48 protein-coding genes and 1 pseudogene (2 of these 49 running past the window's edge) are annotated in these 57,671 nt (G+C 43.3%); 9 read left to right on the plus strand and 40 right to left on the minus strand.

The window, feature by feature from the left end:
- The 3 genes from AC0VYE_RS25555 to AC0VYE_RS25565 form a co-directional block, all read right to left on the minus strand.
- On the minus strand, positions 1 to 765 hold the 5' portion of the coding sequence (locus AC0VYE_RS25555; RefSeq protein WP_475443315.1) for an ATP-binding cassette domain-containing protein. It extends 15 nt beyond the left edge of the window; the window shows 765 of its 780 coding nt (coding positions 1-765); the start codon lies at positions 763 to 765; the stop codon falls past the left edge of the window.
- Between the two features lie 53 nt (positions 766 to 818).
- Positions 819 to 1,967 carry an FMNH2-dependent alkanesulfonate monooxygenase gene (gene ssuD, locus AC0VYE_RS25560; protein WP_076267653.1) on the minus strand — a complete coding sequence of 383 codons (1,149 nt, stop codon included), beginning with the start codon at positions 1,965 to 1,967 and terminating at the stop codon, positions 819 to 821.
- 104 nt (positions 1,968 to 2,071) lie between these two features.
- Positions 2,072 to 3,517, minus strand: a complete 1,446-nt coding sequence (locus tag AC0VYE_RS25565; RefSeq protein ID WP_475443317.1) for a 4-hydroxyphenylacetate 3-hydroxylase family protein — start codon at positions 3,515 to 3,517, stop codon at positions 2,072 to 2,074.
- 304 nt (positions 3,518 to 3,821) lie between these two features.
- Here AC0VYE_RS25565 and AC0VYE_RS25570 point away from each other — a divergent pair, with 304 nt between their 5' ends.
- Positions 3,822 to 4,424 (plus strand): TetR/AcrR family transcriptional regulator, encoded by a 603-nt coding sequence (locus AC0VYE_RS25570; RefSeq protein ID WP_076267651.1) that lies wholly within the window; start codon positions 3,822 to 3,824, stop codon positions 4,422 to 4,424.
- 186 nt (positions 4,425 to 4,610) lie between these two features.
- Here AC0VYE_RS25570 and AC0VYE_RS25575 read toward each other — a convergent pair whose 3' ends face one another.
- Positions 4,611 to 5,690 (minus strand): ABC transporter substrate-binding protein, encoded by a 1,080-nt coding sequence (locus AC0VYE_RS25575; protein WP_475443320.1) that lies wholly within the window; start codon positions 5,688 to 5,690, stop codon positions 4,611 to 4,613.
- Positions 5,691 to 6,086: 396 nt separating this feature from the next.
- Between AC0VYE_RS25575 and AC0VYE_RS25580 the strand changes: the two genes are divergently transcribed.
- A complete protein-coding gene (locus AC0VYE_RS25580; protein ID WP_475449728.1) occupies positions 6,087 to 6,545 on the plus strand; it encodes a CcdC family protein in 459 nt (152 codons plus the stop codon).
- An 85-nt stretch (positions 6,546 to 6,630) separates the two neighbouring features.
- On the opposite strand, the gene AC0VYE_RS25585 is transcribed toward AC0VYE_RS25580, so the two are convergent.
- Positions 6,631 to 7,503 (minus strand): DMT family transporter, encoded by an 873-nt coding sequence (locus AC0VYE_RS25585; protein ID WP_475443321.1) that lies wholly within the window; start codon positions 7,501 to 7,503, stop codon positions 6,631 to 6,633.
- Positions 7,504 to 7,809: 306 nt separating this feature from the next.
- On the opposite strand from AC0VYE_RS25585, the gene AC0VYE_RS25590 reads away from it, so the two are divergent.
- On the plus strand, positions 7,810 to 9,519 hold the full coding sequence (locus AC0VYE_RS25590; protein ID WP_475449730.1) for an alpha-keto acid decarboxylase family protein: 1,710 nt from the start codon (positions 7,810 to 7,812) through the stop codon (positions 9,517 to 9,519).
- Between the two features lie 123 nt (positions 9,520 to 9,642).
- On the opposite strand, the gene AC0VYE_RS25595 is transcribed toward AC0VYE_RS25590, so the two are convergent.
- The 17 genes and pseudogenes from AC0VYE_RS25595 to AC0VYE_RS25675 form a co-directional block, all read right to left on the minus strand.
- A complete protein-coding gene (locus AC0VYE_RS25595; protein WP_475443323.1) occupies positions 9,643 to 10,557 on the minus strand; it encodes a ChbG/HpnK family deacetylase in 915 nt (304 codons plus the stop codon).
- 131 nt (positions 10,558 to 10,688) lie between these two features.
- Positions 10,689 to 12,440 (minus strand): glycoside hydrolase family 35 protein, encoded by a 1,752-nt coding sequence (locus tag AC0VYE_RS25600; protein ID WP_475443325.1) that lies wholly within the window; start codon positions 12,438 to 12,440, stop codon positions 10,689 to 10,691.
- 31 nt (positions 12,441 to 12,471) lie between these two features.
- Complete coding sequence (locus AC0VYE_RS25605; protein ID WP_475443326.1) at positions 12,472 to 14,133, minus strand: DUF4091 domain-containing protein; 1,662 nt, start codon at positions 14,131 to 14,133, stop codon at positions 12,472 to 12,474.
- 15 nt (positions 14,134 to 14,148) lie between these two features.
- The gene (locus AC0VYE_RS25610) at positions 14,149 to 15,411 is read right to left on the minus strand and encodes a Gfo/Idh/MocA family protein (RefSeq protein ID WP_076267644.1); all 1,263 of its coding nucleotides are present in this window, start codon (positions 15,409 to 15,411) and stop codon (positions 14,149 to 14,151) included.
- A 31-nt stretch (positions 15,412 to 15,442) separates the two neighbouring features.
- Positions 15,443 to 16,330 (minus strand): carbohydrate ABC transporter permease, encoded by an 888-nt coding sequence (locus AC0VYE_RS25615; RefSeq protein ID WP_076267759.1) that lies wholly within the window; start codon positions 16,328 to 16,330, stop codon positions 15,443 to 15,445.
- A gap of 18 nt (positions 16,331 to 16,348) precedes the next feature.
- Positions 16,349 to 17,239, minus strand: coding sequence for an ABC transporter permease (locus tag AC0VYE_RS25620; protein WP_076267643.1), 891 nt, complete (start codon positions 17,237 to 17,239; stop codon positions 16,349 to 16,351).
- Between the two features lie 90 nt (positions 17,240 to 17,329).
- A complete protein-coding gene (locus AC0VYE_RS25625; protein WP_441960948.1) occupies positions 17,330 to 19,057 on the minus strand; it encodes an extracellular solute-binding protein in 1,728 nt (575 codons plus the stop codon).
- A gap of 116 nt (positions 19,058 to 19,173) precedes the next feature.
- Positions 19,174 to 20,508 (minus strand): response regulator transcription factor, encoded by a 1,335-nt coding sequence (locus tag AC0VYE_RS25630; RefSeq protein ID WP_475443329.1) that lies wholly within the window; start codon positions 20,506 to 20,508, stop codon positions 19,174 to 19,176.
- The gene (locus AC0VYE_RS25635) at positions 20,508 to 22,250 is read right to left on the minus strand and encodes a sensor histidine kinase (protein WP_475443331.1); all 1,743 of its coding nucleotides are present in this window, start codon (positions 22,248 to 22,250) and stop codon (positions 20,508 to 20,510) included. Before AC0VYE_RS25635 ends, AC0VYE_RS25630 begins: the two co-directional genes overlap by 1 nt.
- A 410-nt stretch (positions 22,251 to 22,660) precedes the next feature.
- Positions 22,661 to 23,893: an aminopeptidase gene (locus AC0VYE_RS25640; RefSeq protein ID WP_475443333.1), complete on the minus strand. Its 1,233-nt coding sequence runs from the start codon at positions 23,891 to 23,893 to the stop codon at positions 22,661 to 22,663.
- A 17-nt stretch (positions 23,894 to 23,910) separates the two neighbouring features.
- Positions 23,911 to 24,426: a GNAT family N-acetyltransferase gene (locus AC0VYE_RS25645; protein WP_475443335.1), complete on the minus strand. Its 516-nt coding sequence runs from the start codon at positions 24,424 to 24,426 to the stop codon at positions 23,911 to 23,913.
- Positions 24,427 to 24,562: 136 nt separating this feature from the next.
- Complete coding sequence (locus tag AC0VYE_RS25650) at positions 24,563 to 24,952, minus strand: MerR family transcriptional regulator (RefSeq protein WP_475443337.1); 390 nt, start codon at positions 24,950 to 24,952, stop codon at positions 24,563 to 24,565.
- Positions 24,953 to 25,035: 83 nt separating this feature from the next.
- A complete protein-coding gene (locus tag AC0VYE_RS25655) occupies positions 25,036 to 26,022 on the minus strand; it encodes an aldo/keto reductase (RefSeq protein WP_475443339.1) in 987 nt (328 codons plus the stop codon).
- A 122-nt stretch (positions 26,023 to 26,144) separates the two neighbouring features.
- Complete coding sequence (locus tag AC0VYE_RS25660) at positions 26,145 to 27,266, minus strand: cysteine desulfurase family protein (RefSeq protein WP_475443341.1); 1,122 nt, start codon at positions 27,264 to 27,266, stop codon at positions 26,145 to 26,147.
- Between the two features lie 53 nt (positions 27,267 to 27,319).
- Positions 27,320 to 28,375 (minus strand): tRNA 2-selenouridine(34) synthase MnmH, encoded by a 1,056-nt coding sequence (mnmH, locus tag AC0VYE_RS25665; RefSeq protein WP_475443343.1) that lies wholly within the window; start codon positions 28,373 to 28,375, stop codon positions 27,320 to 27,322.
- Between the two features lie 27 nt (positions 28,376 to 28,402).
- A pseudogene (gene selD, locus AC0VYE_RS25670) lies at positions 28,403 to 29,459 on the minus strand (selenide, water dikinase SelD).
- 139 nt (positions 29,460 to 29,598) lie between these two features.
- A complete protein-coding gene (locus tag AC0VYE_RS25675; RefSeq protein WP_256710858.1) occupies positions 29,599 to 30,042 on the minus strand; it encodes an Lrp/AsnC family transcriptional regulator in 444 nt (147 codons plus the stop codon).
- A 155-nt stretch (positions 30,043 to 30,197) separates the two neighbouring features.
- On the opposite strand from AC0VYE_RS25675, the gene AC0VYE_RS25680 reads away from it, so the two are divergent.
- Positions 30,198 to 31,250, plus strand: coding sequence for an oxidoreductase (locus AC0VYE_RS25680; protein ID WP_475443346.1), 1,053 nt, complete (start codon positions 30,198 to 30,200; stop codon positions 31,248 to 31,250).
- Between the two features lie 428 nt (positions 31,251 to 31,678).
- On the opposite strand, the gene AC0VYE_RS25685 is transcribed toward AC0VYE_RS25680, so the two are convergent.
- From AC0VYE_RS25685 to AC0VYE_RS25705, 5 genes are all read right to left on the minus strand, one after another.
- Entirely contained in the window at positions 31,679 to 33,253 is a 1,575-nt protein-coding gene (locus tag AC0VYE_RS25685) for an alpha/beta hydrolase (protein ID WP_475443348.1), read from the minus strand.
- A 27-nt stretch (positions 33,254 to 33,280) separates the two neighbouring features.
- Positions 33,281 to 34,303 (minus strand): FecCD family ABC transporter permease, encoded by a 1,023-nt coding sequence (locus AC0VYE_RS25690; protein WP_475443350.1) that lies wholly within the window; start codon positions 34,301 to 34,303, stop codon positions 33,281 to 33,283.
- The gene (locus tag AC0VYE_RS25695; RefSeq protein ID WP_475443352.1) at positions 34,296 to 35,303 is read right to left on the minus strand and encodes a FecCD family ABC transporter permease; all 1,008 of its coding nucleotides are present in this window, start codon (positions 35,301 to 35,303) and stop codon (positions 34,296 to 34,298) included. The genes AC0VYE_RS25690 and AC0VYE_RS25695 overlap by 8 nt, the downstream gene beginning before the upstream one ends.
- Positions 35,304 to 35,337: 34 nt before the next feature.
- Positions 35,338 to 36,369 (minus strand): ABC transporter substrate-binding protein, encoded by a 1,032-nt coding sequence (locus AC0VYE_RS25700; protein WP_475443354.1) that lies wholly within the window; start codon positions 36,367 to 36,369, stop codon positions 35,338 to 35,340.
- A 100-nt stretch (positions 36,370 to 36,469) separates the two neighbouring features.
- Positions 36,470 to 38,122 (minus strand): helix-turn-helix domain-containing protein, encoded by a 1,653-nt coding sequence (locus tag AC0VYE_RS25705; protein ID WP_475443356.1) that lies wholly within the window; start codon positions 38,120 to 38,122, stop codon positions 36,470 to 36,472.
- A gap of 236 nt (positions 38,123 to 38,358) precedes the next feature.
- Between AC0VYE_RS25705 and AC0VYE_RS25710 the strand changes: the two genes are divergently transcribed.
- Both AC0VYE_RS25710 and AC0VYE_RS25715 read left to right on the plus strand, forming a co-directional pair.
- The gene (locus tag AC0VYE_RS25710; RefSeq protein ID WP_475449732.1) at positions 38,359 to 41,508 is read left to right on the plus strand and encodes a hybrid sensor histidine kinase/response regulator; all 3,150 of its coding nucleotides are present in this window, start codon (positions 38,359 to 38,361) and stop codon (positions 41,506 to 41,508) included.
- 180 nt (positions 41,509 to 41,688) lie between these two features.
- Complete coding sequence (locus AC0VYE_RS25715) at positions 41,689 to 42,132, plus strand: anti-sigma factor (RefSeq protein WP_475443358.1); 444 nt, start codon at positions 41,689 to 41,691, stop codon at positions 42,130 to 42,132.
- Positions 42,133 to 42,261: 129 nt separating this feature from the next.
- Here the strand turns inward: AC0VYE_RS25715 and AC0VYE_RS25720 are convergent, their stop codons facing one another.
- The 9 genes from AC0VYE_RS25720 to AC0VYE_RS25760 form a co-directional block, all read right to left on the minus strand.
- On the minus strand, positions 42,262 to 43,875 hold the full coding sequence (locus tag AC0VYE_RS25720) for a helix-turn-helix domain-containing protein (protein WP_475443360.1): 1,614 nt from the start codon (positions 43,873 to 43,875) through the stop codon (positions 42,262 to 42,264).
- Positions 43,876 to 43,999: 124 nt separating this feature from the next.
- Positions 44,000 to 45,034 carry an ABC transporter substrate-binding protein gene (locus AC0VYE_RS25725; protein ID WP_475443362.1) on the minus strand — a complete coding sequence of 345 codons (1,035 nt, stop codon included), beginning with the start codon at positions 45,032 to 45,034 and terminating at the stop codon, positions 44,000 to 44,002.
- A 250-nt stretch (positions 45,035 to 45,284) separates the two neighbouring features.
- Positions 45,285 to 46,130 carry a carbohydrate ABC transporter permease gene (locus AC0VYE_RS25730; protein WP_475443364.1) on the minus strand — a complete coding sequence of 282 codons (846 nt, stop codon included), beginning with the start codon at positions 46,128 to 46,130 and terminating at the stop codon, positions 45,285 to 45,287.
- 13 nt (positions 46,131 to 46,143) lie between these two features.
- The gene (locus AC0VYE_RS25735) at positions 46,144 to 47,037 is read right to left on the minus strand and encodes a carbohydrate ABC transporter permease (RefSeq protein WP_475443366.1); all 894 of its coding nucleotides are present in this window, start codon (positions 47,035 to 47,037) and stop codon (positions 46,144 to 46,146) included.
- A 42-nt stretch (positions 47,038 to 47,079) separates the two neighbouring features.
- Complete coding sequence (locus tag AC0VYE_RS25740) at positions 47,080 to 48,411, minus strand: ABC transporter substrate-binding protein (protein WP_475443368.1); 1,332 nt, start codon at positions 48,409 to 48,411, stop codon at positions 47,080 to 47,082.
- A gap of 82 nt (positions 48,412 to 48,493) precedes the next feature.
- Positions 48,494 to 49,711 (minus strand): beta-glucanase, encoded by a 1,218-nt coding sequence (gene bglS / locus AC0VYE_RS25745; RefSeq protein WP_475443369.1) that lies wholly within the window; start codon positions 49,709 to 49,711, stop codon positions 48,494 to 48,496.
- 57 nt (positions 49,712 to 49,768) lie between these two features.
- Positions 49,769 to 50,944 (minus strand): family 16 glycosylhydrolase, encoded by a 1,176-nt coding sequence (locus AC0VYE_RS25750; protein ID WP_475443371.1) that lies wholly within the window; start codon positions 50,942 to 50,944, stop codon positions 49,769 to 49,771.
- 363 nt (positions 50,945 to 51,307) lie between these two features.
- Positions 51,308 to 51,592 (minus strand): hypothetical protein, encoded by a 285-nt coding sequence (locus AC0VYE_RS25755; RefSeq protein ID WP_475443373.1) that lies wholly within the window; start codon positions 51,590 to 51,592, stop codon positions 51,308 to 51,310.
- Positions 51,593 to 51,759: 167 nt separating this feature from the next.
- Complete coding sequence (locus tag AC0VYE_RS25760; RefSeq protein WP_475443375.1) at positions 51,760 to 52,299, minus strand: NADPH-dependent FMN reductase; 540 nt, start codon at positions 52,297 to 52,299, stop codon at positions 51,760 to 51,762.
- A 204-nt stretch (positions 52,300 to 52,503) separates the two neighbouring features.
- Here AC0VYE_RS25760 and AC0VYE_RS25765 point away from each other — a divergent pair, with 204 nt between their 5' ends.
- Entirely contained in the window at positions 52,504 to 53,502 is a 999-nt protein-coding gene (locus AC0VYE_RS25765; RefSeq protein WP_475443377.1) for an NAD(P)/FAD-dependent oxidoreductase, read from the plus strand.
- 39 nt (positions 53,503 to 53,541) lie between these two features.
- Here the strand turns inward: AC0VYE_RS25765 and AC0VYE_RS25770 are convergent, their stop codons facing one another.
- Positions 53,542 to 54,195 carry a helix-turn-helix transcriptional regulator gene (locus AC0VYE_RS25770; protein WP_144376732.1) on the minus strand — a complete coding sequence of 218 codons (654 nt, stop codon included), beginning with the start codon at positions 54,193 to 54,195 and terminating at the stop codon, positions 53,542 to 53,544.
- 235 nt (positions 54,196 to 54,430) lie between these two features.
- Between AC0VYE_RS25770 and AC0VYE_RS25775 the strand changes: the two genes are divergently transcribed.
- Both AC0VYE_RS25775 and AC0VYE_RS25780 read left to right on the plus strand, forming a co-directional pair.
- The gene (locus AC0VYE_RS25775; protein ID WP_305953881.1) at positions 54,431 to 54,793 is read left to right on the plus strand and encodes a HesB/IscA family protein; all 363 of its coding nucleotides are present in this window, start codon (positions 54,431 to 54,433) and stop codon (positions 54,791 to 54,793) included.
- 127 nt (positions 54,794 to 54,920) lie between these two features.
- A complete protein-coding gene (locus AC0VYE_RS25780; protein WP_475443380.1) occupies positions 54,921 to 55,535 on the plus strand; it encodes a superoxide dismutase in 615 nt (204 codons plus the stop codon).
- A gap of 58 nt (positions 55,536 to 55,593) precedes the next feature.
- Here AC0VYE_RS25780 and AC0VYE_RS25785 read toward each other — a convergent pair whose 3' ends face one another.
- From AC0VYE_RS25785 to AC0VYE_RS25795, 3 genes are all read right to left on the minus strand, one after another.
- The gene (locus tag AC0VYE_RS25785) at positions 55,594 to 56,367 is read right to left on the minus strand and encodes a polysaccharide deacetylase family protein (RefSeq protein WP_256710856.1); all 774 of its coding nucleotides are present in this window, start codon (positions 56,365 to 56,367) and stop codon (positions 55,594 to 55,596) included.
- A gap of 83 nt (positions 56,368 to 56,450) precedes the next feature.
- Positions 56,451 to 57,152 carry a YhcN/YlaJ family sporulation lipoprotein gene (locus tag AC0VYE_RS25790; protein WP_475443383.1) on the minus strand — a complete coding sequence of 234 codons (702 nt, stop codon included), beginning with the start codon at positions 57,150 to 57,152 and terminating at the stop codon, positions 56,451 to 56,453.
- An 87-nt stretch (positions 57,153 to 57,239) separates the two neighbouring features.
- Positions 57,240 to 57,671, minus strand: the 3' portion of a protein-coding gene (locus tag AC0VYE_RS25795; protein WP_475443385.1) for a polysaccharide deacetylase family protein. The gene runs 405 nt beyond the window's last position; 432 of the gene's 837 nt are visible here — the last part of the coding sequence; its start codon lies off the right edge, out of view; the stop codon is at positions 57,240 to 57,242.

Raw genomic sequence — 57,671 nt, forward strand, 5'->3', positions numbered from 1 at the left:
ATCGTTTTTACCTGTATTTCCACTTGGCGATTCGGGTTTCTCTTTAGTCAGAATGCGGTCAAGAATCAATTTCTCGTAATAGGCGAAGCCGCTGTCATGCTCTCTCGGTCGCGACAACGTAATCCTAACGTCGAATGCGATCTTTCCGTGCTCAATGAGAATAACCCTATCCGCCAATTGCACCGCTTCCGCAACGTCATGAGTGACCAGCAGTGCCGTAAATTTCTGCTCCGTCCATAATCGCTCTATTAATTGCTGCATTTCGATTCTAGTTAAGGCATCCAGTGCGCCCAGCGGCTCGTCAAGCAGCAGCAACTTGGGATTCCCTGCTAAGGCGCGGGCCAGCGCCACCCTTTGGCGCTGCCCACCGGACAACACGCCCGGCCACTCGGATGCGCGACTACTTAGCCCCACTTGTTCGAGCGCTTTCTCCGCTTTCTGAATGACTCCGTCCTTGACGCCGACTCTGACGTTTTCCAGTACACTTTTCCATGGGAGCAGTCTAGCATCCTGGAACAGAACCCGAGTATCCGGGTGTATAAACCGGATTTCCTCGCTGTCGATATATACGCCGCCTTCTGATGCCTTCTCAAGACCCGCCACCAGTCGAAGCAAAGTGCTTTTCCCGCAGCCGCTCCTTCCTACGATGGCAATGAATTCCCCAGGTTTCCCTTCAAGCTCCACCTCTTGTAGAACCTGCTTATTTCCGTACCGTTTAGCCGTATTCCTGATTTGCAGATGGCTGCCTAAAGTAGTTTGTTCCACGCTCTACCCTCCTTGATATTTTCTTTTCTCCAGATTCGAAAGAGCGGTCATGCTTAGCGCGAGGAGGTCGTTGTACTCTTCGGAATAATCTGATTGGCAATCATTTCGCCGAATGGACTTATGAAGAGCGGTTGATCCATCTGCTCCTTCTTTTGCAATGGAAGCTTCGGAAACAACAATTCCGCGACCCGGTAAGCCTCCTCCAAGTGGGGGTATCCAGACAGAATGAAGGTTTCAATTCCGAGCTCTTGATACTCCAGCATGCGAGCGGCTACCTGATCGGGATCTCCTACAAGCGCAGTGCCTGCTCCACCGCGAACCAAGCCGACCCCAGCCCATAGGTTAGGACTTACCACAAGCTTGCTTCGGTCCCCTCCATGCAGCTCAGCCATCCGGCGTTGTCCCTCCGAATCCATCTTGGCAAAAGAGCTCTGAGCCCTCGCAATGGTTTCATCATCGACATGTGAAATAAGTTCATCCGCCGCTTGCCATGCTTCTGCTTCTGTTCTACGTACAATAACATGCAGTCTTATTCCAAACTTAATCGTTCTTCCGGCAGCCTCCGCTAGTCGTTTCATTTTGGTGATTTTCTCAGCAACCTGCTCCAGAGGCTCACCCCATGTCAGATAAACATCGATGTGGTCAGCCGCTATCTCCATTGCCGCATCCGAAGATCCCCCAAAATAAAGTGGCGGATAAGGGGCTTGAAGCGGAGGATAAAGCACTTTCCCGCCCTTCACGCTCAGATGGTCTCCCTCTAAATCCACTTCTTCTCCTTGCAGCACTCGTTTCCATATTTCGAGGAACTCACCGGTTAAGCCGTAGCGATCCGAATGATCTAGGAAAACGCCATCTCCTTCAAGCTCTGCCTTATCGCCGCCGGTCACAACGTTGATAAGCAGCCGTCCATTGGAGAAGCGATCCAGCGTTGCCGCCATTCTTGCCGCCAAAGTAGGAGACATCAAGCCCGGTCTTACTGCAACTAAAAACTTCAGCTTCTCCGTAGCAGGAACTAACGTTGAAGCGACAACCCATGCATCTTCGCATGAGCGGCCCGTTGGAAGAAGTACGCCGCCAAACCCCAGCTCGTCAGCTGCTTGAGCGATTTGTTTGGTGTATGCATAGTTAACCGCTCTAGCACCTTCGCTAGTGCCTAGAAAATGTCCGTCGCCGTGTGTGGGAATAAACCAGAAAACTTCCAAAATATTCAATCTCCTCTCAAATAGAAAAGACACCTGTCCCATGTAGCTGGAGAAAGGTGCCTTTAGTGGTCTAATCGGCTTGTATTTTGATATAGGTTGATCATCTATCCCTTGCTCGTTTCCTGTAATAGCTTCCATATCGGATCGATATAACTGCTTTTATTTGTGTTCAAATACTGATTCGCGTACGAGCGAACGGGATCACCCGCGTAGAAACGTTCATACAATTCATGGCGCGAGCCGAGCGGACTGCCGATTAAATCCCATGCCAGCTTGAACAACTTTACCTTTTTTTCCGAGCTGACAGAGGCGCCTTCGAAATACAGATGCATGAATTTGGAGATCGGACCATAGAAGTCTTCCATACTGGACGGGGTTTGAACGAACCCTCCTCCTCCGACTTGCTGCAGAATCTCAATCGCTCTCGGATAAATTTTCGTTCCAATATTCCTTGCCGTATCGATGAAGGAAATCTCAGGCAACCAAACTCCCGAAGCATTTTGCGCAGCCTTCGTCTCAGAAGCGATCACCAGCGCGCGCATCGTATCGACTTGCGTCAGCAGCTCGCCAAGCTTCTCCTGAATGTGTAGAAAACCAGTTACCCCAATGGATTCCGATATTGCGAAAGCAAGCCCTGTTACGAATTCAAGCTTTGCGACGGACCTCACAACCGTTTGATGGAAAGCGAGCGAATTCGCCGTTTTGTTGTTCCGCAGATTCAATACAGATTCTGAGTCGCCATAAAGCAATACGCGTTCCCACGGAATCAGAACATCGTCGAAAAACAGCACGGCGTCCATTTCCTCATATCGGGAGCTCAAAATATGTTCCTTTTCTCTCGAATCTGCGAACGATTCCCGGCATACAATATGCAGCCCTTTTGAATTTGCCGGAACAATGAGTACATGCGAATGCTCCTTGTTCTCCTTCTTCAGCTGCAAAAAGGAGAAAATAATGAAATCGTGAGTATACGGCGCTCCTGTCGCAATCATTTTCGCTCCGCGCACAATAATGCCTTCGCTCGTTTCCTTCACGACATGAAGGAATCTTTCTGAAATACGCTCATCGCTCAGTTCACGGGAACGATCAATCTGCGGGTCCAGTATAGCCGTCGTAAGGAACAAGTCGTTATCTCTAGCCGATTCGTAATACTTCTCAATCTTCGCTTGGAATCCCGAATCCCTTTTGCTGATTTCCGCTCTATCCGCGTACCATCCCGTAATCATGGACCTTCCGTAGTCGGATAAACGGCTCATAATGCCATTTGTTTCTTTCGCCCAACAGGTAAAAGCTTTGCTTCTTGTTAAAATATCTTCCTTCGTATAAGGCACTAGAAACGAACTGTGAACATATCGGCCTAATGATGGCTGCAAGTATCCAACTTCATCTCTGCGATGCGGATCATCCAGCAAATCAAATAATCCTGTGATGGTTTTGAGCGTGCCTTGAAACGCGGGGTGTGTGGGCAAATCATCCACCGCTTGGCCTTCAAGCCAAACCTTTCGACCATCCTTAAGGCTTTTTAGAAACTTTTCACCTCTCGTTGTCATTGAACGGATTCTCCTTGACTTCTTTTTCCGATAAGAATACTATGTTTTTATTCATGTTGTGATATTATCCAATTTCTTCAATGTTTTCAACCATCAGTTTTAGTTCTTATGTCCTTTAAACAACAAAACAACGATCTATGTTTGATTACTCAAAAACAAACAACAATAGAATATATCTATTCCACCTTTTTATTACTGGCAAGATTTAAAACCATGGAAATTGCTCGCTTAAACATGGATTTCTATTTGTTGGTTAAACAACATATATGACCATTTTGTTTGTTATCTGAAGGAGGATAAAAACATGCTGCAGCCATCGAAAGAAGACCGGAGAATTATCCGATCACGGAAGGTCATAACGGAAGCTTTCGTTTCCCTTCTAAGAGTAAAAGGATTTCCTGATATTTCTGTAGCCGATTTAACGGAACATGCCGAAATTAATCGATCAACCTTTTATGCCCATTACAAAGATAAATTCGATCTCCTTCATGCCGTTATTGAAGAGAAGCTAACCTTGTTATCCGAAGAGCTTGAAGCCTCTAGAGTAAGCCATTCCGTACTTTCTAATACGATAGACAGTCCTCATCCTTATTTCGTCACGTTGTTCGATCATCTTCAAACCCATGCAGGATTTTACACGATCATGTTCAAGCGAATCGAAGATAATGCAGTTCGAAGCCGTATGCTGGAGGTCATTAGAGAAAGCCAGTTCATTATCATCTCCCATTTCAAACTCGAACAAAAGATGCTTATTCCCATGGACGTTCTATTGGATTATCTCTGCTCTTCTATTATTGGGGTAGTAGAGAAGTGGTATGACAACGGAATGAAATACAGCGCTAATTACATGGCTCTTCAGCTGACAAGAATTAGCATGCTCGGCACGGATAAAGCTATGGGGTTGTAGAACCGGGGGTCAAACTGGAAACTAGAATAGCAGGCAGCTCCAAACAAGGAATAAGATTCATGGATATGAGGAAAAGTGTAGAGTAACTCTAATACATGATGTTTCAGCTGATAATAACGTCATGTAATTGAACAAAATCAAAGGCCGCTTCAGTTAAGCGACCTTTGATTCGAGGGACTCATTTTATTATTTATTCGTCACCGCAGCCACTACATCGTCAATGGCTCTGCCCTCAGCAATTGGTCCCGAAGACATCCAATGTCTAGCCGATACTTTGAACACATGATTTTCCTTGACAGCAGGCATCGACTTCCAAACACTAAGCTTCTCAACTTCCGCTGAAGCAGCTTCCTCTTTCGCGAAATCCTCCGCTGTGTCGATCGATCCACCATAAATGGCAAATATGTAATCTGCCGTAATCGTAGGCAGCTTCTCCAGCGACGTATTCATTCCCCAATCATCGGATGATTCCTTCTGAAACGCTGCAATACTCGTGTCAGGAACTAAACCCAATTGCTCATAGATCAGTTTGTTAAAGCTAGGGAAAAACACCTGCAGATCCTTGACTGATGGACGAATAAAGACTACCTTGTTGTCCGCTCCAACAGCAGAAGATATCGTTGCTTTAGCTTCATTTATTTTATCGTCATACGCCTGAATTACCGCCTGTGATTTTTCCTCCAGCCCCAATATTTTTCCGATTTCAGTTATATTGGTTTTCCAATCATCCGGAGTAAAAGGAAGCGTTGGAGCAATTTTACTAAGTTCATCGTATCCCGCCTGATCGGTAAAATACTGTTGAAGCAGGATTAGATCCGGCTTTGATTCCAGAATCTGCTCCAGATTCTGATTCGTATCTGAACTGCCAGACATTGGGATTTTCAATTCTTTTAACGGATCTTCTAAATAATAGCCGTTGAAGCCATACGCATATACCATCGGAACTCCCAATGACAATGTAATATCTTCAAGTCCGATTACAGCGATCCGTTTTGGGTTTGACGGAACTTTCGTCTCTCCGTACGCGTGCTTGATCGTTTGCTGCTCTTTCTCCTCCGTTTGTGCGGTAGACTGAGGACTGTCCGTTTGTACAGGCTCCGTGGCTTTGCCAGAGTTAGCCTTCTCACCTACATTCGTGTTATTGCCGCAAGCGCTGATCATTACTGCCAACAGTAATATAATCATTAACCCTGCGAATTTCTGATTCCTTCCTTGATTCCAATTGCCACCCTGACTTACATAATCCGTTCTCTTTCTTTGATGCATCGTATTCCCTCCGCCATTTATATTGATATTGATTCTCATTATCGACAAATCATTATAGCATACTAATTACGGCTATGAATACAACAAAATTCCACTACTTTGAGCTCTATAAAACTGTTTCTCAACCGAGATTTCTATCGGAATTTCGCTTTATCCAGTAGTTTAGCTCTCTCGCAGTGCTTTTACTTCTGATGATGAAAAATAGCCAGAAACAGCCATAAAACACCATCACACGTTGAGATAAGAAATATACTACAAATGGCTGCCCCAAAAAATGACTATCGTCATATTAAGAAAATTACCTTTATCACTAAATAAGGTATGCCAAAACAATTAAGATAAAAGTATCAAATCGATGAGGTGAGCGAGAAAATGAACGGTAACACTTTTTATATGATGATCGCTTTTATAGCCGTTTTAGTTTTGTGGAGAAGGACGAGAAGCATGTACCGCCCAATACGGGGGAACGGGATTCGATTACTGATTCCTTTATTATTCATAATCCCTGGCCTGTCTTTAATTATTAACCCGAACGTGAATGAACCGGCTTGGGCATTTGGAATAGCCTTCGGACTTGGCGTTATATTTTCCATCCCATTGATTTGGACGACTAATTACGAAGTGAGAGAAGACAATTTGATTTATTCCAAGAAAAACTGGGGATTTATCGCAGCTTTCATAGGTATTGTGTTCATACGGTTTGCTCTGCGTCAAGAATTGTCCGACTTGGATCCTCAAGGTAAAACAGCTTTATTCATGCTAGTAGCTTTCGGTTATATCATTCCGTGGAGAGTTTTTTCGTTTATCAAATTTCGGCGTGTGGCCAACCAATTGCAATTGTCTAAAATAAACTAAAGTTTGGTTGCCTGCGAATACAAAAAAGAAATTCTCACAATAAAAAAAAGCTGATCAGCAATGGCGCTGATCAGCTTTTTTCGATTCATTGTTCGCGAATGACTAATAACACACCAATAAAAATGAGTATAGTACCTATCCAAAATGATAAACCAATTTGTTCACCTAGCAATAGCCAGCCTAAAAAAGCACCGACTATAGGTTGGAAAAAGAAAAATAATCCGCCACTTGAAGCATTAAGCATTTGCAGCCCACGATTCCACAGTAAAAAGGCACAGGCTGTCGAAATAATTCCCAAGTACAATAGTCCGCCCCATATAGATGGATGCATCAATGCTTGAAAATCAAGCTCTGGCAATCGAGTAACGGTGAAAGGTGTAAGTAAAACAATGGCTACAAGGGTTGTATAAAAAGTTACAACAATTTGTGAATAGTTCCTGGGTACCCGCTTAATAAGAACAGACATAAGCGCCCAAGTAAGGGCGGCAATAAGCAATGATACACCACCAAGTTGAAGGGATGAATCGATATTGGCGTTTCCGACAATAACGCTTACCCCTATTGTTGCTAAAATAATTGAAATTGCTTTTTTTAGCGTAATCTTTTCTTTTAAAATGATACGCGCAAATAGCACCATGAATGCTGGTGTCGTTGAAGTAATAATAGCACCCATTTGTGCTGTAGAAAGCATCGTACCTATTTCTTGGGTAATGATAGAAATTGTATTTCCAATAAGACCAATGAAGAAAACTAATAATAAATCACGCTTTTCAATCCGCCATGATTGTTTCGTTACAACGCCAATAAATAGCAATGCTAAAATCGCAATTACATAACGAATCCACACTAATTCAAGTGGTGGAACAAAGTCTACCACATGTTTTACAACCACATACATCCCGCCCCAAATGCTAGCAGCGAGTGATAAATATAAAGAACCTAATAAGGTGTTTTTCATTTTGTACCCTCCGTTTTCCTAGACAGTTCCTGTCCTTAACGGAGTTGTAGTTTTCTACCGTTAAGGAAGAATAACTACAGGTACATCGTTTTCAAAGAGTGGTGACCACATCATCTGTCTTCAGCTCACTTTCAAAAGAGTAATTTTATTTTATATGAATTTTTTTGATAAGGCTATTAACTATTTTAATTATAACGATGTACCAGCGTATTAGAACAACCCTTAGTGAATAACCAGTCCAATGAAATGGGAATCTTATGCAGGATCAGACTGAAAAGAAATGGGAGTGAGCGGAAATTGAAAACGATGACAGCGGCTGGCAGTGCTAACCTGCAAACTGGCACGACTCAAAAAACAGTAGGCCAGTACTTGTTCGATTGTCTACAGCTGGAGGGCATTACCGAAATTTTTGGCGTTGCTGGAGACTATAACTTTACACTATTGGATACGCTGGAGCGCTATAAAGGCATACGGTTTATGAGTGGACGGAACGAATTAAACTCAGGTTATGCGGCGGATGGTTATGCAAGAGTTAAAGGCATATCCGCTCTTATTACGACTTTCGGAGTCGGAGAGCTTAGTGCTTGCAATGCGATAGCGGGAGCTAACAGCGAGCATGTGCCGATAATTCATATCGTAGGTGCGCCTCCCGATAAGGATCAAAAGAAACATAAGCTGATGCATCACACTCTAATGGATGGGGATTTTGACGTCTTCCATAAAGTGTACAAGCAGATTACGGCTTATACTGCAGTACTGACACCGGAAAACGCTGAGATTGAAATTCCAGCCGCCATTCGTATTGCGAAGGAAAAGAAAAAGCCAGTGTACCTCGTTGTGGCTGATGATTTAGTGACCATGCCGATCATTACACGAAGTGAGCCGATCCCCCCGCGTCCAATGTCCAATGTGAAAACTCTTCAGGCAGCAACGGAGCATGCCCGCCAACTGCTGGGGCGTGCCCATCGGCCGGTCATTTTGGTTGATGTCAAAACCATGCGTTTCGACCTTGTAACAGCAGTTCGGCAGCTAGCCGACGCGATGAACGTACCTGTTGCAACAATGATGTTCGGCAAGGGGGCATTTGACGAAACCCATCCGAATTATATTGGGATGTACGAAGGTTTATTTGGAAGTTCTGAAGTCCAAACCGCAGTAGAAAATGCAGACTGTGTCATTGCGGTAGGCATGGTATGGGCGGACAATAATACCGCGAACTTCACTGCGAAGCTAAACCCGCTCGTGACAATCAATATTCAACCGGACATGGTCAAGGTCGCAGAAGCGGAATATCCGAATGTGTTCGCAGCCGACATGCTACTTGCGGTGCAGAATATTGGATACATAGGCCAAGGTTTAGCGGGAAAAACGACATCCCCATACGACCAAATAACTGGCAGTGCCGGTGACCCACTAACTGCGGCCAATTATTACCCGCGTTTTCAGAAGTTGCTGAGGGAAGGGGACATTGTGGTCGCCGAGACCGGCACATTTTACAACGGGATGGCGCAGGTGAGACTACCCCGCAATGCAACATACATTGCGCAAGGTGGCTGGGAGGCGATCGGTTATGCTACACCTTCCGCATACGGTGCCAATGTCGCTGCACCTGATCGGCGGGTCTTGTTATTTACAGGTGACGGCTCCTTGCAGTTGACAGCCCAAGAGATCAGCACCATGCTCTATTATGAATGCAAGCCTATTATCTTCATCTTGAATAACGATGGCTACACCATCGAGAAATATTTAAATGTCAAAACAGAGAATCAGCAATATAACAAAATTCCGCGCTGGTCATACACTAAGCTTCCCGAAGTGTTTGGAGGCGATGCGTTTGCCGTGACAGTACGTACCTATGGAGAGCTTGATCAGGCTATAATCCAAGCGGAGAGGGAATGTAAAGGAAGACTCTGTATCATTGAAATGATAGCCGCTGACCCTATGGACGCACCAGAAAATATGCGCCGGATGCGCAATTATTTGGAAATGCAGGAGAAACAACGCAGCCAAAACTAAAATAAGCAGCATCTAGTTTGCTTCTTCTTCCTTCGTAAACACTGTAAATATTCTCATTATGAGGCCCGATAGAGTCTATAACCAAGCTATCGGGCTTCAACTTTATTTATGGAATGATCAGAGTTAAACAATACGCTGTTGCCCATTAATTGAACTTTGTATGTCACGAATGTCCTTCCACGAAATGAGCTTGATGTTTTCCTTTTGGAAGAGCTGCTTTAAATCCCAATCACAAAGTAAGCGGAATTCAATTTCCCTTTCCATACAACAGTTTGTTAATTGCTTTAGTTCATCAGTAATGATAGACGGATGAACAGTTAACTGGGTGATACCAGACTTTAGGTTTTTGATCATGGATACAAGCTGCGCCTTCACCGTCTCGTACTCTGCATTCGTGCTACGGCAATAGGGAAGGGAAATAATATCATCAATGAGGAAAATACCGCGCCTGTCCGCTGAAGAAATTCGTTCGGAAAACCTCTCCTTTTGCTCTTCGTTTATAAACGGCTGCATTAGAATTCTTCTAGGCAAATTAAAGGGCAGTTGATACTCTTGGCATAAATCTAGTGCTATATCTAGAAAATCACGTCCTGTGTTTAGACCAAAGATGCTCCCTGCATGACTGTCAAGATAAGTGGGATCAATCCCTTGAGAAATCGCATATGTAATTTGAGCTTGCATTTCAAGCCTAACCTCATCCAGATCAGCATTGGACTCTAAAAATGCGATATCTGTAAAAAATTCATTAGCTGAATTAACAAGGCTGTGGAGCGAATTCTCATGATACACAAGCTTATATCCCTGATGCTCTGAACTTGATAATGTCAAATGAATTCCGGCGTGCTCGATAGTCTGAATATCACCCCTGCTTAAAACTTCTTTGGCTGCTCGGCAGGGAATCATTATTGAAGTTGAGATAATGGCAGCCTGTTGAAATAATGTATGAATAGCCTCATTGATTTCCCATGTTATTCCATAATCATCCGCATTAATAATTAATAATCGATCTGATTGTTTATATCCTAATTTAGAATTCATTTACTCTCCCCCTAATTCAAGTTGAAACATGAATAAGGGCGCAAGCACATTTGTGCCTACACCCTTGCCCAAGTCATTTATTTCCGTTCAATATACACTGGTTATCCAATTCAAGTTAAAGTTGTCTTATTTTAAGAGCCTAGATCAGGTTGATCCAAGAAGCTAACGGTGCTATCCGTCGTTCCATGCAATTCAAAGATAATAATCTCATTATTGCCTTGCTTCAATAATGGACCTGGCACATACAATCTCTTCTGCGGTCCAATATCCCAATAACGACCCAGATTGAAACCATTGATGAACACGACCCCTTTGGTCCACCCTTCCAAACTAAGGAAAGTATCACATGGCTCATCCACAATTAACGTTCCTCGGAAGAAGCTCGGACCTGTTTGTTCCGTGATGCTCCCGAATTGCAGACCCGATAATTCCGTTAGAGGTAACGTGTACGTCGTCCAATCCGACAAGAACTGGCGCCCAAAACGTACCCCTTCGGTAATCCCTTTCCGGTCTTTCATATAAGGTCCGTAATTAACCCGGCCTAAATTCTCAACAAGGATAGAGACCTCTACTCCTTCAGCAGGCACTTCAAATTCTATCTTCACATCGGTATGAACGCGGTCCAGAACACCAGCCGGCTGTCCGTTAATGAAAATTTGTGCGCGGTCATGCACGTCTTGCAAGAAAAACTGATCTTTAGGACGAGGTCCGCTAATAAACGTACGATAATGGATAAATCCGTAATCCTGCCCCAGCTTTTCCATTGTCTCAGGGTATGCCGTATAAATAGGTGCAGAGATGTTGTCCAAATTAGCCGCTAATGAAGCTTGCTCAGTCATTTTCACTTGTCCATACGCTTTCTTAGCGATCGGAGCTGGCAATTCACATGCAGGTACATCCACATATTTGGAGATAACATCGCGCACCGCATAATATTTAGCGGTCGGTTCACCGGATTCATTTAGCAAGGCATCATAATCATAGCTAGTCACTGTAGGTTCATAGCTATCCGCTGTATGGCCGTTCGCTCCGTTGTAGAAACCAAAGTTTGTTCCGCCATGGAACATATAGAAATTAACGGATCCGTTCAGACTAAGCATTTCATCAAGCACACTCGCGACATCCTCAGCGGGACGGGTATGATGCTCCTCCCCCCAATGATCAAACCAACCGTTCCAATATTCCATACACATAAATGGCGCATCCGGTTGATATTGTTTAAGCTTCTCAAATGCTTCTGCTGGCCGAGACCCAAAATTCACCGTTGCCAGAACACCATCGATCATACCGCCTTGCAGCATCGCATCTTCTGGTCCATCGGAAGTGAATAGCAGAACATCTATTCCACGAGCAATCATGCTTTCTTTTTGATGAATCAAGTAGCGTTTGTCATTGCTGAAGCTTCCATATTCATTCTCGACCTGCATCGCGATGATCGGCCCGCCACTCGTGCATAGGAGCGGTTTTAGTTTCGGAAGCAGCACATCATAATAAGCATCTACATGATCTAGAAACGGCTTATGGTAGCAGCGCAGACGCATATCAGGGTCCGCCAGCAGCCAAGCTGGCAATCCGCCAAATTCCCATTCCGCACAAATATAAGGCGCTGGGCGAACAATCACATGCAGCCCGATTTCTCCAGCCAGCTCAATAAAACGAACGATATCCGCCATGCCTTCAAAATAAAATTGGCCTTTCTTCGGCTCGTGAAGATTCCATGGGACATATGTTTCCACGGTATTGAGACCGCAGGCTTTTAATTTTGCAAGTCGATCTTGCCAATGCTCAGGTACAGTTCGAAAATAATGAAAAGCTCCTGAGAGAAGACGTATCGGTTGATCATTATAATAAAATGAAGATCCAGAATAATTAAATGTAGTCATCTATTTCCCGCCTTATAAAATAGTTAAATCATTAAGCATAATGACTCGCTATAGCCTGATTGATTCTCTCTCTTGCCGCTAACAGCCATTCCCCACTGCCCTTTGGATAAACAGAGAACGTCAATGGTTCTTGCAAACCCTCTTCCAACAGCTTTATCGTCTGTTCTTTGCCAATCTTCTGCTCTAGCAGCTCGAGTGCGCGCAAGTCTTGCATCGCCTCATAGAGAACTTCCAAGCGAATTGACTCGATTGGACCCTCTTCGCCAGGATAAACCAAGAAGGAATCTCCCGAAGGAAACGCAAGCTTTGCATCCGTTGACCGATAGGGATCCAGCTTCTGATCGATGGAGTACTGCGAATACCAGAAATTAAAGCCCCAATGCAGGAAGCCCTTCAATCCAAACTTATACAACTGAAGCCCAATAATCCGGTTTCTAGAGGAAGGCATGTTAAAAAAACGATTGGATACTTCTTGATGCTGCGCACAGCAATAATAAGTCCATAAATCCGGAACGCCATACTCCAGAAACGGTTCGATATGATTGTTTCCCGGAATCGGTCTTTGCACTAGACCCCGCTCATACATATCCAAATCAGACAGCGCGTCCATAATAGGATAATCAGACAAATGCTTACGCACGATTTGGCTGGCAGCTTGATAGGATTCCAATTGACTGAGGTCCGGCTCATCCGAAATATGGAACCAGCTTTGCTCATCCAGTCCATTTTCTTTCAAGTAGCGATCAAGGCTCGGCAGGAATTGATCCAAGAAGCTGCGATATTCTTCTGAAGATGCATCCGTCTCCCAGCCGAATAGCTTTTTCTCTTCTCCTTGTACCGTTCCCATAATTTTCGGAGCGCACTTTGCTCCCCATTGCGTAAACAAATGTGAAAACTCAAAGTATTTCACATCCAACTTCTTGCACATCGTTACCCACCGCGTAAGCTGATCAAAGCCAAATGTATAAGTATCTCCCTCCACATCAACTCTCACCAGTTGGACAGTTGGACGTTCTCCTCCAACAAGGGTATCGAGCGGCGGCGTGAATAGTGGCGTCAATACCATGTTCATGCCGTGCTTGACCATTGCGTCCACATAACGTTCCAGAAGCGTCCAATGCGCTTCACTAAAGACTTCGACACCATACTGTGTTGCAATACAATCCACATGAAACCATTCCGTGTGAATTAACTGCTGCGCGGGCAATTCGGCAGGGATGACTGTCAACTGAAATACATCGGATACCGCTAAGGACTCCCCTTGCTCTGATTGGAAGGAGAATTGAATGGAATGAACACCCGCAGCGACAGATTCATCAAGCTCCACACTCACCCAAATGGAACGCCACTGCTCGGGAACCGCATTAACGGATTGTTGATTCAGCTCATACAATGGATCTGGATATAGTCCCGGTGTCGTGCGCAGGACGTTATCATCAGGATTTGTGAAACATGGCATCTCCGAAGGAGCCAGACCAACAGATCTAATCAAAATACGGTCTGCAAGGTCGGAGTCGATGTTTACATTTATATTTTTTAAGAGCGTATCTGAGGTGTATGCGACTTGGAAGGAATAGGTTTCGCCGAAAAGCGCAGAAGCGCTTTGAAAGGCTTGTTCGGTTGGCGTCTCATCTGCGAATACTTTTGTCAATGAGCTTAGTAACTTCGTCTCAAATTGAACTGGATTATTCATACATCTTGCACCTCTTTAAATTAGAATGCTTTCTGCAAAATCTTTGAGATTGATACTGTTTCCATCCACTCTAGATTGCTCCGCCGCGAAGGCCATTAAATGGCTTTGAACGGATTGACTTGCCGAGGTAAGCCCCTCACTCTTGCCATCTTCTCTTACCAGCTTTAAAAAATCCTTGAGTAAACCCATATCACCGCCGCCGTGGCCAACATGACCTCCCATGTCTTCAAATGAGATTCGTTCAATCTTGCCGCTGCCAAAATGAATCACTTCAATTTCATTTTTCTCCATGGCGCCGCGGATTTCACCTTTGGTTCCCATAAGCTTGATTGTGCGGCTGACATCTCTAGTAAATGCGCTCATCGTAAATGCTGCTGTGACGGAATTCGCAAACTCCAAATTCACAACCTGGTGGTCAACAACATCGTTGTCACAATGATAGACGCATCTGCCGTAAGGTCCTTCCTCAAGCGCCTTATAACGCGCACTATAGCTCAGATCATTACTAATTGCCGAAGTTGGCCAATTCGTATCCTCTGTTAAATAGTAATTAGGCGCGTAGTAGAGACATTCGTCTGCCACTGGACACCCGTCTAAGCAGCGTAACGGCGCTCCTGCCGGCGCTTGATCGGCTGTAAAATGGGAGAGTGATCCGAAGGAGGATACACGAACACATTCCGAACCAGCCAACCAGAGCAAGATGTCCAGATCATGACAGGACTTCGCTAGAATCATTGGACTGGAATCCTCTTTCCGGCTCCAGTTTCCTCTTACGAAGCTATGCGCTTGATGCCAGAACCCTACATTTTCATTATGCGTGATAGACATTAATTTACCAATTGTTTCTTTTTCTAATAATTCTTTAATGGTAGAGAAAAAATTCGTATAACGAAGCACATGACAAATCGAAAACACTCGGTTTAACTGAGATGCCTTTTCTCCCATAAGTAAACATTCTTTGGCATCGGGAGACATCGGCTTCTCAAGCAGCACATGATAACCTGCTTCAAGTGCTTTCATTGTCGGATCGAAATGCTGTTTATCTTGCGTGCAGATGAGTACGGCATCCGCTAGTTTTGGCATAGCGAAAAAATCATCCCAGTTCTCAAAACACATATTATCTGCAATGTTATGTCTAGCTTGGAAGCTCTCCCTGCGCTCTGCAACCGGCTCTGCAACAGCTACAACTTGCAGCTCATTGGGATGAGCAAGAGCATATTCCAAATAGTTGACACCCCGCAAGCCCGCTCCAATTATGGCAACCGTAACTTTTTTCATAATTAATCTCTCCTCGATGTTGTAAGTCTATCTATTCCTTGACGCTTCCTACGGTCATGCCTTTAACAAAATACTTTTGCAAGAACGGATATACGAGCATAATGGGCAAAGCACCCATAAAGATTTGCGCATTTCGAAGTGTCTTCTCGCTTAAGTTGTCCATCACTTTAAGCTGCTCAATAGACATGGAAGACATTTGGGCATTAATCGACATAATTAATGTAGACAGATACGTTTGCAATGGGTACTTTTCTGGTGAATTCAAGTAAAGAATGCCATCGAACCAAGAGTTCCAATGCCCAACAATCGTGAACAAGCCAATCGTTGCGATCGATGGAAGCGATACAGGCAAATAAATTTGCCAAAGTACACGCCAGTGTCCTGCGCCGTCAATTGTCGCTGCCTCATCCAGTTCTCTTGGAATGGATCTGAAGAAATTCAGCATGAGCACCATATTCCATACATTCAAAGCACCCGGCAAAACGAGCGCCCAAATCGAATCAATGATGCCTGTATCTTTGACAATGATATACGTAGGAATCAACCCGCCGCCGAAAAACATCGTTATCGCAAAGAACCATACATAAGGGGTTCTAAATTTAAACTGATGATTAGATTTCGCAAGCGGAAAAGCAGTTATAAATACAAGCAGCATATTAACAACCGTCCCAAGCACGACCCGCTGTACGGATACCCATAATGATCGGAAGAACTCAACCTTCTCCCCCAAGTATTGATAGGCATCCAAGGAGAAGCCGACAGGCCAAAGCTTAACTTCTCCTGCCATCGCAGCCGTATTCGAGCTAAGTGAGATGGAGAGTAAATGAATAAACGGGATAATACCAAGCAGCGTGATCGCTGTTAACAACAACGTATTGAACACGACAAAAAGCTTTCTACTGATTGATGGTTTGTGTATCACTGTATTACCTCCGTTCTAGAATATTCTGTAGTTGTTAAGTTTATAAGCCGCATAGTAGGTAATGGATACTAACCCTAATGAAATGACCGATTTAAAGAGGCCGATTGCTGCTGCCGGTCCGAATTGCTGGCTGAACATCCCTAGTCGATAAACGAATGTATCAATGATATCTGCGCCTTCATAAACGGTCGGGTTATACATAATTAGAATTTGTTCGAAGCCAGCATTTAGAATTCCGCCTAAGCTTAATACGCCAAGCAAAATGAGTATGGGGGAAATGCCTGGAAGCGTAATGTGCATCACTTGCTTCCACTTGCCTGCTCCATCAACCTCTGCTGCTTCATAAAGCGTTGCATTGATGCCTACAATGGCGGCGAGCATAACAATCATATTGTAGCCCATGCCTTTCCACACATCTGATCCAATGACGATGCCTCTGAACCAGTCATTGTCGAGCATAAACATAATCGGCTGAAATCCAATTTCGGTTAACAAGCCATTAACAGGTCCGCTCAGAGAGAACAATTCAATGACGACTCCGCCAAGCACAGTCCATGACAGAAAGAACGGAAGGAAGATGGCAGATTGAATGAAACCTGAGAACCATTTTCTTGTCACTTCATTTAGCAATAACGCAAGAATAAGAGGAACTAGCAAAAACAGGATCATTTTGAAAATCGCAATAATGATCGTATTCCAAAGCACTTGACCGAAATCCGGCAACGCAAATACGTAACGGAAATTGTCAAAGCCTACGAATTCAGATTTAAAAAAACCGGATAATGGTTCAAATTGTTGAAAAGCCATCACTAGGCCAGCCATAGGACCGTATGCGTAGATCAAAGTAGCGATAACACCGGGCAGTAACATCAAATGTAGTACATATTCTTTTTTCAGCGTTCTCATAGATGACCCTCCTAACCAGCTGCTAATTTTAAAGCGGGAGGAGTTGTCGACTCCTCGACTCGTCTCTCCCGCTTTTGATTAATTTAAGATTTAATTTTTCGCTTGCTCGCCGTACCATGCATTAACTTCTGCTGTAATATCATCGCCGCCTAGCGATTTCCAGCTTGAAACGAACTTATCAAATTCATCAATGGAAGCGCCCATAATGATTTTTGTAAAGGATTCCTGCATAAGCTTATCAAGCTGAGCACCTTTTTCTACTTGTGTTTTTGTAGGAAGGCCATAGAACTCATTGTTTACAAACGCTCCGCTTTCTTTAATTTTACGCGTTGTTCCCCAGCCGCCATCTTTTGCTGCACGGCTGTAATATTGACCCCAATTGACGCCTTTGGAAGCATCTTTTGTATTGCCTGCGAGGAAATCGGTTCCTGCTTTGAATACATCCGCTACATTCTTGTAGTTCTCGTCATCCAGCGTAATTTCAGTTTGTTTAGCGTCGAGCGCTTTGTTCACTTCTGTATAGATGGTTTCAATTTGAGCCGGGTTGTAGATACGTGGATTAAACCAGTTGTATACATAACCATTCTCGGCTTTGTTTTTCTCTAAATATTGTTTGTTGCCCATTTCGATATAGAAGTTGATCATTTTAATTGCAGCTTCTGGATTTTTCGCTTTTTTGTTTACAGCGAAAACCTTGCCAGCACGAATTTTCGGAACGAGTGATTTTGCTGGACCGTCCAGCCCTGGAATTTGAACAGCAATCCATTCAGCCTTTGGATCTTTGTCAATATTTAAATTAAGCGGCCAGTTCGGGTACCACCATTCTCCGTAGGAAATACCTACCTTGCCCGAAGTAAGATCTTCTACTGCTTTGTTCTCATCCTTCAGCGCAAACTCCTTATTGAGAATGCCATTTTGGTACCAAGACTGCAGCTTGCTAAGCGCCGTTTTCACCTCAGGTTGAATAAGGCCCGGTATTAGTTTATCTTCACCATTTTTGATCCAAGCCGTCTGAGCATCACCAATGGATGGGTAAGCTCCGAATCCGTTAAACAATCCTCTTACATCAAAGCCCCAGAAAAACAATGTTTTTTGCAATGAAATACCATAAGTATCATTTTGCTTATTTTGATCTGGATCGTTTTTCACAAATGCTTCTGCAACCTTCTCCAGCTCATCGATTGTCGTAGGCGCTTGCAAATTCAAATTATCCAGCCAATCCTTCCGAATCCAAAGCAGCTGCGTGGATAGGAATGGATCTTCAAAAGCTGGAATGGCCAGCTGTTTGCCGTCTGCGTTATAAGTCTTCATTGCAAAGCCGCCATCCGATTCCATATATTTCTTAAGTGTTGGCGATGCATATTGCTCATATGCTTCTGTCAGATCAGCGAGCATATCTTGCTTTTTCAGCTTCTCGAAGTTTTTCGGGTCCAGCTCCAAAATATCAGGCAGATCGCCCGATGCCATCGCAAGTGAGAACTTTTGTTCAAATTGGCTGGAAGGCACGGTCCATTTATATTTCACTTCAATGTTCATCATCTCTTTTAAATCTTTAAAGTAAGCATTTTGATCTGGTGTAATTCCTTTTGGCGTTCTTGAATCCTCAGGCGGATTAAATCCAAGCACTTCTGTAACCGTAACCGGTTCAGCGTATTTACCGAATGGATCTGGCGGAGTGGCTTCAGTCTGGTTGTTCTCTGTTGACGGTTTAGATGTGGATGTGTTTCCTTTGTCATTTCCTTGGCTGGAGCATGCTGTAATGGCTGAAGCAGACAGCGATAACAACAAAATCATCTTCATTGTTTTATAATTTTTCATATGGAACACTTCCCCCTTTTGATAATGTTAGTAGCCCTGATCCCTGTGTTTATTATATTTCGAGAGGGAAAGCGGTTTCAATTTCACTTTTTTTACATCGCTTTTGAATTTTTTACTTATTGCGAATTTCGATACTCTTGAGGTGAAAGACCTGTCATTTTTTTGAAAAAAGTCGTAAAATACGAAGCCGAGTCAAAACCCGCCTTACTCGCAATTTCATTTAATTTCAAGGAAGTATTCATCATCAGATCGATGGCAACGGTCATTTTTGTAGATTGAATGTACTCTAATAGATTATGTCCTGTGATCTGCTTGTAATAGCGAGACAAATAGGATGGATTAAAATGCACCTCGTCCGCAATAGCTGTCAGAGACACATCCTTGGACAGATTGTTATGAACATATTGATGAATTTGTTCGATAAGCAATTGTTTAAATTCTTCTTGCTTCATCTCTCCGCTCATATCGGATTCACAAGCATTCGATTTTTCGTAATCAACAATAACCATTTTTTGACCAAATGCCGCTCTTTTCTGAATCATTGCACGAACAGCTTCCACTTGGAGATGGAGTGTATCCCACTTTCCTAACAAATTTCCAGAAATGCCAAATGAAACTGAAGCCGAGAGAACCTCAACGCATTCATTTTGTACAAGCTCAAGAATGCCTTTCATATAGGATGCGATGCCTTGCTCCTTCGTATTCTCATCTGGCCCATTCCCTCGAAAACGTTCCAATAATTCCTCATCCGCTTGAAGAATCCATAAAAGTGAGCTGCCATTGTAGATAGCTTTCTCTCTAGCTATGGAAGCCGGCAAATGATTGTCAAAAATCCGTTGCACCGATTCCAGCACCTTTAAATTTTCAACCTCAAGCCGATCCACTTGCCCTACCAGGAAGAATGCGGGGCGCTCAGCAGCAATGCCAAACTCCACTTCTGCATAAATGGACTCGGTCAATAGAGAAGGAAGCGGCTCTCCGTCAAGCATGGCTTCCATCATTTCTTTTTTGAGATAAGGCTCGGCGATTTGAATATGTCTTTGCGCCTTCTCCTGCTGCAGCTTAACGCTTTTCTCTTCTTCCAGCTTACCTATTACCTCTTTTACCGCTTGGAAAATAGGCTCAATGCCTTCTGTTTTCAAAATATAGTTTTCTACGTTTTTCTTTAACGCTTCGTATACATAATCAAATTCGCTATACCCTGTAAGAAAAATGACTCGGCATGCGGGCCAATAGTATACCATCTCATCCACCAATTGCAGGCCATTCTTCTGAGGCATACGAATATCGCTGATCAAAATATCCAGTTTCGTTTTTTTTGCTATTTCAAGCGCCTCACCAGAGGAATAGGCTTTGCATATATCCAGCTCAAAGTCTTTGTTTCCCTGAAAAAGCTGCACTAGGCCATTCACAATGACAGGCTCGTCATCTACTATTAACAATCGGTACATTATTGTGCCCCCTTATTCTCAAGATGTATGATAAGCTCCACTTTTAATCCGCCGTATTGGCTTCGGGAGACAAATAAGCCGCTGTCCGCTCCATAAATTAATTTTAGCCGATTGCTGACGTTAATTAATCCCGTTTTCTCAATCTGTTTCGTTTTGACTGCAAGCTGCTCCTGCAACTGCTCAATTTTATCATCTGTTAATAAACTGCCGTTGTCCTCTACGGTGATGCGTACGATATCATCCTGATAGCTGGCTCCAATATAGACAACTCCGTTCATCGTACCATCTTCAAAGGCATGATCAAATACATTCTCTACGATCGGCTGAATGATAAGTCTTGGAACGTAAACGGTATGCAATTGATCCGAAATCTCCGTGTATTCAAACGAAATGCGGTTGGAAAAGCGAATACATTGAATTTCACAATAATCGAGCGCATGCTGAAATTCTTTGTTAAGCAGCACTTCATCAGAACCGCTCCTTGTAATGTATTGATAATAGCTTCCCAGCTTTTGGGAGAGCTCCGCCGCACTATCCGAATCGCCTACCTTACACATCATATAAATGTTAAAAAAGCTGTTGTATAAAAAATGAGGGTTAATTTGAGATTGCAGCTGCTTTAATTCCGAGTGCTGCAGCGCTATCTTTTGTTCATAGTTTTCCTTTATGGAAACTTTCAAGCGATGTGCCATCCGATTAAAACTTTGAAATAAATAATGAAATTCATCCTTTGTCTTGGATTCGATAACTAAGTTCAGATTATCTGTTTCTATCATACGAAACGCCTTGCCTAGATTGGACAATGGGCGATGGATCATGACGTTAACGGAGAATGAATAAAGCAAAAGAATGATAATGGTAATGCTGAACAGCAGATAATACAGCGTATAAAACTGGCTTAATGATCTAGTGATCTCGTTCTGATTCACATACATAATTAATGACAGATTTAAAGAGCTTACAAAATTATGGATAACAAAATAACGGATGCCGTTTACCTTCTCCATTTTGGACATATTGTCATCTTGCTCATTAGGTAATTTAACCAGCTGTTGCTGTACAGAAATAGCTTGCTCATCTTGCGTCGTCGCAAACACACTCCCCAAACCCTCGCTCCCAAGCAAAACCTCTGACTCCTGATAAAGGGTAGTAATGGTATGCAGCTCTTCCAGCAGCTTCACTTTAGAGATTTCGATATATGACCAAATGCCATCATTATTTGCCGTCTCAATAAAGAAGATCCGATCACCATCCAGGTAAAAAGAGGGCTTAATCGAAACGCCTATAAGCTTTGAAATAAGCTCGTATTCATCATTTGGCGTGTTGGTAACGCCATTCGAAATCGAGATGGTTTTCCCCTCTGAAGCAATATAAACGCCTGCATTAAGTACGTACTCGCTCGAATTCATAAGAAAGCTCAATCGATCCTTCACTTGCTCAATGAGTCTAACCTCATCATATTTCCCAAGACTTCCTCCCCTGAAGCTTAGCTTTTGCAAATCTTCACCGTTAATAAAGCCTAATTGCTGATTGCGAATAAAATACATTTCCTTGTCCAGCTGCTTCGCGTAAAAGGAAGCTCCCGCTTCGGCGGAATCCAGCATTGTATTTTTCGAAAACGACATGCCCTTGTAATTGACCCAAATATTCATCGAAATGAGGGGAACAAGAAACACGATAAATACGATGACAATTTTCTGATAGACGAACCACTTCGCTTTGCCGGCAGCCTGCAATTTCATAGGATATCCCCTTCTTCACCATCTAGGAAAACTTCTCGATGCTAATTAATATAACCAGAATAACAGAGACTCTGATCAGATTGTTCAACTTATTAACAGAGGGCTTTTGTCGTTAACATTCATAAAGGAATCATACCAAGATTTTATTTAGACGCAATAGATAGTTCAACCATGCGAGTCACCTTTTGAATTTAAATGCTATAGTTCACGCCAATTTTTGGCGTACAACAAATAAAAACCCGAGCTTTTATGGTCGGGTTTTTCCATGGTAGAGGCGAGGGCTGCTGCTTCCTCTTATTCTAAGTTAACTCAGTAATTAACAAAAAAAGGTTAGCACATCAATTGATATGCTAACCTTTCTCTATAGCGCTTTAAGAGCGCATGAACCAGTCACTTCCCGCACTTTACATCTAGTAAGCCCAATTCCCTTGACGAAAGACAGGCTCGATTGTGCCGTCAGGCAGTTCTCCATCAATATCGAGATCGGCGCAACCAATCATGAAGTCAACATGTGTAAGACTTACGTTAGCGCCTCGCTCCAGTAGTTCCTCTTTGGAGAGCTTCGTTCCACCTTCCAGGTTGACAGGATAAGCACTTCCCAGTGCAAAATGACAGGAAGCATTCTCGTCAATGCCTGTATTATAAAATACTCTATTCAAGTTCGATATTGGCGAATCATGTGGCACTAATGCCATCTCTCCGAGATAGGATGCACCTTCATCCGTTTCGAGCAACGAAGTTAAATGTTCAAGTCCCGATTCGGCATCATAAGCAACCACTTTGCCGTCCTTGAACGTAAACGTGATTCCTTCAACTAACCTGCCGTTCAAATTGAGAGGCAATTTGCTTTTTACCGTGCCGTTCACACCGGTACGATGAGGCATGGTGTACACTTCTTCAGTTGGCATATTCGCAACAAAGTAAACACCTTTCTCATTTTCACCGCCGCCGCCACGCCAAATATGTCCTTCAGGCAGTTGTACTCGCAGATCCGTTCCCGGCGCGCGATAATGCAGACTCTTATAGCGTTTCGCATTAAGAAGATCCTGGCTTGTTTTCAAATGATTAATGTGCTCACGCCAAGTGGCAATAGGATCATCTGTATTTACTCGCACCATGTGGAAAATAGCTTCCCACATCGCATCCACGCGCTGCTCCTCCGGAAGATCGGCATACACTTTATCCGCCCATGCACGAGTTGGCGCCTTGATCAGCGACCAGCTAATTTTGCTGTTCCGCGTATACTTTGAGTATTCTTCTCGCGCGACAGCAGCGGACTTGACCGCAGCTGATACTTTTGCAGAATGGATGCCGCGAAACAACTCTGGATTAGGCACTTTGATATGCAGTATAGCTCCGCCCTCTTCAGCAAAATGCACCATGCTATCGGCAAGCCACTGCGGATAATAATCGAAGGAATCATCTGATGCCTTCTCATACCGAACGCGAGTAATCGCATCGTCATCCCACTCTACAATGACATATTTGGCTCCTGCCTCATAAGCTTTTGCTACAATTAATCGGGTTAGTTCAGCCGTTTCAATCGGAGCATGTACGATAAGCACTTGCCCCACTTGAACGTTCACACCAACCTTAATGACTAATTCAGCATATTTGTTCAACATGAACTCAAACTTCTCCATTCACCAAAACCCCCTTGTTACTCGACTTCTTCCAATCCAATTTCTTTTTCCATTATAAAATCATCCATCACAAAACCATTTCCTATATCAGCCACCTGAGTACGAACTGATTTAAACCCTTTTTTCTCATACACAGCAATCGTTGTATCATTATAGCGATTTACCGTGAGCCATATCATACCTAACCCTCGAACTTTGCATATCGCTTCCAAGAACGCCATAGCTTGACTTGCATAACCTTTTCCGCGATGCTCTTTGCGTATATAAAACTTGCTTAAAAACAACTTGTCTTCTTCTTGTTTTATCCCCAAGTAGCCGATATTATGGCCATGTATATTCATGAAAAAATATTCATAACCTTGATTTTCAATTTGATTCGTAATCGCATGATCCGATTGGAATTTATCCACCATATAATCAATTTGTTCTTTTGTTATAATGCTTACAAAATATTCATTCCAAATTTCCGATGCCAATTGCGCTAAAGCCGAGACTTCTTCCACAGTCTCTACCTTTGGAAAAACGAGCTCCATAACGTTTTCAAACCACCTTTTCAAATGCAAGTCATAATTAATAAATTATCACATTCATCTGAATTTTTCTATTAACCGAATATTTATGTGAAGCCCTACATGAATCAATGTCAATAAAACGAGGGGGTCCGATGGACTATTGATTCTTAGATCTACTTAGCATTTTTTCTTTTTTTAATATTGTCTGTTCATATGTTGCAATTTTATCATCCATACGTTCCAATCCTTTTTTCATCTCTTCCATTTTTTTGGCTAGCAGTTTATGCTGCTCGATTAAAAGCTCTTTCCTAGTCCCGATGGTTTCATCACCCTGTTGATTCAAAGCAACATATTCAATCAAAATCTCAATAGGAAGACCTACACCACGCATGCATTTGATATATTCAACCCATCTGCAGTCTTCCGCCGTATAATCCCTGATTCCGCTTTTATTGCGGTTCACCCGTGGAATAAGACCGACCCGTTCATAATAGCGGAGCGTGTCCGGTGATAATTCAAATTTCGCGCTTACTTCGGCTATCAACATGCAGATTTCACTCCCTAATTTAAGATCAAGAACGCCCGAAAAAACAATCGGGCGTTCTTGTTGTTCCTTATATTAAATACTCATTACATCGTAATAGGCCCAACGACTGGATGTGGAACATAAGGCTCTTCCAGCGATACAATTTCTTCTGGTGTTAGCTTAATGGAAACAGCAGCTGCTGCATCTTCGAGATGCGACATTTTTGTAGCACCAATAATTGGTGCGGTTACAGGATCTTTATGCAATATCCAAGCTAATGCAATTTGAGCACGGGGAACGCCATGTTTTTCGGCAATGGCTGCAACCCGCTCTACAATTAATCGGTCAGTATTTGCAGTCGCATCGTATTTAGATTTTTGAACTTGGTCGGTTTCGAAACGATGCGTTGTTTCTGACCAATCACGTGTCAATCTACCTGATGCGAGCGGGCTATAAGGAATGACGCCAATTTTTTCTTCCTTACAAAGCGGAAGCATTTCTCTCTCTTCTTCACGATAGATGAGGTTTAAATGATTTTGCATCGATACAAACCGCGTCCACCCATTTTTTTCAGCTACATGCAATGCCTTTAGAAACTGCCATGCGTACATGGCTGAAGCGCCAATGTATCTTGCCTTTCCAGCCTTCACAACATCATGTAATGCTTCCATCGTTTCTTCTATGGGTGTATTGTAATCCCAGCGATGAATTTGATAAAGGTCTACATAATCCGTTCCGAGTCGCTTAAGGCTCTTATCTATTTCACTCATGATTGCCTTTCGAGAAAGACCAGCACCGTTTGGGCCTTGCTGCATTCGAAAATGAACCTTTGTCGCCAGAACAATTTCATCTCGATTGGCATAATCCTTTAAAGCTTGACCCACAATTTCTTCGCTTGTTCCGTCTGAATATACATTCGCAGTATCAAAAAAGTTGATGCCTAAATCCAATGCTTTTTTTATGATAGGACGGCTGCTCGCTTCATTAAGTACCCAAGGATGCACCCACCGCTCCGCTACACCAAAGCTCATACAGCCAAGACAAAGCCGAGATACATCCAAGCCTGTATTACCGAGTTTCACATATTCCATTTAATCGTTCCTCACTTTCAAATAGATATTGTTTCCTTCAGCTGTAGTGTACTCCTTTGAGTTAACTCCAAGTCAAGCGATTGTGCACGATAGTAAGTGTTTAGAGTATTTCCTGCATCAGCTTAGACGATAATGACTTCTTCCAATAGCATAATTGCTTGATCAATATCAATCTTATTCGTATACCTTCCTAGACTAAATCTAATAGCGCCTCGGGCCACAATTTCATCGATCTGCATTGCCTTTAATACTGGGGAGATTGTTGTCATACCGGCATGACAGGCTGATCCAGTGGACGCTGCGATTTCGGGAATCTTGTTCAGAATTTCATTAGCATCCAAACCTATAAAGCTTATATTCAAGGTGTTAGGCAATCGGTTAGTCGGATGGCCATTCAGCTTGATAAGATGACCAAATTTCGCAGCCAATCGCTCTAAGAAGTACTCGCTTAATCTACTCATTTCATTGTTATCTTGCATAAGCATTGCCATTTCTGCGGCCTTTCCCAATGCAACGATGTAAGGAACATTTTCTGTTCCTGCGCGCATGCCATGTTCATGACCGGCTCCATGACTATAGGGTTCTATTTTGGTTCCCCTACGCACATACAATGCCCCAATCCCTTTCGGAGCATATAGTTTATGTCCCGCTAGCGTTACCAAGTCGACACCTAATTGATCAACATAAACCGGGATTTTGCCAACGGATTGAGCAGCATCTGTATGGAACAATACGCCATGTTTTTTTGCTATTTCGGCTATTTCACCAAGAGGCTGAATCGTCCCAACTTCATTATTCGCATGCATAACCGAGATTAAAATAGTACGCTTGTTAATGGCTGATTCGATAGCTTCCGGCAATATGCGTCCAGTTTCATCTACGTTTATATAGGTAACTTCTGCTCCCAAGCGCTCTAGAAATGAACATGGATTCAAAATGGCTGGATGCTCAACTGTTGTCGTAATGATATGATTACCCTTTTCTTTATGAGCAAAGAATACGCCCTTTAAGGCATGATTATTGGATTCGCTTCCCCCGCTAGTAAAGATCACCTCGTCTGGAAAACAACGGAGTAAAGCAGCAACTTTTATGCGAGCATCCAAAATAGCTTCCTTTGTCGAAACGGACGCCCAATGACTAGACGATGGATTGCCGTAGCTTCCCTGCAGATATGGATACATTTCTGCAAGAACTTCTGGAGCGATTGGCGTACTTGCGTTGTAGTCCAAATAAATCTGGTTCATAGCTTTCTCCTTTGCACCCTCGCTTGCAATCATTTGCGGCAGCCTTTCATTTGCTATTGCTCCATCGATTTTCGTTCCATTAACGAATTTACTATCTGTTCAATCTTGATCGTTGCCTCAGCCGTATTTGCTGCCTTCACAATAGAAGAGATTTGTTCATCATGTTCGCTCGTCGAATGCGAATACCTTGGGTCATAGTAATAAGTGAGAAGCAGCTCGACAGCAGTATCATATTTTTCACTCATCAAGCATGCTTCTATTTCCGCTGCAACAGGGGTATGAATACGGGATTTAATCTTTCGGAATGCCCCCACACACGCATCTATATTTTCCCATGGCTTGTAGTCATCGATAATTTGATTAACACGGGCTTCAAGAGGCATCTCCAAGCTAATGTGATGCCCTTTTGCTCTCAACTCCATCATGAGGTCCGGAACCGTAATATTGCCAATTCGGCGGCTTTCCGCTTCAAACAATAAATAGGTAAATTTCTCATTCTCATGTATATTATCAAGCAGTAACGAATCAAACGTTTTTTGGTTATGCGCTTTTAAACCTATTCCACCAAAAATCGACCCTCTATGACCAGCCAGCCCTTCTAAATCCAAAACAGGATGGCCATTTTGTTTCATTTTATGCAGGATAGCGGTTTTTCCACTACCTGTATTTCCATGTATGATGAATGACTGAGGCTCGTAGCAGATATCATTCAATCGTTCAACAACATATTGACGATATGCGCGATATCCTCCAGCTATTCGATGGACTCTAATTCCCATAAGAGACAATACAGTCGCTGTTGTTTTACTTCTCATGCCACCGCGCCAACAAAAGACAGCCTTATTTTCGGATATGCCAGCAAACGTTTTGATGAAAGTTGGAAGCTTTGCTGATACGATTTCCAAGCCTCTTTCTTTAGCAGCTTGTACACTTACTTGCTTGTACAGCGTTCCAATTTCAGCCCGTTCTTGATCGTTAAATATGGGAATGTTAAGACTGCCAGGAATTGATGCTTCATTGTATTCGGATGGGGATCTTACATCTATAAGAACAAGTTCTCCCTGTTTCCGAAGCTTTGAACATTCCTCGATCGTGATGTCTTGAAACATAGTTTAATGACTCCTTAATGGTTTATCTTAAAGCACCACGATTTGGCCAGCATTACTTTCTGTTGCTTCTCCTACTATACTTGCTTCCACACCTGCTTGCTTAAGCTCATCCAGCATTTGCTCAGACTGGTCTGCCGCAACCGCAATGAATAAACCGCCTGAAGTCACCGCATCACATAGAATCCATCGATCAACTTGGTCCATCGCTTGTGGGAAAATAACATCATTTTCAACATGCTTAAAATTGTTCTTCGTGCCGCCTGGTACAAATCCATTTTCTGCAAGTTCCCAGTTCCCTGACACGAGGCAATTTGGGTACCGCTTCGTTTACAATCGTTATTCCTACTTCGCTGCCTTTAGCCATTTCCAGTGCATGTCCGATTAAGCCAAAACCCGTTACGTCAGTACAAGCATGCGTTTCATATTTATTCATTATTTCTGCTGCCGTCTTATTCAATGTAGCCATGACGCGAGTAACACGCTCGATTTCCTCCGCACTTAATTGTTCCTTCTTAATCGAGGTTGTCATAATGCCCACACCAATTGGCTTCGTCAAAATCAGCTTGTCTCCAGGTCTAGCACCTGCATTGGTTTTAATTTGATCGGGATGAATTAAACCGGTTACTGCTAGTCCAAACTTAGGTTCCTTATCGTCAATGGAGTGTCCGCCTACAAGGGTAGCTCCAGCCTCTTTCACCTTATCTGCTGCTCCGCGTAAGATGTCTGTTAAAATGTGCTTATCTAGTGTTGCGATGGGAAAAGCAACAATGTTTAATACCGTTAATGGCTTACCGCCCATTGCATAAATATCGCTTATTGCGTTAGCCGCTGCTATCTGTCCGAAAGAATAAGGGTCATCTACGATTGGAGTAAAAAAATCTACGGTTTGAACTAATGCTAAATCATCGCTTATTCGAAATACACCTGCATCATCGCTTGTTTCGATGCCCACAAGCAAATTAGGATTAAGTTCCGCTAGCGGGAGGTTTCCTATGACTTCTTTTAAATCAGCCGGACCGATTTTGCAACCGCATCCTCCCTTGCTAGATAAAGATGTCAGCTTTATGGTTTCGTTTGAGTGCATTAGATTCGTCCCTCTCTTACTCTTCATTGATAATTAATAATAAAATCGTACCTGATGTTTAGTGTGAACGCAAATTTATATTGGCTTATTTAAAGCTAGTGTCAGGAAATGTATCCAAAACGAATATATGGGTTCCTATCTATTTATCCTGAATATTGGGAACGACCTTACTATGCTCTATAGGTGAGGAGAGGACGATTAAAGTTGTCGAATCTCCAAACTTTCCCATTTCATTAATAACATTTTCCATGGAATGCAATGATTCGCTAATCACCTTAACCAAAAAATTGTACTGGCCACTTATACGATGCATTTCAAGCACATCAAGCGAATTTTTGCAATGATCAACAAAACTTTCGCAGCTCTTCGTATGAAATAATAAGTAGGCAACAATCGATTTGTTTAATTTTTCAAGAGAAACAACAGCACGATAATGATCAATAATGCCTTTTTCCTCCAACCTCCGCACTCTTTCTGTTACTGCTGGCTGCGACAATGCAACGGCTTTTCCTAACTCCGTCATTGAAATTCTTGCCTGATCTTGAAGAATCATAATAATGTTTTTATCCAGTCCATCGACCAAACTAGTCACTCCTTTATTTTCAATGTCAAATAACACTAATAAAACAATTTTAAAGGATATCATGATACAATACCTTGAATTTATTATGTAAAATTGAACGATTCCATTATAACATTAATACATAATCAACTGTTAAGCACTGAGGAGGCATAAAGATGGAATCTAATAAATTGCTTGAACAAGTTACGATTGAAAATTGGACGCTTCAATCACGTGTAGTCATGGCGCCTATGACTCGTTCCTTTGCCGACAATAAGTCAGGTGTGGTTGGTCCAGATGTCGTAGAATATTACCGTAAACGGGCTGCTGATGGTATTGGTCTGATCATTACGGAGGGGATAAATCCAAGCCCAAGAGCCAAAGGAACCTATGGTATATCAGGGCTATACAACAAAGAGCAGATCCAAGCATGGAAAAAGGTGACTGATGCTGTTCATTTGGAAGGTGGAACAATCGTGGCGCAGCTTTGGCATGTTGGCAGGCTGACCCATCATGAATTAACGGGAGGGCATCCTCCTCAAGCGCCATCTAGCATTGCAGCAAATGGACTCGTACATCGGTTACGCAAACCTTATGAGATGCCTGAGGCGATGTCTCAGGACGAAATTTCCGAAGTGATTGAACAGCATGCAGCTGCTGCGAGAAATGCGATAATTGCCGGTTTTGACGGGGTTGAAATCCATGCAGCCCACGGGTATTTAATCGATCAGTTTAATTCAGAGGTTACAAATGCTCGGACGGACAAATATGGCGGGGACTTATCACAGCGTCTATCATTCATGAAAGAGCTGCTAACTGCCGTAGTAACAGAAATAGGCGCGCCAAGGACTATCGTTCGTTTTTCAGAAATAAAAGATGATATACCGAATTACAGATGGGATAATCCCGAACAAACATTGGCTGCTTATATACAAATTTTCAAAGCATTAGGCCTTAAGATTCTTCACCCCTCAACCAACCAGTTTACTAAGATATTCACCAAAGGAATGACATTTCATCAAGCTGTTCGCGAACATTGGAATGGTACAATAATCGGAGTAGGAAATTTAGATTATGAATCTGCTGCATCTGCTATAAAAGCCGGTACCATTGATCTAGCGGCTTTCGGGCGCCCGCTCCTTGCCAATCCTGATTTTGTTCAGCGTTTGAAGTCCGGAACCAGCATAATACCGTATGATGCTGCACTTCATCTAAAATATCTGGTTTAATACGTTACTAAGAAATCACTATAGATTAAAAAATGCAAACTAGAATATACGTTTGCGATAAACAGTAATCCCCCTATCCTTAACCTCCATAAAAAAACAGAAGCCGCCAGCTCATGTCTGACGGCTTTCTTCTCTGAAGCTGATCTCTATTAACATCTTAAACTCGCGCAAATCATTCAGCTGATTACATTCATAATAAGCACCTCAATGCCCCTTTGAAGGGAATCCGTATTCTTTAGCACGCTAATTGATAATTGTTATCATTTAAAATTGTAGCAAGTTTAATGAGAAAAGAAAACAATGATCTCATGCATGCAAGCATAGCGATGCTGCAAAAAAAAGATCGCAGCTGCCCGTTCATGAAGAACGGTTGCGCGATCTTTCTTCCGAAATGGAATCATATTTTTGAGCGACTTATTGATTTATTTTCAAATAAATTTCAACAATTCATTAATGAGCGGAGGCAAGACGGAAATATGGCCCGCCCCTTCAACCTCTCGGTACGTAACAACAAACCTATCTCCTGCATAAGGCAGCATCAGCTCGTATAGCTGTTTGGCATCCTCAACCATTCCGCGTTTCTCTTCCGCGCCAACGACGATTAACAGATTTGCTTCAAGCTCGCTGTCTTTCAATCGTCCTTCCACGCTCGGCCATCTCTGCAACAAATCATGCTGCTTCCACCAAATCGAAGGGCTGCCTGCTATATAGGTGCTGAATGCCTCGGGTTTGGTGAACAACGTATGAAGTGCGAAAAAACCGCCCAAGGAATGACCGAACAAAGATTGCCTATTCCGATTAATCGGTACGATTCGTTCTATTTCCGGTTTTAACTGTTCCTCTATAAATGCGATAAAATCATCAGCACCGCCCGTCTCCGGCCATTCGGAACCGTCCGGTCGTTGTCGCAGCTCTTCTGAAGAAGCTTTTATGGTGTAATCATAAAAACGCTCCGGCGAAACAATCGGCTCATCCGAGTCATACCCGATTGCTACGATGACCTGAGGTTCTATGCCATGCGGCTTGCGTCCTTGAAGACGCATCGCTTCCGCAAGTGATCCGAACGATGCATTTCCGTCTAGAGCGTACAATACAGAAAACCCAACTTCCGGAGGCTCTGTCTGCGGCAGCCAAACAAAAATACGATACTCTCTTCCCGTTCGCACTGAACGCATAATGAGATGGCGAGTATGCGGAATCGTGAACTCTTTCGTCAATCTGGCATATGATAGGGCTTCAACAGCTAACGACTTTGCGGTTGTCACCTCCTCATAGAATAGCCATTTCAACGCCTTCAAATAGTTCTCCGACATATATAACGAATCGTGCGTTCCGCCAGGCTGAAGCTCGAAATGCAGTAGGTTCGCCGGTAAACCTTTTTCCACAAGCAATGTAGATGCCTCGATCGTTTGATCAACCATATTGCGCTGAATGTTCTGTTTGTAAATGCCTTCGCAATCACCAACAGACATGTAAATACGCAGCCGATCGGATAGACCGGGCTGCTCCCTCATGAATGGCAGGACATCTTGAAACCAGAACGACGCCGAGAGCAAGCCTAACCGCCCGAACGTATCCGGCCGCCAGTATCCTGCAAATAATGAGATCAACCCGCCGAAAGAACCTCCTATAATGGCAGTATGGTCGGATTCCGTTTTTGTACGGTAACGCTCGTCGATGTACGGTTTCACAACGTCTGCCAATTCATCGACGTATGCCCGGCCTTTTCCCCCAAACGCTGGATAGCTATCCAGCAGCGAGGGAGCTGTCCACGGCGTATATTCATCATTTCGATCATGCGGTTTTATACCTATCATAATCACTTCCGGCAGCTTCCCCGTTAACATGAGATGCTCCAACTGGTTGGTTACATGCTGAAACAGCCCTCCACCGTCCTGAACATATGCTGCGGGGTATCTGCGCTTTGTATCGTTTTGATACGACGGTGGAAGATAAATCGTTAGTTCACGGTTCTGCACGGTTGTTTCTTGAAAATGATTCATACAATATCACCTTTCCCCCTGCAATGGCTATTTTTTGGACCGAATGAGCAGGAATACAAAATAAGGCACACCTATAATGGAAATAACAATGCCCACCGACAGCTCAGCAGGGGCAAAAATTGTCTTTCCAATAAAATCGCCAAACACCACCATTGCCGCTCCGATTAAGGCGCTCACCGGCAGAATAGAACGATGCCGAAGTCCTACCAATCTCCGTGCTACATGTGGAGCAATTAGCCCGACGAAGTCAATACTGCCAGAGACAGCGACGCTTGCGCTGACGAGACCGATGCTGCCTATCAGCAATTGATTTTTCGCACGCTCCACAGGTACACCAAGTCCTGTCGCGCTATGCTCCCCAAGCTGGAACAAATCTAGAGACCTCGCCTTCCACCATAGGATGGGTGGCAAAATGAGCAGCCAAGGCAGCATCGTTGCAACGAATTTCCAATTCGCACTGTAAATACTGCCTGCGAGCCAAACGGCTGCCGTCTCAAAATCATTTGGATTCATTTTGAGAGATACATATAAAGTAAGCGCTCCGAATCCTGATGCGATTGCAATGCCAACAAGCAGCAATCGCTGAGGATCAAGCCGCCCCTGCTCCCTAGCGAACAAATAAATCAGCACGGTGGCGAGCAGCCCCCCGACAAGCCCGAACACAGGCATCATCATGACAGCTCCCCAGCCAGGAAGCTTCATTTGGCCTTGGAACAGAAACAAAAATAAAACAACCGCCATTCCCGCTCCTGCATTAATGCCAAGAATACCAGGATCGGCAAGGCCATTACGTGTGACGCCTTGAATCACAGCACCCGCCATGCCAAGCGCGCTGCCTACTAAGATCGCCAGCACGATACGCGGCAGCCTAAACTGGAAGACAACTAAGTCATGTTCCCTGCTGCTGTCGATTCGAAGCAGTGTCTTCACAATATCTTGAATGGAAATATCGAACATTCCGTTCGTTAGGCTCAGGTAAGCGCCGATGAGCGTCACCAGTAACGCACCCGCCATAACCGACCATAAGCGGACAGTCGTAGTCTCAGGCATTTTTGCCGCCTCCTCTCGTCTTAATGAGATAAAGGAAAAAAGGAACGCCAAATAACGCCGTCACGACTCCGATCGGCGTCTCGAACGGCTGGTTCACGAACCTTGACAATATATCGCAGAAGGCCAGAAATAATCCCCCCAGCACTCCCGACACCGGGATAATCCAGCGGTAATCGACGCCAGTCAGAAATCTAGCAATATGCGGCACGATCAGCCCAACAAAAGCAATCTTGCCGGCAAGCGCTACAGAAACACCAGTAAGAATGACCACAGATACGATAGTAAGAATGCGGACCACCGTTGTCCGCTGACCTAAGCTCGCAGACACATCGTCGCCCAGCGACAGCACCGTAATTGACTTGGACAAACCTAGCGCGAGTGCCAGCCCGACAACCGCGAACGGTATGGACAGCTTAATAAGCTGAGGGTCCATTTGATGGAGCCTTGCATTGTACCAAAAGCTGAGCCCTTGTGAGATTTGAAAATAACTGGACACCGCTGCCGATACCCCGCTTAGAAATGTGCCTATTATGGTGCCCAAAATGGCAAGCCGTACCGGAGACATTCCGTTTGGGATGAGCCACGCAATGCCAAATACGATCGCTGCGCCAAGCGCTGAGCCAATCATTGACAGCGTGATAAGACTTACGGAACCTCCACTTGGCAGGAATACCATGGCCAGTGTTACTAGAAAAACCGAACCATCGGATACTCCCATCATCGAGGGGGAGGCTAGATAGTTTCTCGTCATCCCTTGCATTAGTGCGCCCGACACCGCAAGAAATGCGCCGATGAGCAATGCGCCAATGACTCTAGGAAGCCGAGACACCCGGATAATTTGGTGATCTACGTTGTTCGGGTCAAAATGTACGATCGCCCCCCATACATCTCCAGGCGTAATATTTTTTGCCCCAAAGGATATGGAAATAAGTATCATACATACAGCTACTACCGGCGCCATCACGAGGATAGCCACCGGTAGGGTTTGTTTTAATCGCATAAGAACACGCCTTATTCGTTTCTATTTGGTAAATCTATTTGTTTAGATGCTCGGCAACTGCTTTAAGAAATACGATCTTGCTGTAAGCCGTTCCGCCTTGAGCCAACGGATCAACGATGTTGACGAATGCCTTACCTTCTTTAATGGCTTTCGTATTTTTCATGATTGGGTTAGCTTGCAGATCTTCCAGCGCATTTGGCGTATCCTTGTTCTCGTCCTGCGAGAATTGAATAAAGAGATAATCCGGATTCATTTCTGCGAACTTCTCAACGGACAATGCCTCCTGAGCTTTAGCCGCCTTAATTTCAGCAGGGGCTGTTAAACCAAGTTCGGAATAAATAATCGGATTAAAGAAAACTTTTTCCGGGTATACGAACATTTGGCCCTGACGGATACGCACGACAACAACCTTCTGATCCTTTAGCTTATCGCCTAAAGAAGCTTTCGCCGCATCCAAATCCACTTTATATTTTGCGATGGCTTCTTCTGCCTGCGCTTCCTTGCCGCCAAGCTCTCCGAGCAGCTTCAAATTCGCTTCCCAATTCGTAGAGATGTGCGAGTACAGAATCGTTGGCGCAATGGTAGCCAGCTTCTCTGATACTTCGGCTGGGAATTTCGTCGAACCGAGTATGACGTCCGGCTTAAGCGATAGAATCGCCTCAAAGTTTGGCTCCATTTTCTCGCCAATCGAAACTGCATCCTTTGTAATGGACTCGAACATAGGTGGGAATACTCCCCCAAAGCTAATTGCCCCTACCGGTTTCACATCCAGAATAATCGAATCCTCCATCGCTTCTACCGCTCCAACAATGACAATGCGTTCAACCTTGGCCGGCAGCTCGTACTCTTGGTCCAAGTAAGTGATTTTTCGTGTAGCTGCTTCCTCTGAGGCAGGCTTCTCTGTTTTTGCTCCGTTATTGCTTTCTCCAGCTTGTTTCTCTGTATTGGCTGCTGCACCGTTACCGTTTGCCGGCGCCTTCTCTTCCTTTGAATTACCCCCGCATGCCGTAATCATGACTGCTATTGCTATTGCCATTATGACGCTCAAAAAACCTTTCTTCTTCATGCTGTATAGCTCCTCTCACTCTTTCTTTAATTGATAATGAATATCATTAGCAATTATAGGCTAAGAGCTGCTTCCCGACCATGGACATAATCCTGAACCATTATGGACGATTTCCTGTTAATAAAAGCGCAGTCTCATCCACGATACGACTCAGCGCTACGGGAGAATATTCCCTCCATGGCTCCGATGGAATCATTTTGACTCGATTTTCCCTTACAAAAGGAAGCGACATCCACTCCGTTGACTGCTGCAGCTGCGTCCAATATTGAAGCGTCTCCGACTCTTGGCAGACAAGCAGCAGCACATAGTCGGCGTTCAATTTTTTCAGATCATTGAAAGTCATAGGAACATTCCATATCGGTCCCTCTGCTTTATGCAGCGGAGATATCCCTAATCCTTGATAGATAACATCATCTATAACGAGGTCACTGTACATATAAACCGTATTTCTCAATACCTTCAAGACGGCTACATCTAAAGGTCGTGATTGATGCATAAGCCGTATTTTCTCTGCCATTTCCCCTTTTTTATGTTCAAATTCCTCCAACCACTGCTTCGCTACTGCTTGCGCTCCTAATGCTTCTGCCAATACGTCAAACTTTTTCCGCCAGCCCATACGATCATCAGGCAGAGCAAAAATAGGCGCCACCTCGGATAATCTTGCTCTTTCCCAAGGCTCTAGCTCATGGTCGCATAAAATGAAGTCCGGGCTCGTAGTCTCCAGCCTTTCGATATTCGCTTCTTTAAAATGGTTTTGGCGGTAGGCATCCAGATGGACAGGAATTTCAAGCCCATAACGATCACAATAATATTTGCTCCATTTCGGATGAAGCGGCGCCGCGTAAGGAATAATGTCGAGCGGAAGCAAGTAACCGATTAGTGCAGTGGAGCCGTATACTGCAATCCTCTTGCCGCGCTTCTTTAAATAGGCCGTTGGGGACATGCCGACGAACTGCTTGAACTTCCGGCTGAAATAAAATTCGTCTGCATAACCTACCTCATGCGCGACTTCTTTCAGCAGCCGATCGGTACGCAGCATCAGCGATTTGGCAAGGTCGATTCGGGCTCTCGTCAAATAATCAAGTGCACTGACGCCATATGTTTTTTTGAACAAATCCACGAAATATTTAGGGATTAGCTCCGCCATGTTGGCCAGCAGCTCTATGGTCATTTCCTTATTGCAGTTTTCTTTCATAAAAGCTCTGGCGCGCTCCAGCGCTTCCTTTGTCCCTTCCTTGGAAGCCATTTTCCCCGAAGTAATCAGCATATACAACAGCTCCGAGCAATCGAGCTTCGCCCTCCACTTCTTTATGCCGTCATCACTTGCGAAGCCGTCATAAATCGTTCGGCCCTGTGAAGACAAGTAGCCTGCTGGCCCTAAAGACAAACCATCTATGTTAGAAAATAAAATTTGCAGCGCTGACTCATCCAACTGGAAATCTACCCTTTCTTCATTCCAGTCAGCTAGTTTCAAGCGGATAACAACAACGGACAAGTTCCCTCCCAGATCCGATGTCAGGCCGAAAGTACTGTCTGGCGGACATGCATAAATGTGATCACGCTCAAGCGTGGTGTATCCATCTTCTCGCCTCATCGTCCCACTGCCGGCAAGCGAAATAATTAAGGTACCCCATCTCGTCACATGCTGCTTCAAAATTTCGCCAGAAGCACCCGTATATAGCTCAACTGACTTGATTGTCACGTCTAAATTACTGAAATTAATGATGCTTTTATTTGTTATTGCTGTATCCATAACATCCATCCTCTAATCGATAATGATTCTCATTTACTCATACAGTATATCAAAACTAACTACCTATGAGAACTTATTCTACTAATTAGCTTGATGAACATAACTAGAAGCACTTTGCAGCTGTTTTTATTGATATTTTTCCAATCTGCCAATCGTATACATTACTCGCTTCAATCATAACAATCACCAATAAATGTTAAAGGATAAACGCGTATTATGTCGAATGTCAATGTATGATGATGCAAATGAAAAATAAAACCACCTTCAAATATGTAGCTATTATTCTATTGTTTCTTAGCGCTCTTCTTGCCCTGCGGTGGGCATGGTCTGAACTATTTTCTACTGCTGAGCACCCTCGTGCTGTGAATGGCGTACTCGACATTCGCGGATGGGACATAAACAACTCAGCTACCATTCCCTTGGATGGCCAATGGGAGTTTTACCCTGCAAAATTAATCCATCAACAGGATGTTCAGACGTTGCAAAATCAGTTCCGCTATATTCAGGTTCCGGGTGACTGGGGCAGCGTACTGACCAAAAAGGCTGACACCTCTATCGGGTACGGAACGTACCGATTGCGAATTCTAATCGATCCGCTTGAGCAGCCTGTCGCATTTTGGCTGCAAAAAATACAAGCCTCATCAGGCGTAGAATTAAATGGGCTTGTTGAGAACGACTTTGGAAAACCAGCCGACAACGCTGAAGAGTACAAGCCCAAGAAATTCTCCTACACCGCTTCTTATTCTGTAAAAGGCACCACAGAACTTGAACTGCTCATTCGTGTTGCTAACTATGACGATGCTTACAACGGGGGAATTTTACACTCCATTCAATTTGGCTCACAAGCAGCGATTGATTATGTGCGATGGTATTCTATCGGCTTTCAGCTCGTCACATTTATCGTTTTGCTGCTTCACGGCTTGTATGCTACGACCCTTTTCTTATTCAATCCTCAAGAAAAGAGTTTGCTTATCGTTGGTTTGTTAACGCTCGCTACCGGAATTACGATCGTCATCGGCCATGATAACCTGCTCTTGCTATGGCTGCCAATTAACTATACATGGGCGCTGAAGCTCAGGCTGCTCTCTCTGCTTTGGCATTCTTTTTTTATTTTTCTACTATTTAGAAGGCTTTCTTCGGCTCCTCCGAAGAACCGATGGCTGCGAATATTTACAGCAGCGCTCATTGTTTATTCCTTGTTTCTAATTGTCGCAAGCGCACAGCTTGTAAATGGATCGGTAGCATTAAAAATATTTTCATTTTTTTATCTATTGCCCTTTGCCTGGTTTGTTTATACAACAGGAACGATGGTCTTAAGGAAGCAAACAGACAACAACGACGTTGTCTTCCTGTTGTTATCCGCGGCAGGCGTTATGTCTAGCTTCCTTTGGAGCTTAATCAATTCAAATAGCCAGGTTTCGGTTGTCTATTATCCAATAGATATCATAGCAGCTATCATTGGTTTTTCTACGTACTGGTTAAAGCAATTTTTCCGTAACACGAAGGAAAACAAAGTGCTGAACGAACAGTTAAAAAAGGCTGACAAGCTGAAAGACCAATTTCTTGCCAATACTTCACACGAACTGCGAACGCCGCTGCACGGTATTATGAACATTGCTCAAACCGTTGTAACGAAAGAGAAAGGGCAAATGAATACAAAAAGCGTTAATGATATGGAGCTGCTTATAAGAATAAGCAGCCGTATGTCGCATATGCTCGGTGATCTTCTAGATGTAGCAAGGCTGAAGGAACACCGAATCGTGCTGCAGCAGGAGCCTTTACAAATTCAATCCATCGTGCCTGGCATCGTTAGCATGCTGAAATTTATGATCGAAGGCAAACCTATTCAACTTCATGTGAATATCGCTGAATCGCTGCCTTGGGTCATGGCAGATGAGAAAAGGCTTGTACAAATTTTGTACAACTTATTGCACAACGCTCTAAAATATACGGAAGAAGGATCAATCACGATTTCTGCGGAGATTCAGAATGGGATTGCTGTCATTCATGTCTCCGATACCGGAGTCGGCATGAATAAAGAAACGCAGGCGCGCGTCTTTCTTCCTTATGAACAAGGGATTTATGGAATCAATGATGGAAGAGGAATTGGGCTTGGTTTAAGCATTTGCAAGCAGTTGGTCGAATTGCATGGCGGAGTGCTAAGCGTTCGCTCTGCGCTTGGCAAAGGTTCTGTTTTCAGCTTTCAATTACCGCTTTCCAATATGTCCAGCCTACCTTCAGCACAGCCCTTGCTTCCTATACACCAGACAACGGAAGGAACAGAAGAAAGCCATGGTGGATTGATTTTTCCAGACATCGCAATCGACGAAATAGCAATCTCTTCAATTAACCCGCCATTTCTGAATGATGGGAAAATGAATATTCTTGCAGTGGATGACGACCCGGTCAATCTGAATGTGCTTGTCGGCATTTTATCATCCGAGCCATATAACATTACAACAGCCAATTCAGCACGTGAAGCGTTAGTGTTGCTAGGCAGTGGGCAGTGGGATCTATTAGTTGCCGATGTTATGATGCCACAGATGTCCGGCTACGAGTTAACGAAGAAGGTACGGGAGCAATACTCTGTATCGGAGCTCCCCATTTTGCTGTTGACTGCCCGTAGTCAGCCTGCTGACATTTATACCGGATTCTCGTCTGGAGCGAATGATTATGTTACCAAGCCTGTAGATGCTCTAGAACTCAAATACCGAATCAGGGCGTTGACTATGCTGAAGCAGTCTATTAATGAACGTTTGCGTTTAGAAGCCGCTTATCTTCAGGCACAAATCCATCCGCATTTTCTGTTCAATACCCTTAACTCCTTAATGGCGCTAAGCGATATTGATACAGACAAGATGCGTAATCTGGGCGATTCTTTTGTATCCTTTTTACGGATTAGCTTTGACTTCTTAAATACAGGGGAGCTTGTTGAGCTCTCTCACGAGCTGGAGCTTGTCGAAGCCTATTTGTATATTGAAAAAGAACGCTTCGAGGACAGGTTGACTGTCGTATGGGAAGTGGATGCCAACATCAGCGTGCTTATCCCGCCCCTTTCTATACAGCCGCTGGTTGAAAATGCGATCAAACATGGGCTTCTTAGTCAGAACAACGGCGGCACGCTGCATATTCGAATCAATCGCCAGGACAGCTTCATACGAGTTGAAGTCATTGATAATGGCATAGGCATGAATGAAGACCAGGTCATTCAACTGCTCAGTCCAACGATGAAAGGAAAAGGCGGAATAGGGATTGCCAATACGAATCGACGATTAACTCAAATGTATGGTCAAGGCTTATCTATAATCAGTAAGCCTAAGGAAGGAACCGCCGTGTCGTTTGTCATTCCAAACAACCGCAATCAGCAGGCTATGGATAATGATTGATTTTAGCAGCTGCAAAACAACTCCATCGATACAAAAAAGACGGACAAATGGTTTCTCATTTGTTCGTCTTTTTGTTATTCGAAAAAAAATTCGAAATAATAGTGATCCAAAATTTCATTAGCTCCGTATGCAAAGCGTCGAAACTACAATAGCTGGTTAAATATTGGGCTTGCGGCAGCGGTGCTTCTATTGTGCGTGTATATTTTCACATTAAGAGATCAGGTGTCAGACCTCAGTAATGAGCTCACGCTCGCCCAGATGAATGAGCCTCCACAGGGCTTGCAGACAAATCAAGCTGTCAGCTTAAGCTCGGCGGCGCAAAATATTATTGCCCAAGGCCTCGCTACCATCGTCATTGACAGCAAAGGAACACATCTGCTCGTGCAGGCCGAGAAGCTTCCGCAAATCAAGCAAAACGAAGCATTTCAGGTATGGCTGATGAAGAAAGGCCAGGACGTCGTAAACGCAGGAACCTTCTACCCGGTCGATGGAAAAGGCGGCTTGTACTTCACACTCGACCAGAATTTGAAGGGTTATGATCAAATCGCGATTACCCAAGAACCAGATGCTTTTGGTAAAATGCCGCGAGGGACTGCCGTCTTGACTGCCGAGCTTCATCTATAAGACGAATAATTGAAAATAAGCCAGCTTATTGGACTCATGTGAAGTCCTTAAGCTGGCTTATTTTTTGTTTAAACACCGTTTTTTTGTACTTTTTATAATCGTTTCAGCCTCCTTCACACTCTTCCTTATCTAGCCAAGCGCCCGCAGGACATCATCGATTTTCAGGCTATGGGCGAGGACGCCGTAATTCATCCAGCTCAGAAAATCAACCTCGAATACACGGTTATGACGTACTGCCGGAAGCGATTGCCAATGGGGCGTCGCGTAAAGCTTCCTCTTTTCTTGTTCTGAAATCTCAAAAGTGACGAACACATTATCGGCATCGATCTGCGCGAGCAATTCTGGTGTTAGCACCGCTGTCCTTGTGCTCTTTGTCAATTGCTTTACAAGCGGATGAGGCGTCATTCCCAGGTCACTATAGAGAACGGGCCCCGTGTATCCCTTATCCGGACCGCCATACAGCAATATTCCATTGGCTTGAATTCGCAGAAAAACGGTCGTTTGATGATGAATCGGGCGAAGCTTTTTCCGAGCAGCTTCTGCTTTTTGTTCATACTTCGCTATAATATCAACGACCTTTACGTTTTTTCCTCTACCGATTAGATCTGCCATGATTCGCAAAGTCTCCTGCCAATCTTCTCCCTCATTGGACATTTTGTAGAGCGGAGCCTGTTGCTCCAAGAGATGATGGTCCCATTTATCTGGAAATCCGTTGTCTACCAAAATAAAGTCCGGCTTTATCGGCAGCTGAGCAGCATATTTATCGGAAATCTCAATTGCGGGAATATGCTCAAGCCCCAAATACGACTGTTTTCCCCAATTCGTTATGGAGCACTGCAGGATAGGCGTAACGCCAAGCGTTACCAGAAAATCTTCAAGAAACGGTGCAAATACACGAATCTCCTCTCGGTAATGTCTTCGGTATTGCCCTGGCGATATGCCGACCGTCTTCTTGAAGCGGCGGTTAAAATAAAACTCATCGCCAAATCCGGCGTTCTGAGCAATATCGGACAAACGATCATCGGTTGCTTGCAGCAGGTGCTTCGCTTGATTAATTCGAATGCCAGATAAGTACTGCAGCGGCACCTGACCCGTTATCTCTTTGAACAAACGAGAATAGTGTGTACGGCCAACATCGGTCAAATTCGCCAGCTGGCCCACCGACCATTCGTTGCGATAGTCATGGTATAGCCGATCAATTGTAGCTTCAACCGCTTTCCGACTGCTCTGGGCATGAGAAACGGTCAGATTGTGCTTGAGAATATGTCGGAGCAATTGTTGAAAACATATTTGTTGATCCAAATCGTCCAGCTCATCACTAGTGTCTGATAAGCTAAAGCTATATAACCTCTCAATCCACTCCAAGCACTGGGAAAATGGGTGGCACACCACTTCTCCTGTACATGGAAATGAAGTACTCCATTTGCTATTCGAAGCGTCCCGACCATCTATTCCAATGTAAACAATCTCAAAGCTCAGTTCATAATGAATGAGTCCGCTGCTGCCGACTTCATTTGTAATGGTTGCCCCTGGCTCGGAAATAAAACATTTGCCGCGCTCGAGCTGATAACCGCATCCATCTAGAACGAGGCGCCCTCTCCCGTCCATAATGACAAACAATCGATAGCAATCATTTTTTCTCGCTTTTTGTTGTTCATGAGGTTCAGATTCCTTATATTTCACTCCGATTAAGCGATAGATTTTGCTTGGAGATGTATTCGTATTGGCGTTTATCTCTTGCATAGATTCATAAGCCCTCCTTTCCGTGAGAATGATTATCAATAAAATTACTATAAACGATAAAGAAGAGCACTTCAACTGTTCGTTGAAATGCTCTTCCGATAAAATTGTATTTGCAGCGTGAAGGTTACTTCAGCAAAACTTTTTCCAAATCTTTAATCTTAAGTTGGTTAGCCGTGAAAGCGCCCGTCTGCCAATAGGTACGATCCACTTGATAAACATTTCCTTTCTTTATAGCAGGAACGCTTTGCCAAATGGGACTATCGAATAGATTTTTAATGGATTCTTGATTCTCGGGCGATGACCAAGATCCATTTGATGTTAAAATAATGATATGGTCTGCATTAAGATCAGGAAGCTTCTCCATGGAGATCGTTTCTATAAAGGCTTCCATATCCGCAACCATCTTTGGCGGAGTTAAGCCTAATTCTTTGTAAAGGATAGAACCAACAAATTTGTTCTTAATTCCAAGAAGATTAAGGTCAGTCTCACCGATATTAAGCCGCAACACAGCAACTGATTCATCTCCAATCGCTGCTTTCAGCTTGCTTTTTGTATCCGCGATTTTCTGCTCATAGTCCTTCACCAGCTTCTCGGCTTTCTCTTGTTCACCAATTAGATCAGCAATCTTAAGAAGAATATCGGAGGAACTGCTCATCAAAATGTCGTCAGGCATCCGAAAGGTTGGTGCTACCTTAGAGTATTTTTCATAGATAGCTTCATCTACAAAACCATCTGTAATAATAAGATCCGGTTCAGCATCTAGCAGTGCTTCAATGCTTCCTGTTATATCAAATGGAGGAACGTCTAAATTCAAATATTCCTGTTTGCCCCACATTGGATGGTACCACTGTACAACAGGCTCCACACCAAGAGTGACTAGATAATCCTCCAAATAGATAGCTGCTATTCGCTTCGGTTTAACCGGAATTTCGACCTCGCCAAAAAAATCCTTCACTACGCGTGTTTCGTTCTCATTCGTTTTCACTTCTTTACCATTCTCTGCAGCTTTGTCTGTTTGCGTATTCACAGCATTTCCTTTGTTCGCTGCTTCTTTCTTCTCTTCTTGCGGTGTGCTGCATCCTGTGAGTGCGATGAAAACAATCAGTAGAGAAATGAGACCCCTAACGATAATGCTGCGTGATCCTGTATGCCGAAACATATTTTACCCACTCCTGTATATGTATTGTCGTAACGAAATGTTTTCATTGATTATCATTCTCATTTCGTTCATGAGCAATTATATCATTACGGTTTTGGGATACAATGTCCATTCTTATGCGAATTTTTTATCCAAACATGAGATAACGAACACGATTCAATCCTAAAAAACATGTCATCTTTATATAAAAAAACAACCGCCTCTAGGCAAAATGTTTCGCCCAAAGCCGATTGTTTGTCGCAAATATTCATTATTTTACCGCACCAGCAGTTATACCAGCTACAATATATCTTTGAAAAAAAGCATAGACGAGTACAACAGGCACCATTGAAATTAGCAGTCCTGCGAACAATGGCCCCCATTCGGTTCTGTACTGCATCTCCCCCTGCATGATCGCAATTCCAACAGGCAGTGTGTACTTGGAAGGCTCATTCACGAAGATCGTCCCCATGATGTACTCATTCCAATTGTTCAAAGCGTTCATAATCAAAATGGGAATCATACCGGAACGAGCCATCGGCAGCATAATTTGAAAAAAGGTTCTAAAATACCCCGCCCCATCAATATAGGAGGCTTCCTCCAATTCCTTCGGCAGCGATTTGAAAAAACTGACCAAAACAAAAACGCCAAACGGCAATGACCACGCTGTATATACAAGTACTAATCCGTTTAGTTTATTTATTAAGTACAAATCGTTTAGTAGAAAGAACAACGGTACCAGCCCCAAAATAAGAGGGATCATCATTGAGGACAAATAGACCATATACATCAGCTGGCTGCCGCTGAACTTGAAACGTGCTATAACGTAGGCAGTCGTCGCTGATAATAAAATGGATAAGCATGAGCTCATTAAAGTAACGTATACGGAATTTAAAAAATAGTCGCCGAAATGATAGGTTTTCCACACATAAGAAAAATTGCTCCAGTAAAGCGGAAATTCAGGCAGTGACCAAGGTTTGTTCGTTAAAAATTGCGGATTATTTTTTAAAGCACTTAGTAATGTCCAAAGCAGCGGATAAAGCACAGCCGAGGTCCACAGAAGAAGAACGAGGATGGCTGCTGTCCTAAATATTCGTGAAGGCTGACTGAAGCTCATACATGCATCTCCTCTATGAAAATTCAATGCTATCGCGTCGAAGCACTCGCTGTAAGAGTAGCGTTGTTGCTAAAGATAAGATCAAGATCAATACACCAAGTGCTGCAGCGTAACCCATATGAAATTGACGGAATCCCATTTGGTACAAATAGGATCCAAGCACTTGCGTTGAATTATCTGGCCCCCCTTCCGTCATCAATAACACCATCACGAAGGAGCCGTTTAAAGTCGTCATCACAATATGAAGAATGCTGACCTTAACCTGCTCCCAGATCAAGGGAAGCGTAATCCTCCAAAACTGTCGAGTAGGCGAGGCTCCATCCATTTCAGCCGCCTCGTACAAAGAAGCAGGTATGCTAAGAATGCTGGCAACGAGCAGCAGAAAATAAAATCCTATCCCAGCCCAAATCGAGGGCCATAAGATCGACCACAACGCCGTTCCTTCTTCCCCTAACCAAGGCCTATTGTTATGGGCATTCGTGAATATTCCAAGAAACGAATTCAGAAAGCCGATGCTCGGATTATAAACAAATCGCCATAACACACCTATAACCACAATTGAGATCAAATTCGGAAGAAAAAAGACTAATCTAAAAAACTGCTGCCCCCGCACTCTGAGTCTAGTAACTGCAACAGCGAAGAAAGTAGCTAACAGAATGATTCCAATTACTTTCCCAATGACTAGAAAATAATCATTGCCAATCGCTCTCCATATGATGGGATCCTGGATCAGCGCCTTAAAGTTGTCCAAACCAATATAGGTCATATGCTCAGAGCTGCCAGACCAGTCAAACAAAGAGATGTATATGCCTTTGGAAATGGGAAAGAGTGCAAAAAGGCAGAAGAAGAGGAACGTTGGAATAAGGAATGTAATAATGAATAGCTTTCTTTGTGCTTGACGCGACATTGACGCTCATCCTTTACCTGAAATAACTAGATTGCTCATCGCTTACTTTCTAGCCTTGGCTGCTGCTGCCTCAACCCGCTCCGTCCACTCTTCCGGTGTGATTTTGTTGATCGTTAACGCTATCGTTGCATCACTCATCACCTTGAATACATCAGCATTAAACACAACTACAGGTGCAACAATCGTATTGTCGCTATTGTAATATTTCATAGCATTTTTGGCCGTATCTCCAGCATTGGAAGATTCCAAATCCACTTTCACGTTCATGAGAGCACCGGTTTTCTCCGCCCAGTTCAACGACGCTTTTTTGGTGAAAATAAATTCGATGAACGCTTTGGCAGCTTCAGGATTTTTCGCTTTTTTGGCAATCGCCATCGTACTTGTGTACGGCAACGCTATGAATTTCCCGCCCTTTGCTTGGGTTATTGAAGGAACGAACCCATACTTAAAATCAGATGGCGCATCATTTTTCATTTCGCTTTCCAGCCATAGCCCATTCGGAATCATAGCAGCCTTGTGCTGTAGAAATTGCATCTGCGAATCTGTATGGTTAAGCGCAGGAGCACCTTTATCAATTAGACCTTTAGCGGAAATCTCGCTTAATTGACGAAGCGCTTTAAGAACGGGCTCGCTTTTGAAAATACCTTCTTTCATGTCACCCATGTCTTTCAGAATTTGCCCATTATCACCGTTCGCCGATATAATCGCTGGATATACGAAGCCGCCAAGAATGTAATCCGGATATACGCCTGTATGAATATAGGGACTAATACCAGCAGCTTTTATTTTCTCGCTTACCTCCAAGAAACGATCAAAGTCCGTCGGAACAGCCCATCCATTTTTCTCAAACAACGCTTCATCGTAGAATGTGCCATATGAGCCGAATACAAGCGGAATATTGTAGGTTTTGCCGCCGTATTGCTCAGGACTTGCGATCATAACATCAGTAATTTTCTCTCCGTCTACGTTGCTCGCTTCATGAATCCAATCCGATAGATCCAGAAGCTGGTCGTCTTCTACCATCTGCCTCGGATTTGATCCAGCTCCATCTATGTAAATAAGATCTGGGGGATTGCCTTGAATCCATCTCGGTTTCATTTGATCGTTAATTTTGGGGCCAGCCGACTGCTTGATTTTCAGATCAGGGTTTAGCTTCTGGAATTGATCAATAACATCAATCCACCAAGCATCCCCATAACCCCCGACAAAATATTGGATTTCAAACTCTCCCTTTAGTCCATTAGCCACAGCGGATGGCGTGTCAGAAGCTGCTGGCTTTTCCGCCTCAGCACTCCCATTATTTGAACCGCAAGCAGCAACGATCAATAATATCATGATGAGCAGTGTTACAAATACCGGCCTTTTCATGTTCATAATAAATCTCTCCTTTTGTCATTACTCCCTTTTGAAAATAGATCCTCCGCAACAGATTTCGTCACGGAGGATCATACTGCCATTAATTCAAATACAATCTATTTTGCGGGATGATTTGTTTCGCTTGAAGCGGACTCGACCAAGACAACTTAGCGATGGCGTCTTCCGTATTGTCGTAATATTCAAGCTTAATATCATACTTCTGCCCCGCTGTTAATTGAATCGTTCCAGACCATTCGGTCGTTGCTTGATCCACCCACTTATTAATGATGAGCTGATTGTTCACCCATAGTCGAACCCCATCATCGCTACTCGTATAAAAAGTATAGGTTCCTGTATATTGAGGCTTCACTTTGCCCGTCCATCTTACGGAGAAGGTATCTGCATCCATACTAGTCATAGGAGCCCCTAAACCCCAATCGAAGTTCACAGTTGCATCGGTTCTAGTCGCTTTTAACGAGGTGAAATCCATGTTGTTGAAGTAATTGGCAGTAAGTCCCGTTCCTTCAGCCTCTCCCGGAGGAAGCTCGCTTGCTGGCGTAAATTTAATCCAATCGTAATACGCCCGAATTGGCGTGCCTGGATAGACAAACGGTCCAGTCCAGACTTCAGCAGGTCCTGCACCTGACCATAAATTGGCCATAATATGACCTGGACTTGTAGGAAGCGCGCCTCGCGAGCCGTTCTCCGTATGCACCAAATTACCATCAACGTACCACTTAATATTCGTAGGAGACCATTCGAAGGCATAGTTATGGAAGGCCAAGGAAGAATCGAATCCAAGATCGATAATCGTGCTATGCTGGCCTACACCGTTTGTGAAGTAGTTCGCTTCCAGCTTGGTCGTATCCTTGCCTAATATTTCAATGTCAATTTCATCGTTTGACGTGTTTGTCGCTTGACCCGAATAGGTAAAGAGTGCTGTCACTAGCCCTGTACCCTTAGCCGCTTTAATGCGCGCTTCAACACGACCGTATCCATACTTCACATTCGTTGCATATTCGCCGGAAGCATAATTTTTGCCTGCGCAATTGGTAGGGCAACCCGTATTGTCCAAACGAAGCGCCATAATTCCATTACTAAACTCTTGGTTTACTGCCCGCCAGCCAACGCCAAAGTCCACTCCATTGCCCCAGCCATCCGACGTATAGAACAAATTATTGTTAATCCCATTCAACGGTTCATCAAACGCAACATCAGCAGCAGAAGTAACAGTCGGCATCATTAATGAGAGAAGCAGCATACAGGATAAGAGCCATACCATCATTCTTTTTTTGCTATTGCTTGCCATGTTCATCATTACACACCTCTTTCTCAGATTGGTATTGCGAAAAAAAGTGGTAAACAGGCTTTCAATTTACTCGTTTCCTCTGCTAATGCTTACTTTTCCATCCTTCCGAATAACGTCAGCACCAATCGCATCCGTTAAAACAAGCAGCGGTACGTAAGCATGGCCATTATTCAGGATGACTGGATTTTTCATCATTTTTTTTGTTCCATTAATAAAAGCAACGTTTGAATTCACCTTAAAGATCATTTCGGATTTGGACAATTTGTCATTGACGATGATTTCTTGTTTAGCTGTATTCCATTTCACTGTTGCATGTAAGCTTTCCATAACAAAACGAAGCGGTGCCATTTCTGTTTGTCCGATTTTGAATACTTTTAGTTCTCGTGCATCTTCAACTAGCAGATCTACTGATTTCCCTTGTTTTACAGGTGTTGAAGGATCTACATTCGTTTCAGGCTGCTGCTTTGGCAGCGTATAAGCGATTCGATCCACCTCAGCGATCTGGGTTTTACCTGGATACACATACTCGTTCGCCCAGCCATTGGTTTTGGTAGCCGGCCACATGTTCGCAATTATATAGCCAGGTGCTGAAGGGAGCTCTCCTCTCGAGCCGGTTTCCGTATGAACGAGCTTGCCGTCTACATACCACTTGATTGAATCCGGCGCCCATTCAAAGGCGTAATCATGGAAATCATCCGCTGCATCAAACCCTAGAGGAATGATCGTCGAATGCATGCCAACACCTTTTGTAAAATAATTCGTTTCGAACTGCGTCGTGTTTTTACCTAAAATCTCAATATCGATCTCGTCAGCCTTACCGTCTGAATCAGCACCATAGGTGAAAAAACCGGTTACGACTCCATTGCCTTTAACCGCTTTCATTCGAACCTCAAACTTACCGTATCCGTAACGCTGCGACGTAGAATATTCCCCTGAAGCATACGGTTTATCGGAGCATTGCGCTTTATCCTGTGCACACGGCTTGTCGTCAATCAACAATTTCAGTTTCCCGTCTTCAAAGATGACATGATCATCTCTCCAGCCGCTCAGAAAGGTTCCGCCATTGGACCATCCGTTAGAAGCATACCAGCGATCCGAATCCTTCTGGTCAAGCAAATCTATAAATGTTTTACCTAAAGCTTCTGGTGCTTCAGCTTCCTCTGCCATAGCAGCAACCGGCATTGTGCAGAGCATAACAGCGATTATGAATGTTAGCAGCGTGGATTTGAGATTTTGTTTCACAAATGAGCCTCCCATAATAAATTGTGCTTTTCTCCATTTTTAACCCATCCTAATTGCCGTTACCTGAGGCCCCACCTCCCAACGTAAAAGCTTAGTTTTACTTCGTTAAGTAGATGAAAAAAATTCTTTACATTCGTGTCATTCCCACAGCAAGCATTTTGCAATAATAAGTTCTTTACGGTTAAATTTTACAAATAAAAAATATGCTTTTCTCCTCTTTAACGATTATAAAATGGCACTATCCAACTGTTATTTGGCATACGGCCAGATGAAGCGTAGTTTTTAGGCATAAAAAAAACCGTTCGAGCGCTGAGCTCGACGGTTTAATATGCATATAGACTTTTACTAAGAGAACAAAAGCATTCACTGCACACTTATTTCATTGCTGCTATCCTCTGCCTTATTAACAGGTAAAGCCATATAAATAGCAACAGCATAAAATATTATTCCTATAATCATGAACAAAATGCTGATAACATGAGGCGCTGTCATCATCGTCTCATCCATAGCTATTGCGAATTTACCGGGCGGATCACTCCATCCCGTCATTTTTCCAGCAAAATTAGCAATGGCTAGATATACAATACCAAATAGTAGAGTTCCAGATAGAAGGAATGTTGATCCCGCAATTAAACATATTTTTTTCATACCTGATAACCTCCCGATCTGTTATGAAAAAAAAGAGAACCGCTCCAATCAAGCAAAGATCAGAATCAGCTCTCTTTTCAATGTTACCATATATCGGAAGTTTATCCAAAGATCAATGCATAGATCATTTGTAATTTATACTTTTATAACAACGAGCTGTACTTTGCTTAACCTTTTAGCCTAGTCTGCATAAATACTACTTCATCGGCTAATTTCTCGATACGCGCAATGATCTCCTCATTTGCAATTTGCTGCTGCTCATTAAAGTGTTCATCATGAATATAAACATGGCCCGGTGCTACATAAGCTCTAAAATAACCAGCTATCGGCTTCAGCTGATTTTCAACTACGAGGTAATGATGACTGGTTCCTCCAGTAGCGATAAAGCCCATTACTTTGTTCGATATTTTGGGAACGGGAACGAGATCAAATAGATTTTTTAATACGCCGGTAATCGACGATTGAAAAATCGGTGTGCCGATAATATAGAAATCAGCAGCTGTTATCTTCTCAATTACCTTTTGTGTATCTTCATTGTAATCGGATATATTGCTTCCGTCGCAAAATTGTACGTTTTTATAATGCCGCATATCCAGAAAATCCACTTCAATATCCGGATATTTGTTCCTGACAACGTCTAAGCTCGCATCTACAGCCGCAGCTGTTTTTGATCCCAAAATAGTACCTGAAATGCCCAACAATTTCATCCTTTTTCACGCTCCCGCAAATTTTATATTGATTTTTATTCCGTTTTTGATTAGACACTTTTTAAACTATAATGTATATTATATTGAGGTCATTTGTTCTTTGTCAATGACCATATCCACAGCGTTGACATGATCTAACAGATAAGATACATTTATTATATATTTTGATATACTATATATAAATAAAAAGGGAGAGAACCTTTCGTGAGCAATGAACAACCAGATCTATTTACAGATATAACGATTATTGGCGGCGGTCCAACAGGGATGTTCGCTGCGTTTTATGCTGGGATGCGGCATGCAAGCGTGAAAATTTTGGACAGTATGCCTCAGCTCGGCGGGCAGTTGGCCGCTCTATACCCTGAGAAATATATATATGATGTTGCTGGATTCCCTAAGGTGACAGCCCAGCAGCTTATTCATAATTTACAAGAACAAATGAATCATTTCCCTGTGCAGGTTTGCCTGGAAGAGAAGGTTCAGCAGGTGATTAAGAAGGACGAGCATCATTTTGAAATTATCACCGATAAAGGAACACACTATAGTAAATCCGTCATTATTACCGGTGGCATAGGCGCATTTGAGCCGCGTCGATTAGAGCTTCCAGAAGCCAAACCTTTCGAAAACACAAACTTGCAATATTTTATAAGTGACTTAAATCAGTATAGCGGCAAAAGGGTGATCATTAACGGAGGCGGCGATTCCGCTGTCGACTGGGCGCTTATGCTTGAACCGATTGCTGAAGAGGTTACGCTCATTCATAGGCGGGACAAGTTCCGCGCTCACGAGCACAGCGTCGAAAATCTTCTAAAATCGAAAGTGAATGTCATTACACCAGCGGAGATTACGGAGCTGCATGGGGATGAACAGATCGAGAAAATAACGATTACGTTTGGCAAAACAGGAGAAACACGCGAACTCGCATGCGACGCGCTCATCGTTAATTTTGGTTTTGTTTCCTCGCTTGGTCCCATTTTGGAATGGGGATTAGAAGTGGAGAACGGCTCTATCGTCGTTGATACTCGAATGGAAACGAATATTAAAGGGATCTTTGCAGCTGGAGACATTACAAGCTATCCTGGCAAAATAAAGCTTATTGCCGTTGGTTTCGGAGAAGCTCCTACTGCCATTAATAACGCTAAGGTTTATTTGGACCCTACCGCTAAACTCTCGCCCGGCCACAGCAGCAATCTGAAGCTTTAACCACAGAAAAAACAAGAACAGTGAGATATAAATGCTATCTCACTGTTCTTGTTTTTGTCTCTTTTTTATGGAATAGGTACATCTTTGTCCACCTTTGGCAAGACACTCGGATCTCGAAACCTCTACATCGCCCAGCATCGTTTCAAACAGCTTCAATTCACATTGGCAGGCATGTTGATATTTGGTCGCTACTTGCTCAATTGGGCAATTATTTTCTTTCAAAATAAATTGTTCGTTGTTGATCTTTTCCCATTCCACCATATATCCATTCTCGTTCTGAATTTCTGCGAGTGCCTTCACTCTATCCTCAAGCTCTTTGCTTTGCATGCTTGATTCGTATTTTTTAGTCATTTTGTTTTTGCGGCCTTCAAATAACGAATCTACCGCCGACGAGCCAAGCTGATCGGTAAGCTCATCCAATAATTCAAGCGTTAAGGTATGATATTTGCGCGGGAAAAATCCGTCTGCATGCTCCGTTAAACAATAAACCGCTGTTGGTCTGCCCATCGCTTGTCTTATGGTCTTTGATGAGATAAGGTTATCTCTCTCCAGCGATTGAATATGACGTCTAACGGCCATTACCGTAATTCCCAGCTCTTCCGTAAGATCCTTTGTACTTAAATTACCCTTCGTCTTCAGCAGCTGAAGAATATATTCTCTTGTAGAAAGCTGTCCTTGATCTATGTTGGTCATTCCTAATCACCTTCCGATAATTGTCATATAAAATATTTCATGTCTGAAATGAATACTGCAATAATAACATTTTCTAAAATCAATGTCTCCACTCTGCAATAATTCATCCTGCTATTCATCTTCATTTATCGGAATGGATCATCAAAATTAGATTTGATCTTTTATATACTATTATATATAATAAATTTAATAATTCAACTCCATCCTTTTTTCCAATTCTAAGCGAGGTGCATACATGATGATAGAAATAAGCGAAAAAGCAGAGTCCATTATTAATCAGATGGTCATCGATTCAGGAAACGATCGTACGTTTTTGCGAGTAGGCGTTGAAGATGGCGGCTGCAGCGGATTATCCTATAACATCAAATTGGATGATACCATTACAAATGATGACCATTCTTTGCAAACGGATCATATCAACGTGGTGTGGAACACTCAGAGCGAGCCTTATTTGGCCGGGTTAAAAATTGATTATGTGGAGCAAGGCATGACTGGCGGCTTCACGATTGATAATCCCAATGCCAAAGCAACCTGCGGCTGCGGAGCTAGCTTTCGTACGGCGACCTTCAAAGGCAAACGCGAAAAATGCGATGAATAACCCTCTCCTCCCATTCGGAACGAGGCATTTTTTTATCACACTTATTATACATTTATATTGACTAAGTATGAAATATCAATTAAGCTGTAAGTATAACTTACCAAATCAACTTATGGAGGAATGAACCATGTCACATCAATTACCTGAACTGCCTTATGCAAACAATGCTTTGGAACCGCATATCGACGAGCAAACGATGATGATTCATCATGACCGCCATCATAATACGTATGTAACAAACTTAAATGCCGCTTTGGCGAACTATCCTGAGCTTCAGCAAAAAAGCTTAAATGAGCTGCTTCAAGATTTAAAAAGCGTCCCTTTAGATATTCGGACAGCCGTACAGAACAATGGAGGCGGACACGCCAACCACTCTTTATTTTGGGAATCGATTGGACCGAGTGGCGGAGGATTGCCTGTTGGTCGCTTGGCAGAAGCTATCGATAAAGAATTAGGCGGCTTCGACTCGTTTAAGGAGCAGTTTACGAAAGCAGCTACAACTCGTTTCGGCAGCGGGTGGGCGTGGTTAAGCGTAGATCATAAAGGCCATTTGTTCGTTTCGAGCACGCCTAATCAAGATAGTCCGCTTATGGATAATCTGACTCCTATTTTAGGACTCGATGTTTGGGAGCATGCTTATTATCTGAACTACCAGAACAAACGCCCTGATTATATTTCAGCATTCTGGAATATCGTGTTATGGGATGTTGTAGCGAATCGATACGAAGCGGCTATAAAATAAGATGACAACGAATTATAAAAAGCTAGGCTGCTGCATGGCAACCTAGCTTTTGTCATGCTTATGGCGACTCCAAAATACTTCCGTCACTGCCGTCGTCAACCTTTGATTCTACGCTTGTCATTGATTTCATTAACTCCGTTACGGTCACGAATTGAAAACCCCGTTTATCCAGTTCGTACAGTATCGTCTCCAAGGCTTTGACTGTCTGCTGAGAACCAGGAATGTAATCATGCAGCAATACAATGTCACCGTTTCTTGCGTTATTCAAAACTTTGTTTACAATTTTGTTCACGCCAGGGCTTCGCCAATCATTTGTATCTTGATGCCACGACCACAAAATCGTTGTGTAACCTAATGTTTTCGCAACCTGAATTGAATTTTCATTGTAATAGCCTCCGGGCGGGCGAAATAAAAGCGGCTTTTTCCCCGTCAAGGCTTCTAACGCATTTTCAGTTTTTACAATCTCATCTCGAATAGTCGCTTGGCTTATCGATTTCAAGAAGTAAACATGATTAAACGTATGATTGGCTACCTCATGCCCTTCTGCAATTTCTCGCTTAATTGTTTCCGGGTAAAGCTTCACCTTGTTGCCCAGTACAAAAAAGGTTGCTTTCGCATTGTATTTCTGCAACAAATCGAGAATAACTTCCGTTGTTTTCGGATATGGCCCATCGTCAAAGGTTAAAGCAATTTTCTTATCCTCCGTAGGAACCTCCCACACAATTTCCCCCCGCTTCTCATAAAAAAAACGGTCCTTTTTAATTGGTGCTGAGAAACCTACCAAAAAAACGAACATGAGCAGCAATAGCAGGCCACGCTTACTAATGGACAACGGATTTCCTCCTAGCGGCTTATCGATATGTATGACGAGATGGATTCGGCAGCTCCATAAGGAGCTGCCGATATCAAATCTTATTAACGGAGCGGAGCGGTTATTGCATTGCCAATATCGCGAATCATGATGGTCACGTCATTCGCTAACGTCTTCAATGGATGACCGTTAGTCATGCTCGTGTTCATCGATTGTATTTTCTTATGCATACCTTGATCGGATGTCACATGAATGTTGTACTCCGGATATTGACCTTTTAAGGCAGCATGCACTTGTTTCTCAATAATTGCTTTTTTGCCGATGTTATCAACATCTAGGCCTACGATTGCATCTTTATTATGAATGACGACTGTTGCTTTTTTCACACCGCTAACTTGCTTAGCACGATTCGCTAATTGACCAGCGCTTTTATTATGATCCATTCCGAGGCGATGTACCGTTCCATCGGTGCCATTCATTCGATTTGTGCCATTGAGACTGTTGGTTCCATTCATTCCATCACCGTCAATACCGTAGGTGCGGTTAGCACTATAAGGATTGGCGCTATATGAATTGTTATTATTCACTAAAGGATCGACACCATATGCTCTATTATCCAAATTGTTATATCTTCTATCCGTCATATTAGTGCCGTGAGGAACCATTTTTGATTCAATACGATTCATGTCGTTTTTAACTCTCATCGATTTTTGGTTCACCGTATGGTTTTGACCACATGCCGATATCGAAAATCCAATAGCAAGCACCATAACTGAAGTAAGAACCGGTTTTAAATGTTTTTTCACTACATAACACCTCCTGTTTAATGATAATAAGTTGTGCTAAATGTGATCATTCATACATGGGAAAAATATTTCAAGCAGCAACGGCATTTAAGATAACCTTTTTATTCGTTTATAAAGCACCTCAGGCGTAATATCGGGACTGCCTGCATTAATGCGCGGTATTTCCAATTTATTAATCCCTTTTTTGGCCAATCCAGGTTTTGTTGTATAGCCATAAATAACGCCTGCCCCCAGCATCGTTGGAAACAAAGTCTTAGAATAGATGCCAAAAGGATAGCTGATCGAATCCGGATTTTTCACCCCTGCTTTTCTCAGAAGGTTTATGCATGCTGCAGTGTCCTGCTTGACGCGTGATTTATGAAGCTCCAGTGCATTTTTCCCTCCGGCTTTTTTATTTACATAAGTTAATGCGCTTTTCTCCCCAACCTTCTGATGCAATTGATTGGTATGGCATTGAAAATCGATACTTGTTGATTTGGCCATCATTTGTTTTAATTGCTCGTAAGACAAATGCGGTAT

Source organism: Pristimantibacillus sp. Z349TD_6 (assembly GCF_056173205.1).

Bases quoted from the DNA above. Each gene is read 5' to 3' on its own strand.
- AC0VYE_RS25565 (WP_475443317.1), bottom strand. From the start codon at position 3,517: ATGACAACGAGAGGTGAAAAGTTTCTAAAAAGCCTTAAGGATGGTCGA.
- AC0VYE_RS25570 (WP_076267651.1), top strand. From the start codon at position 3,822: ATGCTGCAGCCATCGAAAGAAGACCGGAGAATTATCCGATCACGGAAG.
- AC0VYE_RS25575 (WP_475443320.1), bottom strand. From the start codon at position 5,690: ATGCATCAAAGAAAGAGAACGGATTATGTAAGTCAGGGTGGCAATTGG.
- AC0VYE_RS25580 (WP_475449728.1), top strand. From the start codon at position 6,087: ATGATCGCTTTTATAGCCGTTTTAGTTTTGTGGAGAAGGACGAGAAGC.
- AC0VYE_RS25585 (WP_475443321.1), bottom strand. From the start codon at position 7,503: ATGAAAAACACCTTATTAGGTTCTTTATATTTATCACTCGCTGCTAGC.
- AC0VYE_RS25590 (WP_475449730.1), top strand. From the start codon at position 7,810: ATGACAGCGGCTGGCAGTGCTAACCTGCAAACTGGCACGACTCAAAAA.
- AC0VYE_RS25595 (WP_475443323.1), bottom strand. From the start codon at position 10,557: ATGAATTCTAAATTAGGATATAAACAATCAGATCGATTATTAATTATT.
- AC0VYE_RS25600 (WP_475443325.1), bottom strand. From the start codon at position 12,440: ATGACTACATTTAATTATTCTGGATCTTCATTTTATTATAATGATCAA.
- AC0VYE_RS25605 (WP_475443326.1), bottom strand. From the start codon at position 14,133: ATGAATAATCCAGTTCAATTTGAGACGAAGTTACTAAGCTCATTGACA.
- AC0VYE_RS25610 (WP_076267644.1), bottom strand. From the start codon at position 15,411: ATGAAAAAAGTTACGGTTGCCATAATTGGAGCGGGCTTGCGGGGTGTC.
- AC0VYE_RS25620 (WP_076267643.1), bottom strand. From the start codon at position 17,239: ATGAGAACGCTGAAAAAAGAATATGTACTACATTTGATGTTACTGCCC.
- AC0VYE_RS25625 (WP_441960948.1), bottom strand. From the start codon at position 19,057: ATGAAAAATTATAAAACAATGAAGATGATTTTGTTGTTATCGCTGTCT.
- AC0VYE_RS25630 (WP_475443329.1), bottom strand. From the start codon at position 20,508: ATGTACCGATTGTTAATAGTAGATGACGAGCCTGTCATTGTGAATGGC.
- AC0VYE_RS25635 (WP_475443331.1), bottom strand. From the start codon at position 22,250: ATGAAATTGCAGGCTGCCGGCAAAGCGAAGTGGTTCGTCTATCAGAAA.
- AC0VYE_RS25640 (WP_475443333.1), bottom strand. From the start codon at position 23,893: ATGGAGAAGTTTGAGTTCATGTTGAACAAATATGCTGAATTAGTCATT.
- AC0VYE_RS25645 (WP_475443335.1), bottom strand. From the start codon at position 24,426: ATGGAGCTCGTTTTTCCAAAGGTAGAGACTGTGGAAGAAGTCTCGGCT.
- AC0VYE_RS25650 (WP_475443337.1), bottom strand. From the start codon at position 24,952: ATGTTGATAGCCGAAGTAAGCGCGAAATTTGAATTATCACCGGACACG.
- AC0VYE_RS25655 (WP_475443339.1), bottom strand. From the start codon at position 26,022: ATGGAATATGTGAAACTCGGTAATACAGGCTTGGATGTATCTCGGCTT.
- AC0VYE_RS25660 (WP_475443341.1), bottom strand. From the start codon at position 27,266: ATGAACCAGATTTATTTGGACTACAACGCAAGTACGCCAATCGCTCCA.
- mnmH (WP_475443343.1), bottom strand. From the start codon at position 28,375: ATGTTTCAAGACATCACGATCGAGGAATGTTCAAAGCTTCGGAAACAG.
- AC0VYE_RS25680 (WP_475443346.1), top strand. From the start codon at position 30,198: ATGGAATCTAATAAATTGCTTGAACAAGTTACGATTGAAAATTGGACG.
- AC0VYE_RS25685 (WP_475443348.1), bottom strand. From the start codon at position 33,253: ATGAATCATTTTCAAGAAACAACCGTGCAGAACCGTGAACTAACGATT.
- AC0VYE_RS25690 (WP_475443350.1), bottom strand. From the start codon at position 34,303: ATGCCTGAGACTACGACTGTCCGCTTATGGTCGGTTATGGCGGGTGCG.
- AC0VYE_RS25695 (WP_475443352.1), bottom strand. From the start codon at position 35,303: ATGCGATTAAAACAAACCCTACCGGTGGCTATCCTCGTGATGGCGCCG.
- AC0VYE_RS25700 (WP_475443354.1), bottom strand. From the start codon at position 36,369: ATGAAGAAGAAAGGTTTTTTGAGCGTCATAATGGCAATAGCAATAGCA.
- AC0VYE_RS25705 (WP_475443356.1), bottom strand. From the start codon at position 38,122: ATGGATACAGCAATAACAAATAAAAGCATCATTAATTTCAGTAATTTA.
- AC0VYE_RS25710 (WP_475449732.1), top strand. From the start codon at position 38,359: ATGATGCAAATGAAAAATAAAACCACCTTCAAATATGTAGCTATTATT.
- AC0VYE_RS25720 (WP_475443360.1), bottom strand. From the start codon at position 43,875: ATGCAAGAGATAAACGCCAATACGAATACATCTCCAAGCAAAATCTAT.
- AC0VYE_RS25725 (WP_475443362.1), bottom strand. From the start codon at position 45,034: ATGTTTCGGCATACAGGATCACGCAGCATTATCGTTAGGGGTCTCATT.
- AC0VYE_RS25730 (WP_475443364.1), bottom strand. From the start codon at position 46,130: ATGAGCTTCAGTCAGCCTTCACGAATATTTAGGACAGCAGCCATCCTC.
- AC0VYE_RS25735 (WP_475443366.1), bottom strand. From the start codon at position 47,037: ATGTCGCGTCAAGCACAAAGAAAGCTATTCATTATTACATTCCTTATT.
- AC0VYE_RS25740 (WP_475443368.1), bottom strand. From the start codon at position 48,411: ATGAACATGAAAAGGCCGGTATTTGTAACACTGCTCATCATGATATTA.
- bglS (WP_475443369.1), bottom strand. From the start codon at position 49,711: ATGATGAACATGGCAAGCAATAGCAAAAAAAGAATGATGGTATGGCTC.
- AC0VYE_RS25755 (WP_475443373.1), bottom strand. From the start codon at position 51,592: ATGAAAAAAATATGTTTAATTGCGGGATCAACATTCCTTCTATCTGGA.
- AC0VYE_RS25760 (WP_475443375.1), bottom strand. From the start codon at position 52,299: ATGAAATTGTTGGGCATTTCAGGTACTATTTTGGGATCAAAAACAGCT.
- AC0VYE_RS25770 (WP_144376732.1), bottom strand. From the start codon at position 54,195: ATGACCAACATAGATCAAGGACAGCTTTCTACAAGAGAATATATTCTT.
- AC0VYE_RS25775 (WP_305953881.1), top strand. From the start codon at position 54,431: ATGATGATAGAAATAAGCGAAAAAGCAGAGTCCATTATTAATCAGATG.
- AC0VYE_RS25780 (WP_475443380.1), top strand. From the start codon at position 54,921: ATGTCACATCAATTACCTGAACTGCCTTATGCAAACAATGCTTTGGAA.